The organism is Ornithinibacillus contaminans (assembly GCF_001038425.2).
Lineage (GTDB): Bacteria > Bacillota > Bacilli > Bacillales > Amphibacillaceae > Ornithinibacillus > Ornithinibacillus contaminans.
In genome coordinates this window covers 1-53,682 of sequence record NZ_LDPV02000048.1, presented here as the reverse complement: position 1 = coordinate 53,682, position 53,682 = coordinate 1, and the positions used below count along the sequence as shown (strand labels likewise).

The following is a 53,682-nucleotide window of genomic DNA, read 5'->3' as shown; positions in this document are numbered from 1 at the left end:
ACCTATAAGCCACATAAACCGCAACATATAGCTGAAAATGTTTTAAATAGAAAATTCCAAGCCGACTATAACGCGATGGAAGTATTATTAACAGATGTCACTGAATTCAAGTACGGAGTTCATTCGAAAGCATATTTAAGTGCCATCTTGGATTATGGTGAAAATAAAATTGTAGCCTATAAATTATCACGACATAATAACAATGCCTTAGTACGTGATACGGTCACTCAGATTAAAGATACGATTATTCCAATGAAGACATTATTTCATAGTGATCGTGGCTTTCAATACACCTCCCATGGATTTAAAAACTTTGTGGAAGAACACAAAATTATCCAGAGCATGTCACGTGTTGGTAGATGTATTGATAACGGTCCAATGGAGAATTTTTGGGGGATCATCAAGGAAGAGATGTATCGATTAACCACTTATAACACATTTGAAGAATTAGAAAAAGATATTGAGGCTTATATTGAATTTTATAATACAAAGCGCGTGACGTTGAAGATGGGGCTAAGAATTCCAGCATAAGAAAAGCCATGCATGGAATTCATACATGGCACAAAAAATTTGTTTTTTTACCTGTCTACTTGACAGGGGGCAGTTCACATTTGTCATCCTTTTTGTTTGCTTTTTTAGTAACCAATTTAGTGCAATTTCAATATAAATAAACATAAGACTCACCGAAAAGTATGCACCAGTTTCCGGTAACTTCTATACATTTGTGAAAAAATTGTAGTATACTGATTAGGATATTGCATTTTTATACGTTATTATTAAAGGGTTTCGTCAAGTTTATCTTTACATTAACAAACGCTTGTTCTACCATTAAAGATATGAAAGTTTATGGTTTAAGTGAAAGGAGCAATCATAATTGGACAAGACATCATTACATTACTCCGATGATTCAATTCAAGTACTAGAGGGTCTTGAGGCTGTTCGGAAACGACCTGGTATGTATATTGGGAGCACAGATCACCGCGGATTACATCATCTTGTATTTGAAATTGTTGATAATGCCGTCGATGAGGCGTTAAATGGTTACGGAAATGTTATCAATGTTACGATACATACAGATAATAGTATTTCAGTAGAGGACAGCGGACGAGGTATGCCGACTGGAAAGCATAGTACTGGTAAATCGACACTAGAAGTTATTTTTACCGTGCTACATGCTGGTGGTAAGTTTGGGCAAGGCGGTTATAAGACTAGTGGAGGCTTACACGGTGTTGGAGCCTCTGTTGTAAATGCTTTATCCGAGTGGCTAGAGGTTACTACCCACCGAGATGGTGAAGTATATTACCAGCGTTTTGAAAACGGTGGTGCCCCGGTTGGGAACATTAAAAAGATAGGGACAACCAAAAAAACGGGATCGTTAATACACTTCAAGCCAGATGCTAGCATTTTTTCAACTACTGTATTCGATTTTGAAACAATTTCAGAACGACTTCGTGAAGCTGCGTTCTTATTAAAAGGCTTAAGAATCGAATTAACAGATGAGCGTACTGAAGAAAAAGAAGTATATGAATATCCAGAAGGCTTAAAAGCATTTGCAAAATACGTCAATGAAGATAAGGACATCTTACATGAAGTTGTTTTCTTTGAGGGAGAGCAACAAGGGATTGAAGTAGAATTTGCATTCCAATTTAATGATGGCTATGCAGAAAGTATGTTATCCTTCGTTAACCATGTACGGACAAAAGATGGCGGAACACATGAGTCAGGTGCACGTTCTGCGATAACAAGAATTTTCAATGATTATGCTAGAAGAACGAGTTTGCTAAAAGAAAAAGATAAGAATTTAGAAGGTACCGATATTCGTGAAGGATTAACCGCTATAGTATCGGTTCGAATTCCAGAAGAAAAGCTGCAATTTGAAGGGCAAACTAAAGGGAAGCTAGGTACGTCAGAAGCGCGATCGGCAGTCGATGCAGTTGTATCGGAAAAGCTTAATTTCTTCCTAGAAGAGAATTCTGATATTGCTGGTACCTTAATCAAAAAAGCAATTAAAGCAAAAGAAGCACGTGAAGCAGCACGAAAAGCACGCGAAGACGCTAGAAGTGGTAAGAAAAAGCGTCGTAAAGATACGATTCTCAGTGGGAAACTTACACCGGCGCAATCAAAGAATCCGCAGAAGAATGAGCTGTATCTAGTGGAGGGAGACTCTGCAGGTGGGTCTGCTAAGCAAGGCAGAGACCGCAAATTCCAAGCAGTATTGCCGCTTCGAGGTAAAGTAATTAATACGGAGAAAGCTAAAATTCAAGATGTATTTAAGAATGAGGAAATTTCAACCATTATCCATACGATTGGTGCTGGAATTGGTGGGGACTTTACATTAGAGGACGTAAATTATGATAAAGTAATCATCATGACGGATGCGGATACCGATGGTGCCCATATCCAAGTATTATTGTTAACGTTCTTTTACCGTTATATGAGACCGTTAATTGAGGCAGGTAAAGTATATATCGCATTACCACCTTTGTATAAGGTTTCTAAAGGAACGGGTAAGAAAGAACAGACTGTTTACGCATGGGATGATGACGAGATGCGAAAAGCAGTTAGCCAATTTAAGAACGGATATGTTATTCAGCGCTACAAGGGTCTTGGTGAAATGAACGCTGATCAGCTATGGGAAACGACAATGAACCCGGAAACTAGAACATTAATCCGTGTAACGATTGATGATATTGCGCGCGCAGAACGTCGTGTAACAACATTGATGGGTGATAAAGTAGAACCAAGAAGAAAATGGATTGAATCAAATGTAGCCTTTGGCCTTGAGGATGATCCGAATATTTTAGAAAATGATAAGATACATTCATAATACGAACAAGACCTACGGATTGATAAGGGGGGAATGACTTGTCAGAGTCAGAAAAATTTCTAGATCTTCCATTAGAAGAAGTAATCGGAGATCGATTTGGTAGATATAGTAAATATATTATTCAAGATCGTGCTTTGCCAGATGCCAGAGATGGTTTGAAGCCAGTACAACGTAGAATTCTGTATTCTATGTTCAAAGAAAAAAATACACATGATAAGCATTTTCGTAAGTCAGCTAAAACAGTTGGGTATGTTATTGGTAACTACCATCCACATGGTGATTCCTCTGTTTATGATGCAATGGTACGTTTAAGCCAGGATTGGAAAGTGCGAAATGTATTAGTTCAAATGCATGGTAACAATGGTAGTGTGGATGGTGATCCACCAGCAGCGATGCGTTATACAGAGGCAAGACTATCGAGCATTGCTTCTGAACTACTTCGTGACATCAACAAAGGAACGGTCGATTTTATCCCGAACTTTGATGATACAGATGAGGAACCTGTAGTATTTCCTGCTAAGTTTCCCAATCTATTAGTAAATGGTTCTACTGGTATTTCTGCGGGTTATGCAACAGATATACCACCACATAATTTGGGAGAGGTTATTGATGCAGTTATTAAACGTATTGATAATCCTGAAGTATCGATTGACCAGTTGATGAAGGTTTTAAAAGGTCCAGATTTTCCAACAGGTGGTATTATTCAAGGTGTTGAGGGAATCCGTAAAGCGTATGAGACCGGTAAAGGCAAGATTGTTCTACGTGGAAAAGCCACCATCGAAACAATTCGTGGAAACCGTGAACAAATCGTAATTGACGAAATACCGTATGAGGTCAATAAAGCTTTGCTAGTGAAGAAAATCGATGAGTTGCGATTAGACCGAAAAGTCGAAGGTATTGCAGAAGTCCGTGATGAAACAGACCGGACAGGGCTTCGGATTGTCATTGAGTTGAAGAAGGAAGTAAATAGTGAAGGGGTACTTAACTTCCTGTACAAGAATACAGATTTACAAGTAACATACCATTTCAATATGGTTGCAATACAGGATAAGACTCCGAAGCTAATGTCATTAACCCAAATGCTAGATGCTTATATTCAGCACCAAAAAGAGGTCGTAACTAGATCTACTAATTATGATTTGAAGCATGCAAAAGATCGTGCACATATTGTTGAAGGTCTTATTAAAGCGATATCGATTTTGGATGAATTGATTGAAATAATTCGGGCATCAAAGGATAAGCAAGATGCTAAAAATCAAATTATGCAAAAGTATGGGTTCACAGAAAGACAAGCTGAAGCGATTGTTATGCTACAGCTTTATCGCTTAACCAATACGGATATTACTGCACTTCAAAAAGAAGCAGATGAGCTACGTACGAAGATCGCGGAACTTGAAGCTATTTTAGCGAGTGAACAGAAGCTTTTTCAAACGATTAAAGACGATTTGAAAGATATGAAGAAACAATTTGCTGATCGTCGAAGAACTGTTATTGAAGAAGAAATTCAAGAGTTAACAATTGATATTGAGGTAATGGTCGCTAGTGAGGATGTTCTTATTTCTGCAACGAAGGAAGGATATATCAAGCGTACTAGCATTCGTTCCTATGCCGCTTCAAATGGAGAGGACTTGGCAATCAAGGACGATGATCACTTAGTCGGGCTAATCGAAGCGAATACAACGGATAAATTATTGCTATTTACGAATAAAGGTAAATATCTCTATATCCCAGTTCATGAATTACCAGATATTCGTTGGAAGGATATCGGACAACATATTTCAAATATCGTCCAGATTGATAAGGATGAATATATTGTTCACTGTGCTCCCGTACGAGAATTTAAAGACGATGATTATTTAATCTTCTTTACGAAGAATGGTATGGTAAAACGAAGTGAGCTTAAAATCTATGAGGCACAACGTTATTCAAAAGCACTTATCGCATTGAATTTGAAGAAGGATGATGAGGTTGTTAGCGTGTGTCAGACAAAAGGATTCTCCGATGTCTTTATTGCATCCAATAAAGGCTATGGATTATGGTACCATGAATCGGATATTCCAGTTGTTGGTCAACGAGCAGCTGGTGTAAAGGCGATTCAATTAAAAGACGGTGAATTTGTCGTCGGTGGACAGGTATTTGATGATTTATCAGAGCCATCATTAGTCGTGATTACCCAACGTGGTGCATGCAAACGTATGAAGTTACGTGAATTTGAGAAAACAAGTCGAGCAAAACGTGGTTTAATAATGTTGCGAGAGCTTAAAAATAAACCACATCGAATTGTTGGATTCTTTGCAACACATGAAAATGATACGATTTGCTTCACAACAACCAAGGGAGAAACTCATCAAATCTTCCCATTAGAATTATCAACAAGTGATCGTTATAGCAACGGCTCATTTGTAATTGATGCAGATACACAAGGGGAAGTCGTAGAAGTATGGAAAGAAGCTACCTACGAAAAACCGTTTGATCCTACAATTGAATAGCCCAGACACATGAGGTAGGCTGTTACGTATAACAGTCTACCTTTTATTTAGTATTCATTTGAAACTTATTTTATTCGGCAATCGTCAAAAGGTAAACTATTTGTAGTATGGAAAAGAGGGGAGTTATGGAAAAACATAAAGAAGCTATACTAGAAGAAATTATGATAGAACACGGCAATGACTTGGTCCGGTTAGCAGTTAATTATGTAAAGGATAGAGAAACTGCAAAGGATATGGTTCAGAATACGTTTATAAAATGCTATGAAAACCTGGATAACTTTAGATATGAGTCATCGATAAAAACATGGCTGTATCGAATTACGATTAACCAGTGTAAAGACTATCTAAAGAGCTGGAATTACCGAAAAATCCAAGCTAAAAACTATATTGAAAATGTGGGCGTCTCTAAGCTAATTTCTACCGAAGAAACAATTATCAAGATGGAAGAATCAAAGGAAATGAAAGATTATATCTTTTCGTTACCACCAAAATATCGTGAAGTGCTTTTTCTATATTATTATAAGTCTTTATCCATTAGCGAAATAGCCGACATTACAGAACTCAAGGAAAACACCATTAAAACAAGATTAAAAAGAGCAAAAGAAAGGTTGAAACTATTAATGGAGGAGGTAACTGTATATGGATAATAAGTTTGATAAAGAAATATTTTCGCATTTTGACGAAGAAGACTTGGAGTTTACGGGGGAAGACAGAGAAGAAACCTTACGAAAAATTCAGATGAGGAAACATAGGAAAAGTAACAAATTCATTCCTATCGGCAAAAAGTACATACCTCCAACATTAGGTACCATTATGGTCTTCATCCTAGCAATTGGAGTACTGTTTTCAAGTTTATCTGCAGAAGATAATAATAATGATAAACAAACTTCCCTTCAAGGAGATTTATCTTTCTCTGCCTTATTAATAGGAGAAGATGCGATTAGTCATCGCAGCAATATAAATATTTTACTAACTTATAATAGTGGTAAAAAAAGTGTTAAAATCATACCACTTTCTCGAAACACATATGTTCAGCTATTTAATGAGAATGGAAAAATGCTTGGAAATGATAAATTAGGAAATGTGCTTCCTTATACGTCACCAGAATCAGTATTATCTACAGCATCGAATCTAGTCGGATTTCCCATTGATTATTATGCGGTTTTTCCAGAAAAAGATGTCTTAGAAAAAGTCGGTTCATTTCATGATAAGGAAATGGATAGTATTTATCAACTTATAAATACAATATCCTTTTCACAGGCAATGAGTATCATTGAAGACAGTGAAACCAATTTCCCAAGTGATCTACTTAATCAATTTTACAGGATGGATCACACCGAACTTTCTATTCAAACAATTGATATAGAAAAAGGATTAGAAGAAAAGATGATTAATGGAATCTATTACGTTGAAATTAATCAAAGTTATTTAGAAGAACTATCCAATCAATTACAGCATCATTTGGGTGAGAATTAAACATTAAATTCATTGGCCTCCATAAATACGAGGCTTTTTGTTTTCTCGTTTCAATTTTCTAAATTAATTTGCAACAATATGGTAGTATTAGACTAGTGATTTATTAAATTATATCAATTAGCAGGAACACATTACAGGTGGGGTTATTTATGACGACCAATTGGTTAAATTGTTCAATTAACATCAAAGAATTCGTATTGCACATTCTTAACGAGACGAAAGGAATACTCAAAACAAATTTTAGTGGATTCTATTTACACGGTTCCTTAGCAATGGGAGGTTTTAACCCAAAGTGTAGTGATATTGATATTTTAATAGTCACAAACAAAGCAATCACTAACGATACGAAAAAGAATTTAGCTCATTTATTTCTAACATACTCAGCTAATCCATTTCCAGTTGAAGTAAGTATTTTGGCTAAAGAACAGTTAGAAACTTGGAAGCATCCTTTCCCATATGAATTTCATTATAGCGAGTATTGGAGAAAGCGATATGAGGATGAATTAGCATCCGGAGTTGATCACTATTTAACGAAAGAAGTAAAGACGGATGTTGATTTAGCTGCGCATATAATGGTATTACGAAACAGGGGAATTTGTCTTGAAGGAAAAGCAATAGATACGATTTTTCCTAGTGTTCCACATTCTGATTTTCTATCCTCCATTATGGACGACTTTCAAGCGTGTGTGAAAAATATTGAAAAAGATCCAGTTTACTGTACCCTAAATTTATTGCGCGTGTTTTGGTATTTGAAAGAAGGGACCATTTCATCAAAGCTAGAGGCGGGGAGTTGGGGTATCCATGTATTGCCAAAAGAGATGCAGAACACCATTCAAAAAGTCGTTACTAAATATTCTGGTTTAAATCAAGCTTATGAGTTTGAGAAAGCAGAGCTTATGAAAATAAAAGACTATATTGTAAAACAAGTTTATGCGTTTCTTAGATAAGGTGTGGGTCTTTTTAATAAAGGGGGATTAGCTGTATATGAAGAATCAAAAACCATACGTCATAGCAATCGCTGCTGTGTCAGGCGGAGGAAAAACAACAATAACGAAACTCTTAGGCGAGAGACTAACTAATTCGAAGGAGCTGTATTTCGATGATTATGATTTTGCAGGTCCTGAGGATATTATCGACTGGGTGGAAAGAGGTTCTAATTACGATGAATGGGATCTGACTCCTTTCGTTAGTGAGATAGAGAAATTACTTTCAGAACCATTAGACTACCTTATAATAGATTTTCCATTTGCCTATAAACATTCACAGATGAATGAATTAATCGATTCAGCCATATTTATTGATACACCTTTGGATATCGCGTTAACTAGGCGTATAGTAAGAGATTACCAGAACAGTACAAGAGAACGAATTCTAACAGAAATGGAGCATTTGCAATACATGGAAGAAAAGGCTATCTAGAAATGTTAAAAACAATTAAACCTAATTCTGACGTGGTAATTGATGGTACACAATCATTACCAGAAATTATAAAAGACATAGTTGATGCTATTACAGGGATAGATAGGAAGTAACACTAATGCTAGGATTATCAATTTTTTAAATACGGAATAGGAGATCCCATCATTTGAGGTTCAATCCATTCGAGTGTATAAAGAATTTGCATCATATATATAGACATACCATTAATGTGTAGCAATACTAAAAAAACTAACTAACCGACTCGTATCTTTTTCCATCTTTTAATATTCCGAAAAATATGATAAGGTAAAATGGAGATTTAGAGAGGAGGGCTACTGACGGATTTACGAAATAAAATTATTCATGCTTCCCTACACTTATTTGAAAAACATGGTTACCACGGTGTTACCGTGAACCAAATTGTCGACAGCATTGGAACCTCTAAAGGAGGATTCTACCACCACTTTACATCGAAGGATGAACTTCTATTTGTTATTCATGACACATTTATCACCTATGTGCTTGAGAAAGCAACTGCTGCAAAAAATACTTATCATACTCCAACTAAGAGACTACACGCAATTATCAAAAGTTTTGTACAAGTGTTTGATTTATACAAACCGCATATTTCAGTTTTTTACCAAGAAAACATTTATCTAAAATCAGATTATCAAGAATTAATTAAGAAAAAACGTGACCAATTTAAAGATATCATCGTTGAAACGATCCAGGAAGGAAAAATAACCGGAGAATTTCGTCAGGATTTAATCGCCGACATAACTGGTATGGCAATACTTGGCATGGTCAATTGGACGTATAAATGGTATAAAAAGTCTGGTGAAAAGACGATCGATGAAATTGGTGACATTTATGTAGAGTTAATAATGCGAGCTGTTTTAAACCAACAAAATGTAAGCGCTATTACGGAATGGCATATGGTTGAATAGCGTTTGATAAGCATGGATTTATTGAAAAGACAGACCAACCAGTCGGTCTTACATACCTTTCGTTAAAAAGGAGGATATTTATGGATTTTAATCTATCGAAAGAACAAACGATGATTCGCAAGATGGTACGTGACTTTGCAGAAGAGGTTATTAAACCAAGAACTATTGAAATTGATACAGAAGCAAAGTTTCCGCTCGATATATTTAAACAAATGGGGGAGCTTGGCTTATTAGGCATCCCTTTCCCAGAAACTTATGGTGGATCCGGTGGGGATACATTGTCCTATGCTATTGCCGTAGAAGAAATTGGTCGTATTTGCGGAAGTACTGGGTTAAGCTATGCCGCTGCTGTATCGCTTGGTGCTAGCCCTATTTATTATTTTGGTACAGAAGAACAAAAGGAAAAATTCCTAGTGCCACTAGCACAAGGGAAGGCTTTAGGTGCATTCGGATTAACCGAGCCAAATGCTGGTTCAGATGCTGGTGGTACGAAAACAACCGCCACTGAAGATGGTGACGATTATGTGATTAATGGCGAGAAGTGCTTCATTACAAATGCGAGCTTTGCAGAAACCCTTATCGTGACGGCTGTCACTGGAAAAAATGAAAAAGGGAGAAATATCATATCTGCCATAATCGTTCCAACAAATACAGAAGGTGTTACGATCACAAGTAACTATGACAAGATGGGTGTGCGAGGTTCAGATACAGCCCAAATAGTACTGGAAAATGTTCGCGTACCAAAGGCGAATTTATTGGGGGATCCGCAAAAAGGTTTTAGTCAGTTCTTATATACGTTGGATGGTGGCAGAATCTCCATTGCAGCATTAGGTCTTGGTATCGCACAAGCATCGTTGGAAAAAGCATTACACTATGCCAAGGAACGAAAACAATTTGGCAAGACAATTTCTAATTTCCAAGCTATCCAATTTAAACTAGCCGATATGGCAATGGAAGTGGAATTGGCGAGGAATATGGTGTATAAAGCTGCATGGTTAAAGGATAACGATATGCCTTTCACAAAGGAATCTGCCTACGCAAAATTATTCGCAACGGAAACGGCCTTTCGTGCGGCAAATCAAGCTATCCAAATACATGGTGGATACGGCTACATGCGTGAATATGAAGTAGAGCGCTACTTGCGTGATGCGAAGTTACTGGAAATTGGCGAAGGTACCTCAGAAGTACAGCGGCTGGTAATTGCTAGACAGTTAGGGTGCTAGTACTAAACGTATAGAATGCTAGCCTTGAGAGGAGTGATAACATGATAACGAAAATTCTAATCGCAAACCGTGGTGAAATTGCTGCAAGGATTATCCGAACGTGTAAGCAAATGAACATCCAGACAGTTGCCGTCTATTCGGAGGCAGATCAGAAAGCACCGTTTGTCAAAATGGCTGATGAAAGCTATTTACTTGGTCCATCACGTGTGCAAGAAAGCTATTTAAATGTGGATAAAATTTTAGAAATCGCCAAAGAATCCGGTGCCGATGCTATCCATCCGGGCTATGGATTTTTAAGTGAAAATGGAAGCTTTGCCCGAAAGTGTGAAGCTGTTGGCATTACATTCATCGGACCGTCTAGTAGTGTAATAGAAATGATGGGAAGTAAGATAGAAGCTAGAAAAGCGATGAAAAAGGCGAATGTTCCCATTGTGCCAGGAACGGAAGAAGCAATTCAATCTGTGGAGGAAGCAGTAGAGATTGCTAAGACAATCGGCTATCCTATTATGTTAAAAGCATCAGCTGGTGGTGGCGGTATTGGGATGCAGGTAGTTTACAATGACGCTGAACTGGAAAAAGCATTCCATAGCAATGCGAAGCGTGCAGAAAATTTCTTTGGTGATGGCGCCATGTTTTTGGAAAAGAAAATTGAAGGTGCTCGTCATATTGAAATTCAAGTTTTAGCGGATCAACATGGGAATGCGATCCATTTATTTGAACGAGAATGCTCCATCCAACGTCGTAATCAAAAGGTTCTTGAGGAAGCACCATCGCCCTTTATTACACAGGAGACTAGAAGTCAAATGGGTATGGCCGCCACCTACGCAGTAAAGGCTATCGGTTATACCAATGCAGGTACACTGGAATTCTTAGTGGATCAGGAACAGAATTTTTACTTTTTGGAAATGAATACGCGTATCCAAGTGGAGCATCCTGTGACAGAAGAAATTACAGGATTGGATATCGTAGAGGCACAGATTAAGATAGCAAATGGTGAATTGTTAGGGATAGAACAGGAGGAAGTGACCATAAATGGTCATGCCATTGAAGCGAGAATTTATGCCGAAGATCCAATTACTTTCTTCCCGTCACCGGGTCATCTAACAACTTATGATATTCCGGTTGGAGATAATATTCGCTTAGAAACCGCTGTAACTAGTGATTATGATGTAACACCGTTTTATGATCCGATGATCAGTAAGCTGATTGTTCACGGCGAAACAAGAACAGCAGCCATTAACACCTTAAAGAAAACACTAGCGAAAACGACGATTGAAGGTATCAAAACCAATGTTCCACTCTTGCGTGAAATCGTAACCCACAAGGCATTTCAACGTGGAGATACCAGAACAGGATTTATCGAGGAACATATCAAACCTGTAAAAAAATAGCATACGAGGAGGATATAAATATGGTAGAAGTAAAAGCAATCATGGCAGGGAATGTATGGAAGGTATTAGTGGGAGTAGGAGATACAGTTGAGGAAGAACAGGATATTGTCATCCTAGAATCAATGAAAATGGAAATACCAATCGCGGCTGATGAAGCGGGTACAGTCAAGGAATTGAAAGTGGCAGAGGGTGACTTTGTCAATGAGGGTGACGTCATTGCAATTCTAGAATCATAGACTAATAGCTTTACAAGGTCTAAAAATCATCATTAAGGAGGTACATATGTCCCAATTAATAGATGTTGAGATTATCCATGATCATATCGCATTGATTACACTTAATCGACCTGAAGCGGCAAATGCAATGAGCAAAGCATTGCTAACGGCGTTAAAACAATCATTAGAAGCTATCAATCAACAGGAATCTATATACTGTGTCATTCTTACTGGAAATGGGGAAAAGGCATTTTGTGCTGGAGCTGATTTGAAGGAAAGGCGTGGTATGTCCAATGAGCAAGTAATCGAAGCAGTTCGATTAGTCGGTGATACTGTCAATGCAGTGGAAGCAATGAAGATGCCTGTAATCGCAGCAATCAATGGTGTTGCATTTGGTGGTGGTCTGGAATTAGCACTAGCATGTGATATCCGTATTGCTAGTGAACAAGCAAAAATGGGGTTAACAGAAACCTCACTAGCCATTATTCCAGGGGCAGGTGGAACACAGCGTTTACCACGATTAATTGGCATTGGCAGAGCAAAACAATTAATATTTACGGCCAAATCCCTATCAGCAACAGAGGCGCAATCAATCGGATTAGTGGAAGTAGTAACTAACAGGGAAACATTACTTGACGAGGCGATTGAAATGGCATTGGCAATTGCTAAGAACGGACCAATTGCGATTCAACTTGCCAAAAAAGCAATCAATCAAGGAGCACAAACCGATATCGTAACCGGGCTAGAAATAGAGAATTTATGTTATCAACAAACGATACCTACCCAGGATCGCTTGGAAGGACTTCAGGCATTTAAGGAAAAGCGTAAACCGCTGTATCAAGGAAAATAAGTTAGGAGGTACATGATGTCCTATATAGAAGAATTACAGAAGTGGATTCAACAGATTGAAAAGGGTGGACAGGAAAAATACCATCATAAAAACGCAGAACAAGGAAAGTTATTTGTTCGCAAACGATTAGAATTATTATTCGATGAAGATATGGATATAGAAGATGCGTTTTTTGCGAATTGCATGGATGACTCACTTCCTTCTGATGGCGTTGTAACCGGTATTGGAAAAATAAATGGTCAAGATGTTTGTGTCATGGCTAATGATTCAACCGTTAAGGCTGGTTCATGGGGAAAAAGAACGGTGGAAAAAATTCTCCGTATCCAGGAAACTGCCACCTCATTAGAATTACCGATGCTATATTTGGTTGACTCTGCAGGAGCAAGAATTACCGATCAGATTGAAATGTTTCCTGGTAGAAGAGGTGCAGGAAGAATTTTTCATAATCAAATTAAACTCTCTGGCCGTGTTCCACAGGTTTGTCTATTATTCGGGCCATCAGCAGCCGGAGGAGCGTATATTCCTGCATTCTGCGATATTGTAATCATGGTGGAAGGAAATGCCTCCATGTACCTAGGGTCGCCGCGTATGGCTGAAAAGGTAATCGGTGAGAAAGTGACTTTAGAAGAAATGGGTGGAGCTAGAATGCACTGCACGGTTTCTGGAGTCGGGGATGTTTTAGTTAAAACAGAGCCAGAGGCAATTGCATATGCACGAAATTATTTAACGTTTTTCCCGAAGAATTTCCGGGAAAAGCCAACTCCGATACAGCCTAAGAATGTAAAGCAATTTGAGAAAACAATTGCGGAATTAATTCCAGAAAATCAGAATGCACCATTTAACATGTATGAGTTGATTAATCGTTTAATTGATGAAGACAGTTTTTGTGAAATCAAAAAGAAGTTTGCTCCAGAGCTTATTACTGGATTAGCAAGATTAAATGGAAGCGCGATTGGTATTATTGCTAACCAGCCGAAAATGAAGGGTGGCGTACTTTTTTCGGATTCCGCTGACAAAGCAGCTAAATTCATTCAATTATGTGATGCGTTTCATATACCGTTATTATTTTTAATGGATGTACCAGGGTTTATGATTGGGACAAAAGTAGAACGAGCGGGAATTATTCGCCATGGAGCAAAAATGGTTGCTGCGATGAGTGAGGCTACTGTTCCAAAAATCTCGGTTATCGTCCGAAAAGCATATGGTGCTGGACTGTATGCGATGGCTGGGCCTGCTTTTGAGCCAGACTGCTGTATTGCTTTACCAACCGCCCAAATTGCCGTGATGGGTCCTGAAGCGGCTGTTAATGCAGTTTACGCAAATAAAATTGCTGCGTTACCTGAGGAAGAGCGAGAGCAATTTATTAAAGAAAAACAGGATGAATATCGTGATGACATCGATATTTATCGTTTAGCAAGTGAAATGGTAGTTGATGCCGTCATCGAACCATCGAAATTAAGAGAAGAGTTAATCAATCGTTATCGAATTTACGAGGCAAAGAATGTTACCTTTACGGAGCGAAAACATGGTGTTTATCCAGTGTAGTATAGAAGATTTTTGTCGGAAGCTAGGAGACAATACTCTCTTCCGAAAAATAACTTTGGCCATTTAGCCAAAGTTATTTTTATTTTACAAAAAAACAGACAACAATACTAATTGACCATAATATTATTATGTTAACAAGGTTCAAGTCGATTATGTACTACTATTTATTTTTTCATGATAATCTTAAAGTAATGTAACGTGGAAAAGAGGGGAAGTTAATGGATGGACGAGACTATCGTAACGCTTTAGGCAAATTTGCAACAGGAATTACTGTCGTTGCGACCGAATATAACGAGGAAATTGTGGCAATGACTGTTAATGCGTTCATGTCCGTATCCTTAGATCCAAGGTTAATCGCGATAGCGATTGATCAAAAAGCGACCATGTATCCGGTGCTCCAGAAAACGAAGCAGTTCGGAATTAGTATCTTAGCTGAAGAACAAGAATTGCTATCGAAGGAATTTGCCAAGCATGGTAGATCTGATGAAGCTGTTTCCTTTCATATACGTGACAATGTTCCTGTCTTGGAGGATGCACTTGCAACATTTTCATGTCGGATAGTTGACAGCATCCAAGCCGGGGATCATCTACTATTTATTGCACAGGTTCTTAATTATACGGTTTCCGATGGTGAACCAGCCATTTTTTACAGTGGGAAATACCGAAATCTCACATGAAATAAGTTGGATGCAATGGTAAATCTTTGCTCAGACAATACTTTTAAAATAAGGTGATCAGATGAAAGTACAAGATTTTATGATAACTGATGTCATTAGTGTACGTGGAAATACAACTGTACGGGAGCTATTACAAATATTGGTTGCGAATAAAATAGGCGGAGTGCCTGTTGTTGGAGAATCAAATGAGCTAGTAGGGGTTATAAGTGATGGTGATGTGATTCGTTACTTGAATCCTAGCAGTAGAACTGTTTTCGATATGTTCGCTATTGTTATGGTTACGGAAAGAGAGAAGCTTTCAGAAAAGCTTATCTATACATTGAATGAACCAGTTTCCGTCATTATGAAGTCACGCGATATAAAAACACTTCGACCAGATAATGATTTGGAAGATGCACTACAAATATTTTCCCGCCATCGCTTTAAAAAACTTCCGGTTGTGGATAAGACCAATACCGTTGTTGGGGTTATCAGTAGGGGAGATTTGTTAAGACATATTACTACAGCGTATATACTGCCTGATTAAAAGCCACTTTTCTATGAGTGGTTTTTTTATTTTGCTTTATAAAGAAATGTCGTCTTCGATAGTAGTAATGCCAATGCCGAATACGATATAATATAGGGGAAACGGAAATAAAGGGGACATTTTATCGTGAGGGCAGTAAGACAGAATCATGTAATAGAAAATGAACAATTAAGCGGTTTGTACCATGTTATGCACGAACATGGTGATGTTATAAATGCTAGAAAAATACTGGATTTATTTTTAAAAAAGGAAAAGAACGAATTTGTTCTCAGCTTTGCTGGCCATTTTTCTGCTGGAAAATCATCCATGATTAATGCATTAATGGGGACGGAGATTTTACCGAAAAGTCCTATACCAACGAGCGCGAACATTGTTAAACTTACTTCTGGTGAAGCTGTTGCGCGGGTTTATTTTCATCAAGAAGATCCTATAGAATTTAATGAACCATATGATATGGACATGATTAAGGAATATTGTAAGGACAAGGATACGATAACAAAGATAGAAATTAGTACAAGCAAACAAATCATCCCCCAAAATAGTGCTATTCTGGATACACCTGGGATTGACGCAGCTGATGATACGGATCGGCTAATAACCGAATCCTCATTACACCTGGTCGATGTACTGTTTTATGTGATGGACTATCACCATGTTCAATCCGAAGTAAATCTTTATTTTCTAAAAAAAATCCAAGTGATGAATATTCCTTATTATATAATTATCAATCAGATTGATAAACACAATGAGGCTGAAATTCCTTTTCAAGCATTCGAGAAGAGTATCAAACAAACGTTTGATTCATGGAATCTGACACCAGAATTGATCTATTATTCCTCCTTACTAACGAGTGATAAGGAGCATAACCAATTCCCAGAAATTCAACAAAAGGTAGATGTGATACTACGAGAAGAACGGATATCACGTTTAGATGCATCGGTTAGAAATGTAATGGAAGCTCATATTAAGTTTTTACATGAACAAATGGATGAAGCGATAACCGCTATTTCTATTGAGGATTCAAACTATGAGGATGTCGTGAATCAATTAAAATCGGTAGATGCTGCTATAGATGCGTTAACGAAAAAATGTGACCACGTTGAAAAAGATTTTAATGAGGCTGTCGAACAAACATTAAAAAACGCCTACTTAATGCCTGCGGTTATCCGAGACAAAGCATTATTACTTTTAGAATCACAACAAAAGGAATTTAAAGTAGGTCGATTTGCGTCCAAGAGGAAAACAGATGAGGCAAGAGAAACCCGATTACAAGATTTTCTGGCTAGTCTCCAGGAAAGTATGCAAGCAAATATCGAATGGAAATTACGTGATAAGTTCCATTCCTTATTACAACAATACAACATGAAGGATAATGAACTATATACAGCTGCACAAGAAATCAGTATTAGCTTTGGACAGCAGCAACTCTTAGAACTCATCAAAAAAGGTGCTAAAGTAAGCGGTGATGCTGTCCTTCATTATACGAATGATGTTAGTCAAGCAATAAAAACAAACTACCGAAAAGCTGCCCGTAATTTGTTGATACGTATACAAGAAGTCATGACAGAAGCAATAACTACAGAGATAAATCAACTAAATGAAATAAGAAATGACTATGAGAAACAATTACAGGCACATCACACGTACAATGAGATTCGTGAAGCATATCAGGAACGGATTAATCACGTAGTAGAGCAGTTGTTTCATCCGACTTTTTCAGACGATTTGGCTGACATCCGTGATCTGGTCCAGCAAGAATTTCGGATGGGAACGACTAATATGCTGGATCGTCCAGCCTCCATAAAGGAAACAGAGAGAAACGATCAAACTAATTCCACGATATCAGTAAATGATACACCAACCTTTAATCGAGTAGTGGAAGCAATTCATAAAACCATTCAAACAATAGAGGGACTGGTGGGATTCGATGCGATTATACAGGATTTAACAGAGAAAAAAAACAGATTAGAGAACCGGACGCTCACTATAGCATTGTTTGGTGCATTTAGTGCAGGTAAATCATCATTTGCCAATGCATTAATCGGGGAAGGATTACTACCAGCATCACCAAATCCAACCACTGCTGTGATTAACCGAATTGTACCACCTACACAGCAATATTCACATGGTAGTGTTAGGATTCAGTTAAAGGATGAGCACACACTTTTACAGGATTTAGCAGTCATCTTAAAGCATTTATCACCACCTAACACGGAAAATTTAGGCGAATTAATTGGCTGGATGGTTACTAATGATGTTCAGCATAGTCAAGAATTAAGTACAATGTATCAGGCTTATTTAGCTGCAGTAATGATTGGATATGATGAGCACAAGGACATAATCGGTGATGAGATAACAATTACGCTGAATGATTTCTCTAGCTATGTAACGGATGAGACAAAAGCATGTTATGTGGAATCAATTGACCTATATTATGATTGTTCAATCACTAGAAAAGGTATTACATTAGTGGACACTCCTGGAGCCGACTCCGTTAATGCGAGACATACGAATGTTGCCTTCGACTATATCAAAAATGCCGATGCAATCCTATATGTCACGTATTATAACCATGCTTTAACAAAGGCAGACCGTGACTTTGTTTTGCAACTAGGAAGGGTTAAGGATTCGTTTCAGTTGGATAAAATGTTCTTTATTCTTAATGCAGCTGATTTAGCAAAGGATCAAGCTGAATTGAACCTTGTTTGCGAGTATGTAGAAGAGCAATTATTGAAATTAGGCGTTAGAAATGCACGTATATTTCCCGTTTCTAGCAAGCAATCTTTGGAGGAAAAGCTTCAAGAGTATCCAGTAAATAAACAAATGCAACGATTCGAATCAACTTTTTATACCTTTTTAGAACAAGAATTAGCTCAATTGGTTATCGAGTCAAGTATTCTTGATCTCAAGCGAACAAGAAACATACTCGAAAACTTGATAGCAAAAGCAAACCTAAATCAGCAGGAAAAAGAACGATATAAGCAAGCATTACGAGATAAGCAAAGCAAGCTCATTGAGTTTGTTACATCAGGAGAAACAACACTCTATGAGGAGAAAATATCTCAAAAGATTACAAAACAATTGCATTATGTAGTGGAAAGAGTTGGAATCCGCTTCCATGATATGTTTAAAGATTCTTTTAATCCTACTACGGTTACAGAATCGGGAAAAAATGCTAGTTACCAGTTGCAAAAGAATATGGTAAACTTACTGGACGGGGTAGGATATGAGCTTCTTCAAGAGGTACGTGCCGTTTCATTACGAATTGAAGCCTATCTAAACGAACAACTGGCAGATCTCCTAACGTATTATCAGCAACATACACATGAGGTGAATCAGGATTTTACGTTTTCTTCTTCTGTATCGATGGAAATTAAGACGCCAGAATATAGCTTGCCACTTACGGCAGTGGATATTAACACCTATCAAAAGGCCTTAGACCTATTTAAAGGTACTAAATCCTTTTTCGAAAAAAATGAAAAAGAAAAAATGAAGGATGCTCTATATGTCGCATTACTTCCAGAGATAAAGGCGTTTATTTCTGATAGTAATCGGTTAATGGATACCCATTACGGTAACGAATGGAACAAACTTGTAGTGGAGCAGAAAAGTTCGATATGTCATGCTATTAATCAATATACAGAAGCAAACATTGCCTTAATGGAAGATAATCTGAATACAGCTCAACTGGAAGATAAACACCAACGATTAAACGAAGTTCTGATCGAATTTAACTAAGGGACGTGTATTAAATGAAACAAACTATTTTACTAGTGGATGGCATGGCATTATTGTTTCGTGGCTTTTTTGCAACTTCATTCCGCGGGAATTTTATGGTTAATTCCAAGGGGATACCGACAAATGGTATCTACCAATTTTTACGTTATTTACTAGATGCTGTTGATACCTTCCAACCTACACATGTTATTTGTTGTTGGGATATGGGAAGTAAAACCTTCCGAACTGCGATGTACGAGGACTATAAAGGAAATCGCTCTGAACCTCCAGTTGAATTGATTCCACAATTTGATTTAGTAAAAGAGGTTGTTGATGCCTTTAATATGCCAAATGTGGGACTTAAAAATTTTGAAGCGGATGATTGTATTGGAACACTTGCCAAGCAATACAGCAAAGAGAATCAAGTATTAATATTAACTGGTGATCAAGATATTTTACAGCTGGTGGAGCCAGGGTTAGATGTTGCAATCATGCGAAAAGGTCAGGGTAATTACGAAGTATTTACGCATGATAATTTCTACGATAAAAAAGGGTTATCACCAAGACAAATCATTGACCTAAAGGGATTAATGGGAGACACATCGGATAATTATCCGGGTGTAAAAGGAATTGGTGAAAAAACTGCGTTAAAACTCTTGCAAGAGCATGAAACAATTGATGGACTACTAGCAAATCTGGATCAATTGCCAAAAGGAGTCCAGGCTAAAATAAAGGCTAATCTGGATATGCTACACTTATCGAGAGACCTTGCTGAAATTCGTTGTGATGTGCCAATTGAATTGACGTTAGAACAAGCACGTTGGAATTACGATCGAGAAAAAGTGAGTCAGAAATTTGCGGAGTTGGAATTTAAAAATCTAGATAAATTGTTATCCTAAATACAAAAAACCTGTATAGCGATATACAGGTTTTTTGCTTGTTGCTGATAACTAATTATTGTTATTGTTGTTGTTATTCTTGCGATTGTTGTTGCGATTGTTATTGTTGTTATTATTGTTGTCTAAATTATCATTTAGAAACTCATTCGCAAACTCAACGTTATCATTGTTGTTATTGTTGTTGTTGTTGTTGTTGTTGTTGTTGCGATTTTTGTTGTTCGCCATTTTATTGACCCTCCTATTTTTATTATTAAGTGAAATAGAACAATTACCACTTTTTCAGTAACCTTATCTAGTGATAGTTGTTTACTCCACTTACAAAATGTATGTTTCCCCGAATTTCCATTTTAATTCGTTATTTTTACAAATTTATCCTATAGTTGTCGAAAAATATAATCTGCGAACTCTCATTTACATGAAACATGAAATGTAGATCAAAAAATAAGTTCCAAGAATAACCATGCATTAGGACAGGTCCATAAGAAAAAATAGAAGCAGGGGATAACCATTACATGTAACAGAGGTGAAATTAGTAATGATCAAACGATTGATTCCCTTGCTTCTAGCGATAATACTTGCGTTTCCAATTGGAGCAAGTGCTGAAATTAAAATGTTTAAAGAACCACCTTTTGATTTTTACAAAGTTTCTAAAGGGGATTCTTTTTGGTTTATCGCACAACGTTATGGACTTGATTATCGTAAACTAATGGAACTAAATCCTTCTGTTGTCCCAACGAACATGCAGGTTGGCTCTGTCATTCGTCTGAGAGCAACAGCAGATAGTCCTAGTTCATTCGAAGAACAAGTTGCACAACTAGTTAATCAGGAAAGAGCTAAACAAGGTCTAGGATCACTCTTACACAGAGCTGATATTAAAAATGTGGCCGAGAAGAAAGCGATGGATTTAATTAATTCCAACTACTTCTCCCATACCAGTCCAAACTATGGCTCACCATTTGATATGTTAAAAACATTTGGGATTACGTACCGTACCGCTGGTGAAAACATAGCCAAAGGTCAAAAAACTCCTCAAGAGGTTATGAATGCCTGGATGAATTCCTCAGGGCACCGAGCTAATATTTTAAATGCTAATTTTGATTCGATTGGTGTTGGGTATTACAATGGTGCTTGGGTCCAAATGTTTACAGGTTCCTAATGTCTAATGCGGTCCAATAATAAATTGGATCGCATTATTTTATGATAAAATAAGAATTAGGAGAGGGGGGATGTACGTGCTTAAGAAACTAACAGAAGCGCTTGAGGCAAACAGAAATGATGAAAATGCGGTAAACATGGAAAGGTACATGAAAAACCAGTTCTCCTTCTATGGTATTAAAACACCAGAACGGAGGATTATTTTATTAGCATACTTTCATGATTCTGGAATCTTAACACGTCCGTTTCAGCCAGCATTTGTTTTAGCACTCTGGAAGCAAGATGAACGGGAGTATCAGAATATTGCCCTTGATTATATAGAAAAATCGCTTCCGAAACTTAATAAAAATCATCTAGAGCTGTTCGAAAAATTAATCGTAACCAAGTCATGGTGGGATACCGTCGATGTGCTCGCTCCAAAAGCTGTTGGTAAGCTAGCAATGGAGCATCCCGAGATAATAACAGAAACGATAGACGCTTGGTCAACGGATTCCAATAAATGGCTACGAAGAGCAGCAATTTTATTCCAATTAAAATATAAAGAAAAGACAGATCAAGAGCTTTTATACCGGTACATAAAGGAAAGTGCCAACAGTGAAGCGTTTTTTATCCAAAAGGCAATTGGCTGGGCGTTAAGAGAGTATTCGAAGACAAACCCCGAATCAGTTCGTCATTTCATCTCGAATAACGAGCTAGCAAAGCTCAGTATTCGCGAAGGAAGTAAATACTTACATTAACAAAAAAACTGAGCAGCATAATCATAGCTGCCCAGGATGTTTTATGCTATTTTTTTGTTGTATTGATCGTCACTTTCTATTTTAGAGTATGCCTCCTTTTTAACTTCATAGTAATAAACTCTAGGTAATCCCCAATAAATCCACCAATCATGAACGGTTGACGCACCAATAAATAACACCATTTGCCAATCGATTGACTTCATTAAACTTTACCTCCTTCTTTATCCTATTTTTAGCTTAGCTTGGCATAGAACCCGAAATAGTCAGTCTATTTCACAAGGAATTTTTAGCTGTTTTCAATAGAGTATGTGAGTATGGATTAGTGGGGAATGGGCTATTCGTGATTCTACCCAGAAAGCGGTGTAAAGAGGGTCATAAACGTGAGGAATGAATAACTATTTCGTAAACCGATTCGCATAATAGCTTGCTACAAATGAGTCGGGCTTAATTTTTGGTTCAATACCTAAAGATTCCATGCGTCCAACCATTTCATTGACGAAAATTCTCGTTTTATTTTTATTGGTGGCACCAATATCAATATGTCCTTCAATTGTAAAAGAAGATCCTTTATAAATATTAGGTAGGACAATATCGATTAATAGTTCCTTTTTCTCTTCGGTAAACATAGATACAACTTCTTCGGTTAGTGTCGTTTCATACGATATTCGTTCATGTAGATTGGTCATTTTTCTCGGAACAATTACTTTACGAATACATGCCCAAGCCCCTTTGGATTCACAGTGTATAACAATGCCAGTAATAAACCGTGTATATGTTGTATGTATTTGGGAATCAGTGCCAAATATTAGCCGGTAGCATCCATTCGGATCTTTTTTCATAAATTGTACAATATGCTCAAAGACATCATGAAAAGTCATGTTCTTTTTACTTAAATTTTGAAATGTGAAATCAAATACGTGTAGATTCGTCATCGTGAAGCCTCCTAGTTGTCAAAATAGGTAGCTATACTTTTATTATAAGAAAAATGATGGTTGCTATTCGTAACTTATTGTAAAATCTTATCGTGTACGAGAGGGATTAGATAGGGGTATTTTTCCTTTTGGATTTTTATGATAAAACGTCTGGTAAGGTGTGTTACTATTATATGGAATACATACAAGAGAATGGAACGGCATTTGTCTTAGGGCTTACTTTATTCTTTATATATAAGGAGACGTTAGTATGAAAAAAACGATAATCATCGTTCTGTCGGTGTTGATATTAATTTCACTAAGTATTGGTACCTTGGTTTATCAAAAGCAAAAGCCAATTGCACTTCCGGATTACCTTCAGCCTAATGCTGGTCAAGATCTATCGGGAGTACCAGACGAAGCAGAAACACTAAAAGAGGCATTACGACCTGTTAATACTGATGCCATTTCATATTCCTTACAAAATGACGAACTAAACATAACCTACAACAATGGCACTGACTGGATAAAGGTTCCGATTGAAACCAACATGCTGTTTGCTGGAGAGTATCAGGGTAATAAACAGTGGTTAATTGATGATAGTTACATCTTAACGGAGGAACGAGCGGCATTTCTTTACGCTCAGGGTAGCAGGGAATCTACTACTATTCAATTAGCCTATTCACTTGATGGCGGAAAAACTTGGCAAGATAGTGTCATTACGGATTCTTTCCCAGCTATGCGCTTTAGAAAAGTGGGATTTATCAATGAGCAGTTCGGCTACGTTATTGTTTCAGGTGGCCGCACGATGTCACAGGAGTATTCCACTGCCTTTCTAACGCATGATGGTGGACAAAGTTGGGAGCAGACTGCTGATACCGGGAATACGAGATTAATTGCGGATGGTGGTTTCGTAGATGAGTCAACGGGATTTATGTCCTATGGAACGATAAATCCCGAACAACCTGACTTCTATGTAACCCAGGACGGTGGAAAGAGTTGGTCAAAATCTATCGTTAATATCCCTGCTAAATATGACCAGATATTCGTACAAGCAGAAACACCCGTTATAGAGGGTAATCATTTGACAGTATTGGTTAACCAAGGCCCTAATGGTGATTATGAAGGTGGAAAAGTAAAAGGGAAGTTTATCTCAGAAGACAATGGTAAATCATGGGAGTTTGCAACGGAGGTCCAGGTAGATGAAGTTTATTAAAGATAACCGTAAAATTTTTGGTTGGATCTTTTTCGTCATTTCAATTGGTCTTGTTTGTTTACAGCTAGGATACTTATTCATTCATGACAGTTATCAAGTTGAGTATGTTGATAATCGATTATTTTACCTAATTACTATACTTTGTGTGATTAGCCTTTTTCTAGCAATCTTACTTCTCGTTAATTTGGGCAAAAAATATAAATTAATTGGTGCTGGTTTATTAGTAATGTTTATCGTAGTGAACATCTTACTTCTTGTTGATAGTAATAAAGAAATAAAAAACATTACGAGCTTATCACCTAACTTGAAACAAGTATTATCCATAAAAGAAAATGTAGCAAGTGGAGAAGTAGTTTATTATCGTTCTTACTATGGTATATTTGTTCGTCCCAAATCGGTACTACAAGGCGGTACTGATGCGGAGTATAAGGTGGAATGGTTAGCGAATGATATTGCAGCAGTAACTTATCAATCTGCTGATAATTCCCTTCAACAATTCATTGCTACATATGGTGATCGCGGAAGTGGCATAAATTATTACTATGTTGGATCAGAAATTCATGGGAAATGGCAAGGAGAGGCTGTCGAGGTAATTAGCGGTCCAGACGGAATTACTGTAACAGAACATCATAATACGGAGTTATTTCCGTGGGAGAATATCGAACAATTTGGGACTCTTGCGGTTGTATTGAAGAAAAACAATGAACCTATTTGGACCATTTCATTGGATGAAAACTTTGACGTGCATTCAGATGCTACGGAACCTACTGTTGGAAATATCAGTTTATACAAAACAACAATGGAAGAAAATGAACCGATTAAACTAGCGTATAAGGGTGAGTATCAATAGACTCACGCTATAATTCGACACACAATAAATACTAAAACTCCTCAATCCACTTAAAAATGAATTGAGGAGTTATTTATTGCAATGTATTAGAACTAATGTTCGATTTCTGGGTCAGTCAAAATAGAGGTACATATTGGCTAACTTCTATAATAATAGTATAAACGGAATTAAATTATAAGTCTATATTTTTCTGAAAAATAATTTTATAGTAGGGGTACCTGGCCAGGATATAAATAAAGATAGGGGATATTTAATTTTGGGATGGCTGTCATGGGATATTAATTTGAAAACGAGACTTATAGGGGAAACACTGTTTAATATGCTTTTTTGGATGTACTTCCCGTTTCTTGCGATTTATTTTAGTGATGCATTGGGGGGTGTTGAAGCGGGTCTGATGATGACCGCCCCTTCGATTATCAGTATTTTCGGCACGCTGATTGGTGGCTATATTTCCGATCAATATGGAAGACGTAACATAATGCTTATCGGATCATTTATGCAAGCCGTATTTTTTGCGATATTTGCGCTGTCTATCACACATTGGGTGGATTATGCAGCATTCATCGGAATAAGCTTAGGGAAATCATTGTATAGACCAGCAAGCTCAGCAATGGTGGCTGACTTAGTACCGGAGGAATCAAGACGTCGTGTCTTTGCTACATTTGTATCGGCAAATAATTTAGGAGCTGTTTTTGGTCCAATAATAGGAGCGATTCTGTTTTTCCAACATCGTAATGAACTATTATGGACGTGTACACTAGTTACATTGCTTTATTCTTTTGCAATTATGTTTATCATTCGCGAAACAATGCCTGTATCCGAACGGGAGGCGCATGATAACAATGGATTTTTTTCTCTAGTGAAACAGCAGTTCTTATCCTATTTTGTCATTATTCGAGATAAAGTGTTCTTTCTCTATATGCTAGGTGGTATTTTTATTACTATTTCAATTATGCAATTAGATCTATATTTAGCTATTTATGTTAAAAATTATGTGCCTTCTCAAACGCTCTTTACGATTGGGGAATGGTCGGTCACGCTTCGTAGTGAGGAAGTATTTGGTTGGATGATTGGATTAAATGGATTGTTATTCGTCGTTTGTGTCATACCAATTACGAGATTGCTGGAAGGCTGGAGTGATCGAAATACACTAATACTGGCAGCGTGTTTATCGGGTTGTGGAATGTTCTTAGTTGGACTATCAACAAGTGCATGGCTCTTGTTAGGAATCACAGTAATTTTCACCATAGGGGAGATTATACATGGTCCAGTTGTACAAAACTTTGTTAGTACCTATGCACCTGAAAATGCAAGAGGGCAATATATGGGAGCTTCTGATCTACAATATTCGCTTGGAAGATTTATAGCACCAGTTACAGTCGTGCTCTCAGCCGTCTTATCTCCGGTGTTGATTTTTGGAATTATTTTAGTTTGCGCATTACTTAGTGCCGTTGTTTATGGTGTGATGTTTAGGCTATTACCAGAAAAGCATATGGAGAGTTAATCCACAGTAATCGTTATAATTTTTGAAAAATTTGGTTACAGATTTGGTATATTTTGTTACGATTAACTAAAGAGCTTCAAGAAATGTAAGGGCGGTGGCTTACTAGTGAATGATTATAAAGAGGAACCAGCAGAAATACGTGAAAGATTAAGACAGAAGGAATTAAAGAATCATCCCACTTCAAACTTGGCTGATAGTATTAATCGTACTCAAAATGGGAGTCTGATAGATTTAGTTGGAGGGCTAGGGTGGAAAGGTACTGGAATTATACTCGCTATTTTAATAGTCGGTTTTATAATTTATAAAGTGTTCTTTAATTAGGGTTAACCAAACAAAGTTAGGGATGGAGATGTTGCCATGTATGTAGTTGAAACAGAAAGACTTGCCTTGCGTCGGTTAGATGAAACGGATGCAGAATTTATTTTTAAGTTACTAAATGAACCTGGCTGGATAAAGTACATCGGTGATAAAGGAATTAACACATTGGAAGATGCAGTAACGTATATCCTAACGGGGCCACGAACTATGTATGATCAGGTAGGATTTGGTTTGTTTTTAACGGAGCTGAAACAAGATCATACGCCGATTGGATTATGTGGGTTAATTAAACGTGATGGGCTGGAGGATGTTGATATTGGCTTTGCATTTCTAGAAGACTATCAATCGAAGGGATATGCTTATGAAGCAGCACAAGCAACGGTTTCATTTGCTAAACAAATTGGTTTGGATCGGATAGTAGCAATCACGACAAAGGACAATGATTCCTCATCAAGATTACTGGAGAAAATTGGTATGAAACAAGATGGTTTTGTGACGCTCCCTAACGATACGGAAGAGTTAAAAAAGTATGTGTTGGAGTTGTAATTAGAGAAACATAAGATTGATATTAAATTTATATGGAGGTTTATATGGGTTTTTTACTACTTGGTATTATATTTGTCTTTTATGTCATATACAGCTTGGAATCGATTAAGCGACGATTGGATGGGATATCTAAGCATTTAAATGTTGTTGTAGAAGAGGATGAAAATTAATTCGTTCTAAGTAGTAGTTGCTATTGAAAAGGAGGGAATTGCTTTGTTTAGTATTAAATGGCGAGTTAAATCAAAAATAGCAAGGATCTATTTATCAAGTATTCTTATAACGCTCATGGGATTTTTGCTTCCTTGGATTCATACTCATGATCGTAGTGGAAGTGGACTATATCCCATAAATGGAGTCATTGCACTATTGATTTTGGTTAGTTTAATCGTTTTTTTCACAGTTAAAAATAAAATGCTAGTTTCGATAGTAATGATTATAACTGGTGTCTTGTCATTTTTAATCGTATTCTATACCTTTTTCTCTTCCTTAGTTGTTTTTATTAATCCGTTTATTAGTTCTTTTGTAAGTTATGGTATTGGTATATTTGTAACAGCCTTAGGAACGCTTGGGATAATTATAGCTGGAATCGTTGGAATTAAGGTTAGAAACAACGATAATTCGGACTTAATTTAGCTTATAGAAGGCATTGTAAATTTCGAATAGAGGAGCTGAAAATCAATATATTACAAGGTGAAAACATACCAAGAAGCAATTGAAGTAATTGAAAGGAGAAGGTATTGACACTAGAGCACTAAGGGTGAAAGCGGGACTGAAGGATAAGGATAAAAAAATTTTTGATAATGCGCTATTAGAATTACAAGGATCATTAGATATTTCATCTCAGGCATACAAGAGAAAGTGAATGAAGACGGTGAAAAGAACAGTTGGAGTAGTACAGCTTTTGAGACATATTATTCATGGGCAAGTAGAAATGATATAGAATCAATTAATCATGATAAAGATGATGCAAAGGAATTTCTTTTAACGCATTTCACAAAATATTGCAGTGAAGAATCCGTGAAGATATTTGAAAGAATGTTTAAGTGAAGATTCGAGGTCAAAGGAAGTGTTTACCATTAGAGAGATTATAAATAATAATGAAGAAATATACATTATCATCTATTGTTTTATGATCTTATGGCTAAACATTGACTACTTAAGAGTACACAAGAGCGTAAAAAAAGATTTAGCTAATATTTCTGAAGATGAATTAATCATAAATACAAATAGTATTTCAGTATTGTTTATTGGAATACTTTTTAATTTATTCCGTAGATGGTTCATATATTTGTTGGCTATATTAGTTATAGGAAATATTATCCTAAGTATTATAACAATAATAATGTTTGTTGTTAGTTTATATCATGTTCTATTCAATAGTAGTCTTGAAAGCGTTAAAAAATCCAAAATTGGGTTATATATAATAATTATAGACGTTTTATTTATTTCTGGTTTTGTTATCTATCTATTTCTTTCAATCTAAAATTGAAGGGAAGATTTTGTTTTTCTCCATTACATCTTTCATGCTAGTCTAGTAGTTTTTTATCTTTATTAAAGCGGGGGATTATCATGACCAATAAAAAATACCATAGAGCATTTGGAGTTTATGGGGTTCTTGTAAAGAATAATAAACTCTTAGTCATAAATAAAAATGGTGGACCTTATATCAATCGTTACGACTTACCGGGTGGTAGTCTAGAGGATGGTGAATCTTTATCTGAGGCATTACAACGAGAATTCCAGGAAGAAACTGGACTTGAAGTTGATATAGAGGGAAACATTGGAGTCATCGATTTTAAACTCCCTTGGCTTTGGCGTGAGTATACAGATCTACACCATATTGCAGTTTATTATGCTGTTAAGGTATTTGATGGTGAGTTAAGTGTACCTGAACAATTTGAAGGACAAGACTCGTTGGGTGCACAGTGGGTGTCGGAAGAAGATGTATCGATAGAAAATTCATCTCCATTGGTTTTACAAGCATTTAAGTGGTTGAGAACCGGTTCACTTGGTATTGATGCGATTACCTGTAGCGATTGGAAGGTATTGAAGTAAAATGCAGTAGTTCTACATAATAATTCTGGAATCGTTTTTTTGCAAGTTATGGATGTTGTCACTGCCGCAGTAATTTCAAACGAATCGAGCATCGTAAGACTGTCGGTAGTGAATAAAGAGTCCAATTGTGAAAGAGGGGATCAAAGAAGATCGCCTTTTTTCTTTTGCTCAACAGCAAAAAGAAGTGGCTATTGACCAGTGACACAAAAGTACTGAAGTTATAAACCTTGTTAAATTAAGGTTTTTTATTTTTGTTTTAGTATAATTGTGTCACTAAATTATGACACAATTATACTAAATATACGTTCCAATGACACAAAAATACTTAATATATGTTATTCCTCGTTTTAATCCATATTTCATTTATCTGTTTTAATTCTATAGAAATATATTTAGGAAATTTAATAGTGAAAGTCCTAACCGTGGAATGGTTTGTGATAAATTTAAAGGAATTATTATTTTTGGATACCAAGAATCACAAATGATTATAAAAATGCTCCAATGAATTAACCATTTATTCCTTCTGAACGATTTATTCTAAAAAACTCGCATTTTTCTTAATTGAAATTTTTATACTCGTTACTCAATATAATGATTATTTTTTATAATGGCAGTAATCCACATTAGAGCCGGATAAGTAAGTAGTTTAGCTAAGTTTTATGTGTTTATGTTAAAATACATATAATAGTTCGAATATTAAGTACTCCGAATAACGGAGTAAACTAGTTAATTTAATAGCGAATTAAATAGATAAACACAGAGAAAAAGGGGGAGTAAAATAATGATTGATGAACAAAAGGCTATTACTTCAGTATTGGAATTTCTACACGATGAAAAGAGAAGGACTTTACTTGTAAGAGGTTACGATAACGAAGCAAAATTAAAGGTAGTTCTCTCCTGCCTAAATAAAGAGTTTAAACTAGGAATTATAAGAACAAGTGCTATGACTGACATAGCAGATCATATTAATCGAGCTTTTAAAAGGGATTTGTTACCTAGCGCTGTAAAATCAACAGCTACATATAAATTGGGGAACATGACTGTTAACATAAACAGTTATGTAACTCATACACAATCTAATCCTAAAGGCAATGAGAATACTTTTACTTTATTTTACCCTGTACAACTGGTTCTAGATAATCCTAAAAGATTAAGCAGATTTATAGATGAAATAGATAAAATAAGATCTAAGAAAGTAATATTAATCACCACAAATGAGTGGAGTATAGAAAAATGGGATATTGAAAATTACATGGATGAAGTTTACTTTTATAACGTAGAAAATGACAACCTACAGTTAATCAGAAATCTAAAGAATAACGGTGCAATCTAAGAATCAGGAAAGAATTGAAAGTACCAATGTGTGGTTTTTTCGTTGAAGAACTGGCTGGATTGCCAAAGTAGTTTTACTACACATAGATTGGGAGGGGTAGGATGAATGGATATTTTTTTGGAGAATTTAATCCAACTGCAATTATCTATGATGGTTTTTTTACCTTGAATAACGGCACAAATACACTTAAGATAAAAGGCACTATAGTAAATTCTTTTAGTTATATATATGAAATAAAATTTACAGGTGAAATAATAGATGATATCTATAACAATATACTTAACTCCCAGTTACTAGGAAAATATACTCTACAAGCTGGCAATTTCGTTGGCGAAGGATACCTTTATAGAATATGTGGGAATATTGTATTCGGCAAAATTCTTAGGGAAATACAGTATGAATTAAAAGAGATGAACAAACTAACCTTTTCTTTAGTAAATCTAATACCTATAGGAGATAAAGTCATAGAAGAAGAACGTAGAACATATCTTGGGTTTTCTTCTCTATTATTTGATGATTGGTCAATAGAATTAGAGAAGAAAATAGATTATAAGCAAATATACGAAGAACTGGAAACACACAAAGGATTTGCTAATACACACATTGGTAAACTTACCAATAAAAACAATGAGAATTTCACCTATAAAGACGCTAAGGTAATTTTGAACAAATTATATTCATATTTGTCATTTATTTGTGGGAGAAGAATTTTCCCTTGCGAAATAAAAGGGTATAACAACCTAGAGTTGGTTTTTTCTAGTTATGAAAATAAACTGATAGATACCTGGTCAACTCTTAATACGTGGTATCCTAAAAACAAAAAAGAAATATTTCCGGAATTATTTCAAAACTTTTCTTTACTTTGGGAAAGGGAGCCTTGGAAAAGATCAAAGAATTTACTGCTTGGTACCTATTTTGAGTGTTTCTCACATGTAACACTTGAAAACAGGATTACAAATATCCAAATAGCATTAGAGCTGATTTCAAAATTGTATCTAGTAGATGATATGAAAGAATTGTCTAATAGAAAATTCAAAGGGAAAGATACTACTGAGAAATTAGAACATTTATTTATAAGTATGGGAATAAATTTAGACTCACTATTTGATTATATTAAGAGAAAAAATCTAGATACTGACAATCCAGTTGAATTTCTTGTAAAAGTTAGAAATTCTATTGTTCATCCAAAGAAAAAAGTTATGCTTTCATATGAAAACTTAAGTTGTGCATATCATATTGGTATATGGATGCTGGAGATGTGTGTATTAAGACTACTTAATTATAGTGGTAGATATAATAACAGATTATCAAAGAACAAATGGCATGGTGATGTAGAAAATGGAGGTAGCTATTACAATGTACCGTGGCTTAAATTATAATGAAGTTCCTAGTTTAGTAAATACTTTTAGGTGCTTATGCACACTACCCAATTACACTGTGACAATGAGTAACGGCACATGAATAAGAAGGCATGCTATTCCTGTGTTAGCAATCGATATGAGTTATATTTTATTTACCGACACAATTTTTTACCATTGGAGAAGAATACTATGTATCAAGAGATTAGTGTTGTAACCGTAAAGGAAGCCTCAAGTGTTAGTATAAGATATCTTACATTCTTACCATGATTTACTTTGCTTATAGTTAACTTTAATATGTCTTTTAGGTTTAAATTAAATGATAATTAACCATTCACTATTTGATGCGTTAGTAGAAGTGGCGAATGCTGAAACATAAACTTCAATAGAGCGAAGATTATAATTTTCGCTCTTGTACTATTGCCATATTTTGTATATTATCTAATCAAGTGAAGAATAATTAATACGAGGAGGTATAACATGTATAGCCCTGTCGTTGACCCTTCCAAAAAGCATTATGGTGCAAACTTCTGGGATAGTTATAGTAACAAAATTAATAGAGATGTTCATTTTTATAGTGATTTAGAATATGACCATTGGATTCATATTGAAACCAATCCAAATGTTGTAGATTTTTGTGAGAAACCAATGAAAATAAAAGGCATTATAGATGGCAAAATCCATGAAACAACATTTGATATGTGGATAAAATGGAAAGACGGTAACGAAGAATTTATTGAAGTTGCCTACAATAAGGATGTGCTGAATCGCAAAGATACCAAAAGACGTATTTTCCTTCAGAGAGAGTGGATTAAGAATAATAATCGTAATTACCGAATTGTTGATGAAACTCAAGTTAGAAAACAACCACTATTAGATAACCTCAAAGTTATACTTCCATATACTAAAGATTTCCATAAATTAAATGAGATTTCTATATTCTCGCTTTTAAGATATATTAATGAAAAACCTGCAACATTCCAAGAGTTAATAGATAATACTAGCCAAAAAGACGTTTTTACTTTCTACCAAAATATATTTTACCTATATTATGAAGGAAAAATCAATTTTAATATTGAGGAGCAACATTTCAACTATTTAACAAAGGTGTGGAGAAGGTATGAGTAAATATAAAAGGCTATTAGATCAACCGAATATACCAAATGAATATCTTAATAGAACGACTTGGCCAACAGTAAATGAAAATATATTATTGGATAATGAAAAGAAAGAGATATTTATAAAAAGAAAAAAAGCTATAGATATGTATATTGATAATGAAAAGACTATTAATGAAATTTGTAAGATAACAAATATTAATCAAACGGACTTATATAGATTATTAAAACGTTGCTTAGAAATAGATAATACAGGACAACCTTTTGGATATAGGGCTTTGATTCCAAACTTTAGAGTTAAAAGATATACCCGTGAAGAAAATATCGATGGTTTTTTTAACGATGAAGAGAAGAAGCTCACTGGAGCCTTTATGAAATTTCTTCGCAAATTCCCTGATATCGAAGATGAAATAAATGAAATGGTTTTTAAAAAGAAAAAAAATAACCCCACAACTAACATTCCTTTGGGAAAAGATCTGCATAGAAAATTTGTTAACATATGCAAAATGCATCCTTTAATTGATTTTAATAAAGGAGACTATCCTTCTAACACTGAAGATTTTGGAAAAAGGTCATTTTATAGGTATATAAGACAACTAAAGATAAATAATCCCCACAAATCCATAAATGCATATGGCAAAGACTCTGAAGTTCTTCTAAGAACAACAGGTGAGGGTGATAAATCAAACAATATCATAAGACCCTTCCAACGTGTTGAATTTGATGGGCATAAAATAGATACATCTATTGCCATAAAATATACTTCACCGGAAGGTGATGAAATTACAGATGTAATGGAACGTATTTGGTTATTAGCTATAGTTGATTGTGGAACTAGTTGTATATTGGGTGCTACTCTCGTGTTAAATAAAGAATATTCTGCATCCGATGTACTTACATGTATTAAAACCAGTATTCTTCCTAAGTCTCCAATTGAACTAATGATACCTGGTCTTAAATATCCTGAATATGGTGGTTTCCCATCAGATATTATTCCTGAAACCCAATATGCTGTTTGGGATGAGATGTTATTTGATAATGCAAAGGCAAATATTGCCAAAATAGTAAAAAGCAAACTTAAGAAGATAGTTGGATGTCAAGTAAATACTGGCCCTGTTGGAACTCCGACGAGGAGACCATTGATAGAGAAATTTTTCCATTTACTCGAGATAAATGGCTTTCAAAAATTAACTACCACTACGGGTAGCAATCTAAAGGACTCCAAAAGACAAAATCCTGAAGAAAAAGCGGTAAAGTATGAGGTAACTTCAGATGAAATTGAACAACTTTTGGAAGTTTTAATTACAGAACGTAATGGAACCCCCTTACAAAGTTTAAATGGACTTACCCCACTCGAAGCAATGCAACAGCGAATTAACAGGAAAATGCCATATAGAAAGCTAGATGAAGAATATAGGGATGGCTATGAATTTCATACAATTGAAATTGAGCGGGTTATTAGAGGATCTTTAAAAAATGGGAGAAGACCTCATATTACCTATATGGGCACGAAATATAGAAATGAAGTTCTTTCTGGAGCCTTTAATCTTATAGGTGAAAAATTAACTTTAGTTATAAACATTGATGACTTGAGAATGATAAAAGCCTATTTACCTAATGGAGCAGAACTAGGAATTCTGAAAGCAACCGGTAAGTGGTATATTCATAAACACAGTCTTAAATTACGTAAAACAATTCTTAAATTAGTTAGGGAGGGACAATTAAAAATTTCATTAGAAGAAGATAATCCCATAGAGGTATATCATCTATATTTAAAAGAAAAGGCAAAAAATAATAAAAGTGTGAGGAATCAACTTGCATCGTTCGAAAAATCTTTGAGTCAAGATAAAAAAAACACAGATAGTTTAAATAGTGATTCTTTAGATTCAACTCCCAATAGTAATTCAACTGACACAAAAATATCAAATTTTCCATCTCGGCAAGCAAATGGTAAACAGAATTCTACTAATATAAACAAGTATAAAAAAAGGGAAAGATTCTCTTTTAATTCATAAAAAATGAGGTGTAGAAATGTCTAACGCTTATAAAAACAGCTCAAAACCAGAGATTTCAACAAGGCCTTCCATTCCTAGTGGAGGGCACCCAATTGAGCAAGGTGACTATTTAATTGATACTATTTCTATAAACGAATTAGCAGACTCTGTACTGAAATGGATTAATTTAAGAAATCCTGGAGCGGTTATTTATGGTGAGCCACGATTAGGAAAAAGCTATGCAATAAAATATATTCAGAAGGTCTTCGATTTAAAATATAAAAGTCAATGGTTTACTTATATAGTTAGAACGAGAAAGATGAGAAACCCTAATGAAAATCGTTTTTTTGAACATTTATTAAAGGATATTGGACATGAACTCTATAATATAGGAAAAGTAGATGCTAAAAGAGACAGATTAATTAATTTCCTATTTGAAAGAGGAAACCGTTCTATTAGGAACCAAATCGTATTATTTATTGATGACGCACAACGATTAGGCACTGTAGAATACGAATGGTTAATGGATGTTTATAACGAATTAGAAAGCTATGGAATAACACTAACAACAATCCTAGTTGGACAAAAAGAATTATCTAATAGGAGAAATACTTATTTAACATCAGACAAACAAATTGTTGGTAGATTTATGATTCATGAAAATAGATTCTATGGATTAAGAGAACCTGAGGAGTTAGCATTTTTATTATCTTCTTATGATGATGTTACGGAGTATCCAACGAATAGTGGTTGGAGTTATACGCGTTACTTTTTCCCAGTTGCTTATTCGGAAGGGTTGCGTCTAGAAAATGAAACTGAGGTAATATGGCAATGTATTCAAGAAATTAGGGCCAAAGCAGGAGTAAAACATAAAATAGAAATACCAATGCACTATATGATAGCTATTATAAATTATGTATTAAAAAAATTTGGTGCTAATGAGGGGAATGAAAGATGGCCAACTACAAACATGTGGCTTGAAGCAATCATTGAATCTGGATATGTCAATGCTGCTGAGGTAATCAGTTATGATGATTAGATTAACTTTTCCAAACAGAAATTCTAAACAATCCTCATATACATGGAATCCTTCATGGATAGGACTCTTTGAATCACCTTGGAGTATATTGAAAAAGTTCCAGGAAGTAAATAGTTTAAATACTAGGGAACTGAATGAAGTATTGGCCATTGAAGGATTTAAAACTGATAAAAGAGTTTCGTTGTATGGTTTGGGTCAGTTGGATAGAAATTTAACAAAACAAGCCCTTCAATTTGATCTTATACAAGAGAATAAGCTATTACTGCATAAGTTACTCTCACCGTTATACAACTTTAAAGGAGATATTGAACAGCGCTTTTTACGGCAACATTTAACATTTTGTCCCGCATGTTTGGTGAACAAATACCATTCGTTACTTCATCAATTCCTTTTCATACATAAATGTCCTTTTCACTCAATAGAATTACTCAATGACTGTCCTCAATGTAATCAAAGGATACCTTTTGAGCTAGATGATACTTATTATAAATCACCATTCGTTTGTAAGTGTGGATTCGAGTTCGCAAAATTTGACCGACGTATTAATACTCTTACTACTATTAAAATAAAAGATTCTAATATTATGAAGTGGTTAAAATATGAAAAAAAATTTATTCATTCTGTTAATTACTCACTTCAGTTTATGGAAGGGTTTGGAAAAGATAGTAGCTATCAAGAAGAAGATTTCAAATATAATCTTTCAGATATATTTTTTGTAGTAGAGAATAACAAAGGCTTTATTCATACAAAAGAGAAGATTTCACTAACTAGGTCTATCCCTCAAATAATTAACACAAGGGAGAAAAAGCTAAAAAAATACAAATTAATTTTTAATAAAGATCATATAATTAGCGACCTTCAATCTGAGTCCTATTTGATGTGTAATCAATTATTTAAATCTATTGCTAGACACTTGAGAAATACAATATTAAAAAAACATATTGGGTGTATTAAAAATTTCACTAGATACTCGGACAACTTGGTACTTGAGGATGTTTGTCCATATGCTATTGCCTACATAATATGGAGAAGTAGACTGCAGAATTTTAAAAGTATGGATTATGTGGACAACTATGGTACTACACCTTTTTGTAGAGAGCATTATACTAGATACGGTTACCCAATAGTAAATGGTTATGAATTAATTGATAGAATTCATTCGACTATCCAACGCGAGGAAGAATCTGGAAGAAGAGCATTATTCCACTGGAAAATGAATCGCATCGTTGGTGAATATATTCTAGCTGATTTTAAAAGGTGTTTAACAGCTGCCAATGATTTCGTAACTGGAAAAGGATTTGATTGGAAGTATATTGACAGTTTTAACCTCTTATCGAAAGTAATTATAGCAACCCCAAAAAATCCGTTAAATTCATATCTTCTATATATAAAGTCGCCCATCCTTATAACTGAAATAGTTAAAGAATATAGGTGCCCTAATAACTTCTTTAAAAAAGGTAGATTTAGGGGAAAGGAATATAAATTTATTAAACCGAATTTTGAAATATTAGACATATTAGACAAATTATATTTTAAATAACTCACATAAAATTATTCTATGGACACTCTCAAAGTTATTCTGAGTGTCCAACTTTTTTATGACTAAATTATATATGAAAGGGGAAAATAGGAAAAAATAAGAAGGTATGACGTAAATTGAAAAAAGATTTAAAAGTAACCTGGGATAACAATTGGATTAATGAATTTGAATCTCCATGGGGAGTATTTGAAAAGTTTAAATATGCTAATTCTGTTCGGAGCGAAGATATTTTATCCTTATTTAGTAAACCGAAAACAACACAAAAAAACAATACCAGGGAATGTAGATATAGCTTGTATACTGTAATTGATTTTGATGATGAACTGATTCAAAATCTTATGGGGCTTTCCTTAAAAAGTATTGTGGAAAATTACGAACAGAAACTATGTTCTGTATTTTTCAAAAGCAAACAAGGGTATCCTGAATATTTTAAAGATAATATGCAAATATGTGAAAAATGCTTAAGTATTGGTTTTCATAGCATTCTACACCAATTTAATCTAACTAACACATGTCCATATCATTTAACAAAGCTAAGGAATAATTGCCCTAGGTGTAAGAGAAGAATTCCATATATTTTGTCAGATGATTATATTAGCTCTCCATTTCAATGTATTTGTGGCTTTATGTTTATTAAGGAGAATTCCATAAGAAATATTTTTATAGAATGGAAAAAAACTCGTCAATTAGAGATAAAGGATAAGCAAATTAGTGAATGGATTGCCATTAATAGAATAGGGAAGTCAAGTAATACTAGGATCTATTTGTATCATAAAAATACTCAAATAGAATCTTTAAATTCATTGATAAATCATTTCAACTTTAAAAGATCATGTTTTGAATTTAATTCAGCAAACTTTACAAAAGAGAATGTCACTATACAAGTTCCAGAACTATCGGTTTTGAATGATAATTTAAGAGAAGAAATTTATAAATCAACACGCCAAACATTTAAATCTATAGTTCGTTATTTAAAGAAAACAATACTTTATAAGCATAAACATTGTATCAATAAATATAAGAAAATGTTTTACGGAGACGACAATTGCCCATTTGCTTTTTCATTTGTTCATTGGAGGAAAAATATAGAAGGATTAAAAAACTATTGGGAGGTAGAAAACGGTACTCATCTGTTAAAAAAACAGTCTGTTTTGTATTTTGATTTTGCTTCGAAACAAGACAGTACTTTTCTTGAAGAATTCATCATTTTATTCCAAAACGGTGTCAATGGCCAACAAGTAAGTAAAAAAGAGTTAATATATATGATAAATAGAACAATGTCTATATTAATTATAAATCATTTTTATAACTGGTTAAGTTACGCTAAGATAAATGGATGTAAAGCAATTCATCATAATGGATTACCGTTGCAATATAAGAAGTTGCCACAATTCTTAATTCAATTTAAATTAAACGGGAATTCAAATTCAATTAGTTTTTATAACATAACAAATAATTACATAGAAAGTGAATTTACTAATCTAAAATGTCCTAACAGTAGTAATAAGGGGAATTAATATCAATACTTGGACTCAGCATTATATTTTCGTTCTTCACGTTCTCTTTGTTGTTTACTTCTGATAAAAGCTTTTCCTCGTTTCAATCCTAGTTTATATAACTCCATATCTTTTCTTAAAAGCTTAGAGATCTCTTCTTCAGTTAAAAATATTTTTGATTTATATACAGGTATTTCAATATATTTCATGAGTATTCCGCCCTTAGTATTATTTATTTTAGTATCGAACAATTATACATTTCTATACTAGAGTAATTACGTAAATTTGCTTAGACAGTAGTAGACATACTTGCTGCCCCGCCAACTACAATAGCTTACATTAAAGAGACTTACGGTCTCTTTTTTATTAAAAACATTTTATGGCTTTCATCAAATTTTCATATTAGACGGATAAGATACAGTTGGACAGTGTTTCGAAAGTGAGGAAATGCAGGTGGCGATAGCAAGCAAATTGACAGCAATTGGTATAATAGCCCTTAGTCTAGCACTAGGATATCTTTCTTTATATTTATTTAGTGATTTAACGAAAGAAAAAAAGAAAAAGCATATGGAGGAGCTAACCTCACAACTTATTAATTTCGTTATCTTTATTTGGGTAGGGAAAATTGTATTAAATATTACTATTTTTATTTCCGATCCTCTATCCATTTTAGCCTACCCAAGTGATTCGAAAGCCTTTTATTTTGCGATTGTACTAATAGCTTTATTACTCTTTTATAAAGCGAAACGGAAAAACTTAGACGTACTTCCTTTATTGGAATCCTTTGTTCACATCTTTCTTATCAGTTCGTTTGTTTATGAATTTATTCAATTTGTTATAGAAGATAATCCGTATGCTTTAGGTTATTTAATCCTACTAACTATTCTAATTGGTTTCTTCTTCTTCCTTAGGGAGCGTATCACAATTCCAGTTTTATTAATCGTTATAATAACGATGTGGTCGATTGGAATGCTGGTATTGTCATTTGTTCAGCCTTTTGTAACTGTTTTTGGTTATAACATGGCACCATGGTTTGTTGGATTGTTTTTTACTACCAGTATTGGTAGCTTAACTTATAAATTAAGAGAGAGGGATGCATAATGGGTATTATTGAAGCCGATACAATGCTGTTAGCTGGAATGCTTTTAGCGATAGGAGCAGGGGCATTATCTTTCTTGTCGCCTTGCGTTTTACCGATATTTCCAGCTTACATATCATACATAACTGGAATAAGTGTAAAAGAGTTACAGGGAAATAAGAATAGTAGAATGGTGCGGCAGTTATTTGCCCATTCCATCTTCTTTTTATTGGCTGTTTCACTTGTCTTTTTAAGTTTAGGTGCAAGTGCATCCTTTTTGGGACAATGGGCACAAAAGCTTTTAATTGGGGATTCTGGCTTACTCATTCAACGGATAGCAGGGGTATTAATCATCGTAATGGGTTTATTTATTGCTGGATGGATTAACATACCTGCTCTCATGAAGGAACGACGTTTTCATTCCACAAGAAAGCCTGCAGGTTATATTGGAACTTTTTTTGTAGGATTAGGATTTGCTGCTGGTTGGACTCCGTGTATTGGGCCTATCTTTGGATCGATTTTACTTCTTGCCGCTAGTAATCCAGGTCAAGGAATGTTTTATACGTTCATGTATGTCATAGGATTTGCATTGCCATTTTTAATTCTCACATTCTTCATAGGGAAAACAAAATGGATTGTAAGACATAGTAACATCATTATGAAAATAGGTGCAGTTATGATGATCATGATGGGGTTAGTTCTATTCTTTGGATTAATGCCACGTATATCCGGTTTTCTACTTGATTTAATTCAAGATACTCGGTTATCGAGACTAGGATAAGGACGGGGTTAAAAATTTAGTCCTTTAGGAGGTTTGGTTAATGAGAAAGTGGATTCTAATGATCATTGTTATTGGTATGCTAGGTTGGGCAGTATATGATTTTATCGACTCCAACAGAAAATCAGCTGATCAAGTTAAGAGTGAAGTCGATGTACAGTTAACGGAAGAAACGAAATTAGGCGAAGAAAATGAAGAAGCAGATGAGCCAGTTATTGGATTGGAAGTCGGAAACAAGGCACCAGACTTTCAGCTGCAAACTTTATCTGGTGATACGGTAAAACTTTCAGACTTTCGTGGGAATCGCGTGATGATCAATTTTTGGGCTACATGGTGTCCGCCTTGTCGGGCAGAAATGCCAGATATGGAAAGATTCCATCAGGATAAGGATGTTGTGATCCTAGCAGTGAATTTAACAGATACGGAACCTAGTCTTGAAGATATTGAGAAGTTTTCAGATGAATATAAGCTAACATTTCCTATTCTGTTAGATGAAAATTTAGATGTAGCGACTCTATATATGATACAGCCAATACCAACCACTTATATGGTTGACTCCAATGGGATAATTGGTTTTAGAGCATTTGGAGCAATGAATTATGATTTAATGGTCCAAGAATTTGAGAAGATGGAGTAATCATTCCATGCATAATTTAGGAGCTTGGAGGAGAAAAGAATGAAGTTTCATTTAGGAGAATCTGGTGTCATTCAAGGGGACTTCGAATATGGAAAAATAGATATTTCAAGTAAACCCGACATTGGCTTTCGACCAGTACAGTTACTCATTTCGTCACTTGCGGGTTGTAGTGGTGGGATGTTAAAGAAAATATTAGTAAAGAAACGTATTAATTTTGATTCGATAGATATTGAATCAGATCTTGAACGAAATGAAGAAGAAGCAAATAGAGTTACGAAAATAACCCTTCACTACATTGTTTATGGCAAGAATCTAGATATTTCCAAAGTACAAAAATCACTGGATTTAGCAGTGAAAAACTGTGCCATGGTACAGTCAGTTAAAGATGCAATTGAGATTGTTGAAACGATTGAAGTTAGAGAAAAATAAGGGGATTGTGGTTTGCAAGGTTTGAGAAGATGGCATAGAGTGTGTAGTATAGTGGGCAAGGGGTGAGAGGATGAAACAAACGATATTAGTTGTAGAAGATAATAAAATGATTCGGGAATTAATTAAGATTTATTTAAAGAAAGCAGGCTATGACGTGGTAGAGGCTGCAGATGGAGAAGAAGCTAAAGAGGTTTTTTTAACGAAACATCCTTGCCTAATTATACTTGATTTAATGCTTCCGAAACTTAGTGGAGAAGAATTTTGTACATGGGTCCGTGAACAAGAACGTAATGAAGTATCGATTATTATGCTATCCGCTAAATCTCGTACGGAAGATAAAATAAAGGGGTTAAAAATTGGTGCAGATGACTACTTGGTGAAGCCATTTGAGCCAGAAGAACTTCTAGCGCATATCGAAGCGGTACTCCGTCGTACGGGCCAATTCTGTCAAAAAATTGCTTACGATGGCCTCTGTATCAAACCACGAAAAGGAGAAGTGCTACTTTTTGATCAAGAAATCAAATTAACGAAGCACGAATTCAATCTTCTATATTACTTTATGGAGAATCCAAATTTAGTTATCTCTAGAGAAAATCTCATCAATCAGCTTTATCCATATGCAGATAAACTAGTGCTAGATCGAACAATAGATGCCCATATTAAAAAACTACGAAAAAAAATTGAAGAAGATCCAGCTACTCCGAAACGAATCATTACAGTTAGAGGAATGGGGTATAAATTTGTTAAAGAATAAATGGGGAAATGGGTTAGTTCCCAAACAATTTCTTTTCCGACTTACTCTTATTAATATATTAGTTATTACGTCCTTTGTAGGTCTTAGTAGTTGGGCAATTTATAATACGGCATGCGTACTCGCGGATGGATTAGTCTCTATGAGTAATCAAAAACAAGCCAAATTTGAAGCTACCTTACTACAATATTTGTGGATATTCAGCATTTCCACAATTATCATTGGTAGTCTGACACATTTTTATTTAACAAAAAAACTTATCCATCCATTAAGAGAGCTAATCGATTCCACAAAAAAAATGAAGTATGGGAAGTATCCTGAACCTATTACAGTTAAACCTGATGGAGAAATTGGAGAATTAATTAGTCACTTTAATGATTTAGTGAGTCAAATAGAAGCAAATGAACAACACCGAAGAAAGCTAGTCTCTGATTTATCCCATGAATTTCGAACTCCTTTATCAAATTTAAATGGGTATTTACATGCTCTGCAAAGTGGTGTGCTAGAAGGGGATAATAAACTGTACCAATCCTTATATGAGGAGTCAAAACGACTCATTCACTTGGTAGAACAAATGGAACAATTAAAAGAATGGGACTATATATCCAATCAAAGATTTACACAAAAAGCTCCTAGTAATATGAAAAAATTGGTGGACCAAACTGTGGAAATGTTTCGTTGGACTTTAAAACAGGTAAATATTAAAGTTGTTGTTGATGTTACTTCTAGAATAGTTATGGTTAATAGTGGTGCTATAACACAAGTGATTAGTAATTTATTAGATAATGCTATCCGCTATTATGAAGGAGAAGGACCAATTACGATAAAAGGGAAGATGAACCAATCGACATATTATCTGTCTTTAACAGGACCTGGAAAACCTATTTCGATTGAAAAACAAGAAAGGATATTTGATCGTTTTTATCGAATTGATCATTCAAGGTCACGAGAGTTTGGTGAGTCAGGATTAGGGCTGGCTATATCAAAGGAGATTATAGAACGTCATCATGGTAAGCTAGATGTTAGTTCAGATGGGAATATTCATACGTTTTGGTTTGAATTGCCTGTGGAGGAGAACTACTGAGAGTGGGATTGCGTGAATTTCTGATATATGTCCAGATGCAGAGTGTGCATGGGGCCAATTTTAAAGAAGATGCGCCCAACAAAAATAAAAAATAAATTAATCGGTTGACTTTTTACCCCACGGGGTATATTATAGGTCGTGTAATTGATTTTCACTTGCGAAATGAGTGGAAATTTGAAAAGGCATCAAAGAGAAGTCGTTATCGAGAAACGACTATTTTATTACAAATACAAATACCCATGCCGGTATTTGTATAGATGCCATAAAATAAACTAATAACCAAGGAGGGAACGGAATGATTCAAGCTAATATGCGGTTAGATGCAAAAGGCTTAGCATGTCCAATGCCAATTGTGAAAACTAAAAAAGCAATCACGGATATAGAAGAAGGCCAAGTGTTGGAAATCCAAGCAACAGACAAAGGATCAAAAGCAGATTTAGCAGCTTGGGCAAGTTCTGTAGGACATCAATATTTAGGAACAGTGGAAGAAGGCGATGTACTTTACCACTATATTCGCAAAGGTTCTAATGAGCCAGAAGTAGAAAAAAGATTCGAACATACTGTTTCGCTTGATGAGATTGAATCACGAAATGGTTTAATTTTAGACGTTCGTGAAGCAGCAGAATATGCATTTGGTCATATTGAAGGTGCAAAATCCATTCCAATGGGAGAACTAGAATCTCGCCTAGCTGAATTGGATAAAGTACAAGAAATTTATGTGATTTGCCGAACAGGGAAACGCTCTGACTTGGCAGCACAGCTATTAGCTAATAATGGTTTTACAAAAGTTTATAACGTTCTACCGGGTATGAATGAGTGGAACGGTAAAATAACAAAAGAGGTCTAGGAGGAATTTATTATGTCAGAAAAGGTAGCTATTATTGCATCAAACGGTGGAGTGTTTGATGCATACAAAGTATTTAATATCGCAACTGCGGCGGCAGCTTCAGAAAAAGAGGTACAAATCTTCTTTACGTTTGAAGGACTTAACTTAATTCACAAGCAAACTATGCACAATTTAGAAATGCCTACTGGAAAAGAACATTTTGCTGAAGGATTTGAGAAAGCTAACATTCCTTCTATTCCACAACTAGTGGAAATGGCTCAAGAACTTGGGGTTAAATTTATTGCTTGTCAAATGACAATGGATGTTATGGGTCTTACCAAAGAAGATTTCGTTGATGGAATCGAAGTTGGTGGAGCAGTAACATTCCTAGAGTTTGCTAAAGATGCAGCACCAACACTAACTTTCTAAATTGATTTTAAAAAATTCATGCAGTGGAAAATTTCTCCACTGCAAAAAAATCGAATTTACTATACCTAAGGGGGTAATTTTAGAAAATGACAGTAAACAAATGGACAGTAGCACAAGTTGCTCGAAAAGTAATCGGTAATGAAGAACTATTTATTCTGGATGTACGTAACGCGGATGCGTTTGAGGATTGGAAAATAGAAGGACATAAATTTGAGTATTTAAATATTCCTTACTTTGAATTGTTAGATGGGGTGGGAGATATTCTACCTAAGCTTCCAACTGATAAAGATGTGCTAGTAGTATGTGCAAAAGAGGGATCTTCTGTCATGGTAGCGGAAATGCTATCAGAAGCTGGTCGTGAGGTAGCTTACCTTGAAGGCGGAATGAAATCCTGGAGCAGCTATCTAGAACCAATTAAAGTAGCTGATTTAGAAAATGGCGGCGAGCTATACCAATTCGTTCGTCTAGGTAAAGGTTGCCTATCTTATATGGTGATCTCTGAAGGGGAAGCTGCAATTATTGACGCAGTACGTTTCACTGACGTATTCACAAACTTTGCAAAAGAAAAAGGTGTAGTAATCAAGCATGTATTTGATACACACTTACACGCTGACCATATTTCAGGTGGACGTCACATTGCTGCTGAAACAGGCGCAACTTACTATCTACCACCAAAGGATGCAAGAGAAGTAGTGTTTGATTACGCACCGCTAACAGATGGACTAAACGTGAAAATTGGTGCATCTCAAATTGATGTAAATGCACTATACTCACCAGGTCATACGATTGGTTCAACATCATTTGTTATTGACAATCAGTATCTATTAACAGGTGATATTCTATTTATTGACTCTATCGGTCGTCCAGACTTAGCAGGACTTGCTGAAGACTGGGTAGGCGATTTACGTGAAACATTATATACACGTTACCGTGAACTAGCAGAGGATTTAGTTGTTTTACCTGCCCACTTCATGATCATCGATGAATTAAATGAAGATGGTACTGTGGCAAGAATACTAGGTGATTTGTTTAAAGAAAACCATGGTCTAAACATCGGAGACGAAGCTGAATTCCGACGTACGGTTACAGATAACCTACCACCACAACCAAATGCATATCAACAAATTCGTCAAGTAAACATGGGTAAAATCACTCCTGACAATGACGAACAAACAGAAATGGAAATTGGTCCAAACCGCTGTGCGGTACGTTAATATTTGATTAAGTTGAGAAAATTCGGTTGATGTTTCAAAAAAAACGATTGATAACCTTGAGTTTTCGGTTGATGGTCTATAAATCTATCAATAATTTAAAGGTTTGGTTAAACATCTACTCATTAGCCTAAACAAAACAAAATGATAAAGGAGTTTTTGATATGAACATTACAAGAACATTAGATGCCAAAGGACTAGCTTGTCCAATGCCTATCGTTAAAACTAAAAAAGCAATTGATACGATTAATTCTGGGGAAGTGCTTGAAGTAGTTGCAACAGACAAAGGTGCACTAAGCGATATTCCTGCATGGGCAAAATCAGGTGGTCATAATGTATTAGAACAAAAAACAGAAGATAATGTCCTATACTTCTATATTCAAAAAGCGTAACGAAAACCAAATAGCGATTAGCAATCACTACTCGCTTTTCTAAATTAGAAAGAAGGTTTGTTAATGGATATAACATTTATCATCGTCATATTTGCAATTGGATTTATTGGTTCTTTTTTATCTGGTATGCTAGGTGTTGGCGGCTCGATTATTAAATATCCAATGCTATTATATATTCCACCATTATTCGGTCTAGTAGCATTTACAGCCCATGAAGTTTCAGGAATAAGTGCCGTACAAGTACTATTTGCTTCCATTGCCGGAGTATGGGCTTATCGTAAAGGTGGATACCTAAATAAGCAACTCATCATCTATATGGGAGGAGCTATCTTAATAGGTAGCTTAATTGGTAGTTATGGATCTAGCTACCTATCCGAACAAGCAGTGAATGTAGTATATGGTATTCTTGCTGCAGTTGCTGCAGTGATGATGTTTATACCGAAAAAGCAAGTAGATGATATGGAACTAGATGAAGTGACCTTTAATAAGCCACTTGCAGTTATCTTAGCCTTAATTGTTGGAATAGCATCTGGAATAGTAGGAGCAGCAGGTGGTTTCTTACTTGTACCAATCATGTTAACTGTTTTACACATCCCTACACGAATGACGATTGCTACAAGTTTAGCAGTAACCTTTATATCGTCTATCGGTGGTAGTGTTGGTAAACTCGTTACCGGTCAAGTAGATTACTGGCCAGCACTAATTATGATTTTAGCAAGTCTACTAGCAGCACCACTTGGAGCAAAAACTGGTAAGAAAATGAATACTCGAATTTTACAAGTTATTTTAGCTCTTATGATTGCTGGTACTGCAGTAAAGATATGGTTAGATATTTTAATGTAGTTATTAGTATTCTAAACTGTCATTTTGAGACAGTTTAGATAGCAGGAATTTATACCTAATATATACTTGACCAAATACCCATTAGGGTATAAAATAAGTTTATCCTATTATAATAGGTGGTGGACATGGGTACCTATTTTATTTTAATTGTTGGCTCACTTTTATGTATAATGTTATATAGAAGATATTTTCCTGTACGAGGTATTCCATGTAAAATGTCCGGTCATGATAAGACAAGCACTGTTGTTTTAGACATAAGGGACTATAACATTGAAACTAATCATAATCAAAGTGATATGCGTATACCATACGCATATTTGAAAAGATTTGTTCAAGAAATCCCACACCAAACATTACATGTGATTGCAAATGATCGCCTAGAGCTTAATTTAGGGTTAAGATATTTAAGAAGCAAGGGATATCAAGTTGCTAGTTATCATATAAGTAACTGTCCGTGCAGAGAAAAGGAGTGATAAAGAATGGAATATGATAAAGCAGTTGTCAATCGATTAAAACGAATTGAAGGTCAAATCAAAGGCGTTTTAAGTATGATTGAGAAAAACCAAGACTGTAAAGATGTCATTACTCAGTTATCTGCTTCACGAAGTGCAATTGATCGTACCATTGGTTTAATTGTAAGTATGAATTTAGAACAATGTGTTAGGGAAAATATAGAAAAAGGTGAAAACACGCAGGCATTAGTAAAAGAAGCAGTAGATTTATTAGTGAAAAGTAGATAAGTTCAGCAATTCAGTTGCAAAGGAAGAGTTGTTGAACTTTTCTTTTTGATTAAAAATATACCCCTATGGGTAAAACGGAAAGCTTTATTGGAGGAAATTATAATGAAAGAAATTACAGCAAAAGAATTAGAACAAAAATTAGTATCAGGTGAGAAGCTAAATATTATTGACGTTAGAGAAGATGTGGAGGTTGCTACTGGTAAAATTCCGGGTGCAAAACATATCCCACTAGGTCATATTTCTGATCGTCTTGAAGAATTTGACAAAAATGAGCATTACTACATGGTATGTCGTTCGGGTGGTAGAAGCGGAAATGCATGCCAATTCCTAACCCAAAATAGTTTCAATGTAACGAATATGTTAGGTGGTATGCTTGCTTGGGAAGGAGAATTGGAGTAATTTCTCCTTTTCTCAAATAAAAAAATAAAAAAATAGAGGAAATGAGATGGGTATTATGGAATGGATTTTGTTAATTTTAATTATCGCATTTTTAGTCAATCGTTTCATGCCAATTAAGGGCATTACGAATATAAGTGTTCAAGAAGTAAAAGATAAATTTAAGGAAAACAATGTACAATTTATAGATGTCCGAACACCAGGCGAATATAAAGCAAATCACCGCAAACCTTTTAAAAACATTCCACTTTCTAATCTTTCTGGTAAGATGGATAAACTTGATAAGCAAAAAGAAATTGTTGTTATTTGCCAAAGTGGAATGAGAAGTACAAAAGCTGCTAAGATGCTTAAAAAACAAGGCTTTGAAACAATTTACAATGTAAAAGGCGGCATGAGTGCTTGGATTTAAGAAAGGAAGACGATTATGGCAAGACAAGTAACACCTGAAGAAGTAGTTAGGCGTCTTCAAGATGGTGAAGAAGTGACCGTAATTGATGTTCGTGAAATTAGAGAAGTAGCAACTGGTAAAATCCCTGATGCTAAGCATATCCCATTAGAACAACTTGCATTACGCAAGGATGAATTAGACAAGGATAAAACCTATATCATTACTTGTCAATCTGGTAATCGTAGTAAAGCTGCTTGTGGAATTCTTGTAGCATTAGGATATAAGGTAGAGGAAATGCTCGGTGGAATGAATAACTGGAGTGGTAAAACCGAATGAATAACAACTCTAAGGAGATGAATATATGTTTCATTATACTGTTGAAACGTCAAAATTAATAGATGAAGCGATACAATCACTGGAAGAGAATTTGAAAAAAGAAAAGTTTGGTGTACAGTGGCAGTTTAATGTTCAAGAAACATTGAAAAATAAGGGGTTTAATTTAGAAAGTCCTTTTACTGTACTTGAGGTATGTAATCCTCAAGAAGCACAAAATGTTTTATCAGCAAACCAACTTATTGGATATTTTCTTCCTTGCAAAATCGTAGTATATGAAGATAAACAAGGAAAAACAAAAATTGGAATGCCAAAACCAAGTAGCCTCATTCAAATGATAGAGGATGAGTCTTTACAGGATGTTGCCACTGATATTGAGAATAGATTAATAGCTTGTATTGATAAGAGTAAGTAATAATCAATAAAGTAGTCCATTAACAATGAGACTGCTTTATTGCAGAATAAATATTAGAAATAGAGGCTTATCTAGAATGAAAAAAGATGTAATACTGTACACCACCACGATGTGTCCGGTATGTGGAATGGTTAGAGATTTTTTAACTAATATGAATATAGAATACGAAGAAGTTAATGTAGATCTTAATCTATTAGAAATGATTAAACTTATTGGGAAAACGCGAAGATTCTCTGTTCCTCAAACAAATATTAACGGTGAATGGGTTTTTGGTTTTGATCCAGTTCGCATACTAGAAGTGTTAAATACCAAGGCTAAATAGCTTGAAAGGTGTTATAACACTTATTCTTTACTATTATAAATACCCAAAGGGGTAAGTTTGATTCAAATAAAATAATGGAGGTTCAATTATGGAAAAGAACATAACCGTATATACAACAACACAATGTCCCTATTGTACAATGCTTAAAGGTTTTCTATCACAAAACAACATTCCGTTTACAGAAGTGAATGTCGAAAAGGATCCGTTGATGATGCAAAAGGTTGTTAAACAAACAGGACAAATGGGAGTTCCTCAAACAGAAATTAGCGGTAATTGGGTTATCGGTTTTGACCCTGAAAGCATTGTTGAAGTACTAAAGCAATAAGGAGTTTAAGAAGGGTGAAAAAATAACACCCTTTTTTAATTATCAAAATCATATAGTGGATTTAAAATAATGCACTACCTACAACTGAAGGATTACTAAGTAAGCAGTTACTCCTCGCTAAGCTGTTAAAGATTCAAACATCAACTCATCATCATGAAGGAACAAAATTAGTAATTCACATTGGGTGAATGTGTGAAAGTATGTAGTATACAACTAATTAAGAAAGGATTGATAAAAGTTGAATAATTGGAATACTCGTTTTCAAACAGAGAGTTATGTTTATGGGAAGGATCCAAATGCTTTTTTGGAGAAATTTCATAAGAAAATACCAATTTCAGGTGAAGCTTTGGCCATAGCTGAAGGAGAAGGGAGAAATGCTGTTTTCTTAGCAGAACAGGGAATGAAAGTTACCACATGGGATTTTGCTGAGTCGGGGCTTGCAAAAACAAATAAGCTAGCAAAAGAACGAGGGGTAGTGGTCTTGACTGAACTAGTAGACTTAAATGAAGCAAACTGGAGTAAAGACAAATGGGATGAAATTGTATGTATCTTTGGACATTTCCCAACAGAGCTTAGAAAAAACACTTAAAGGTGTAAAGGCAGCTGTAAAGCCAGGTGGTTATTTTCTAACAGAGGTGTATTCGCCTTACCAGATTCCTTATAAAAGTGGCGGACCACAAAGTCAGGACTTTCTGTACAAACCAGAAGAGTTTTTAAAAACATTTGGTGATTGGCGCATTGTTCACCTATTTATGGGAGAAGTTACCCGTCACGAAGGAGAACTTCATAAAGGTCTAGCACATGTTATTCAATTTGTTGGGCAGAAGCCAAACGACTAACTTGGTCTCTAAATTCCCTATTTTGCCTAACATAATGTTTTTTTGATGAATCAAAAGTAAGTGTTGATGCCATGAATGAAGTTATTGAAAAGCTAGGTTATGATGTTTAGGCTTAATTATAAGAATAAAAATCAGCTTTTCTATTATATCTTTGAACAAACTGACTAGTATGACAAACCTATTGTCTATAAAAAAGTTAAAATTTCAAGGAATTATATATAAAACGCAATACATTTATGTTATAAATCTATGACACGAAAGTATTGCGTTTATATTAATTTAACACAAACTGTTGCTTTTATTATCAATGGATACTATATAATAAAATTGGAATAGAGGAGAGTCTCTTTTATGGAAGATCTCCGGTATAAAAAATTGAAAACAACTCTGGGTTATTTACCCATCCATGTGGAATTAAACGGATATTTCGACCAGCATTGATGCCATATAAGAGGTTTAATAGTTTAATGTTAGATAATGCACCCCTATATAATATAGCGAAAAACTTTTAAGGTGATAGGACTCCCGTAAAGAACACATCTAGATTAAGGAAGTGTTCCTGCTTTTAAGTACATATTATACCCATCAAACGTTGCACCTAACTTATGATAGAATTATTTATACATAATGAAACAGAAAATTATATTATGAGAAAATTAATAGATAGACGGTCGAGGGGGATATTAATGGGAAAAGTGAAAAATCAACATTATGTGCCTAGGTCATACTTGAAGTACTTTGCAAATGAAAAAGGTCAGTTATGGGTTTACGATAAAGAAACGGATGCTGTTTTTCCTAGTAATATTACTAACGTTGCATCGCAAAAGTATTTTTATGATATTCCCTTTGACGAAATATTTCAAGTTATATCCGAAGATGAGAAGAAAAAACTTGAAGAAGAGCTATCGAAATTGGGTTTCGATACAAAACAAGGTGGCTATAAAACGATTGAACAAGGAATTGAGGAATTCTTCTCTACAGAAATTGAAGGTCCTTATAAGAGTTTATTAGAAAATATTAGAAGCCGCTATGTATTAAAGCCTAATCCTTTATTTTCGGAAGCGCTAACTGTAGAAGAACGTCATCCTCTATCGCTATTTATTGCCTATCAAATTGTTAGATCTAAAGAATTCCGTGAGGGTCTATTTGAAACCCAAAAAGGGGCATTACAAGCAATGGTTGATAGACTGGCAAAAATGCAAGATAAAGACTATGAATACGGGAGTATGACCGTAGAAAAAGAGCATGAATTTCCTAGTGTTGAACATGCTCAGTTTATATTAGGAGATTTTCCAATCATGTTAGCGCAGTCTTTGGTTAATCATTGTTGGATAGTAGGGGTAAACAAAACCACCATGCCATTTTACACATCTGATAATCCTGTCGTTAAAGTTGCTCATAAACGTCATCCAATAATGTCATACGAAGGATACAATTCTGAAGGAATTGAAATAGCACTACCTATTTCACAAAAGCATATTTTAATCATGTATGAACGAACCTATCATAAGAATTACTTGGAGCTGGAAAATTCCTTTGTTCCAATGAAAGATGTTCAAAATGTTAAATATTATAACTCCTTACAAGTTTATCAATCCTACCGCCAAATATACTGTCATGATAAAAGGTTTCACTTAATAGAGAAAATGAAGAGAAAGTATGGTTCCTTAAAGAGAACGCCAAAGGAAATAAAAGTTAATGGACGAGATTTCTAAAAACTGCGATTAAACAAAAAAGTAATAAAAATAGTTTGATTATAGTACCAATTTTCATATATAAAACGACTTATAACTGGATGAGAAGCCACTAAAAATTGAATATAGTTAAATAGTGTATTAATTTCTACCAATAATGGGTGCAGCTAAAGAAAAACTTCTAATATTCTATTAAAATATGCGTTAGATAAACAAGGTGATCATTGGAAAATGATTACCTTTTTTTTATTTAATAAAGCAAAAATATATTTGGTGTATTTTAGGATTAATTTAAAGAGATGGATTTAAAGGTACAGGTTAATAATAGAAAAACAGAAAGTTTTAAAACAATAAATTAACAAACCAAGTTAGTATTTTTCTTGATATAAAGGTCACGTACT

At 35.0% G+C, this 53,682-nt stretch carries 57 protein-coding genes and 3 pseudogenes; 56 read left to right on the top strand and 4 right to left on the bottom strand.

The window, feature by feature from the left end:
* The 17 genes and pseudogenes from JF53_RS12840 to JF53_RS12760 all read left to right on the top strand — a co-directional run.
* Window positions 1-531 (top strand): IS3 family transposase (locus JF53_RS12840; protein ID WP_047982126.1); only part of this gene is annotated, 531 nt, incomplete at its 5' end.
* 343 nt (window positions 532-874) lie between these two features.
* Window positions 875-2,827 carry a DNA topoisomerase IV subunit B gene (gene parE / locus JF53_RS12835; protein ID WP_047981997.1) on the top strand — a complete coding sequence of 651 codons (1,953 nt, stop codon included), beginning with the start codon at window positions 875-877 and terminating at the stop codon, window positions 2,825-2,827.
* Window positions 2,828-2,865: 38 nt separating this feature from the next.
* Window positions 2,866-5,316, top strand: coding sequence for a DNA topoisomerase IV subunit A (parC, locus tag JF53_RS12830; RefSeq protein WP_047981998.1), 2,451 nt, complete (start codon window positions 2,866-2,868; stop codon window positions 5,314-5,316).
* A gap of 125 nt (window positions 5,317-5,441) precedes the next feature.
* A complete protein-coding gene (locus JF53_RS12825; RefSeq protein ID WP_047981999.1) occupies window positions 5,442-5,963 on the top strand; it encodes a sigma-70 family RNA polymerase sigma factor in 522 nt (173 codons plus the stop codon).
* Window positions 5,956-6,792, top strand: a complete 837-nt coding sequence (locus JF53_RS12820; RefSeq protein WP_047982000.1) for an LCP family glycopolymer transferase — start codon at window positions 5,956-5,958, stop codon at window positions 6,790-6,792. The genes JF53_RS12825 and JF53_RS12820 overlap by 8 nt, the downstream gene beginning before the upstream one ends.
* Window positions 6,793-6,941: 149 nt before the next feature.
* Entirely contained in the window at window positions 6,942-7,739 is a 798-nt protein-coding gene (locus JF53_RS12815; RefSeq protein WP_047982001.1) for an aminoglycoside adenylyltransferase domain-containing protein, read from the top strand.
* A 37-nt stretch (window positions 7,740-7,776) separates the two neighbouring features.
* Window positions 7,777-8,324 (top strand): annotated as a pseudogene (locus tag JF53_RS12810) (hypothetical protein).
* Window positions 8,325-8,546: 222 nt separating this feature from the next.
* Window positions 8,547-9,158 carry a TetR/AcrR family transcriptional regulator gene (locus tag JF53_RS12805; RefSeq protein ID WP_047982002.1) on the top strand — a complete coding sequence of 204 codons (612 nt, stop codon included), beginning with the start codon at window positions 8,547-8,549 and terminating at the stop codon, window positions 9,156-9,158.
* 80 nt (window positions 9,159-9,238) lie between these two features.
* Window positions 9,239-10,381, top strand: coding sequence for an acyl-CoA dehydrogenase family protein (locus JF53_RS12800; protein ID WP_047982003.1), 1,143 nt, complete (start codon window positions 9,239-9,241; stop codon window positions 10,379-10,381).
* Window positions 10,382-10,422: 41 nt separating this feature from the next.
* Window positions 10,423-11,772: an acetyl-CoA carboxylase biotin carboxylase subunit gene (locus tag JF53_RS12795; protein ID WP_047982004.1), complete on the top strand. Its 1,350-nt coding sequence runs from the start codon at window positions 10,423-10,425 to the stop codon at window positions 11,770-11,772.
* A gap of 20 nt (window positions 11,773-11,792) precedes the next feature.
* Window positions 11,793-12,008, top strand: coding sequence for an acetyl-CoA carboxylase biotin carboxyl carrier protein subunit (locus tag JF53_RS12790; RefSeq protein ID WP_047982005.1), 216 nt, complete (start codon window positions 11,793-11,795; stop codon window positions 12,006-12,008).
* A gap of 46 nt (window positions 12,009-12,054) precedes the next feature.
* Window positions 12,055-12,837: an enoyl-CoA hydratase gene (locus tag JF53_RS12785; protein WP_047982006.1), complete on the top strand. Its 783-nt coding sequence runs from the start codon at window positions 12,055-12,057 to the stop codon at window positions 12,835-12,837.
* A gap of 15 nt (window positions 12,838-12,852) precedes the next feature.
* The gene (locus JF53_RS12780; RefSeq protein ID WP_047982007.1) at window positions 12,853-14,382 is read left to right on the top strand and encodes an acyl-CoA carboxylase subunit beta; all 1,530 of its coding nucleotides are present in this window, start codon (window positions 12,853-12,855) and stop codon (window positions 14,380-14,382) included.
* Between the two features lie 218 nt (window positions 14,383-14,600).
* Window positions 14,601-15,059 carry a flavin reductase family protein gene (locus JF53_RS12775; RefSeq protein WP_047982008.1) on the top strand — a complete coding sequence of 153 codons (459 nt, stop codon included), beginning with the start codon at window positions 14,601-14,603 and terminating at the stop codon, window positions 15,057-15,059.
* 61 nt (window positions 15,060-15,120) lie between these two features.
* Window positions 15,121-15,585: a CBS domain-containing protein gene (locus tag JF53_RS12770; RefSeq protein ID WP_047982009.1), complete on the top strand. Its 465-nt coding sequence runs from the start codon at window positions 15,121-15,123 to the stop codon at window positions 15,583-15,585.
* A gap of 126 nt (window positions 15,586-15,711) precedes the next feature.
* Window positions 15,712-19,323, top strand: a complete 3,612-nt coding sequence (locus JF53_RS12765; RefSeq protein ID WP_053071963.1) for a dynamin family protein — start codon at window positions 15,712-15,714, stop codon at window positions 19,321-19,323.
* A gap of 14 nt (window positions 19,324-19,337) precedes the next feature.
* Window positions 19,338-20,201: a 5'-3' exonuclease gene (locus JF53_RS12760; RefSeq protein WP_047982010.1), complete on the top strand. Its 864-nt coding sequence runs from the start codon at window positions 19,338-19,340 to the stop codon at window positions 20,199-20,201.
* Window positions 20,202-20,252: 51 nt separating this feature from the next.
* On the opposite strand, the gene JF53_RS17545 is transcribed toward JF53_RS12760, so the two are convergent.
* On the bottom strand, window positions 20,253-20,426 hold the full coding sequence (locus JF53_RS17545) for a hypothetical protein (protein WP_157052522.1): 174 nt from the start codon (window positions 20,424-20,426) through the stop codon (window positions 20,253-20,255).
* Between the two features lie 310 nt (window positions 20,427-20,736).
* Here JF53_RS17545 and JF53_RS12755 point away from each other — a divergent pair, with 310 nt between their 5' ends.
* Both JF53_RS12755 and JF53_RS12750 read left to right on the top strand, forming a co-directional pair.
* Window positions 20,737-21,357 carry a CAP domain-containing protein gene (locus JF53_RS12755; RefSeq protein ID WP_083443632.1) on the top strand — a complete coding sequence of 207 codons (621 nt, stop codon included), beginning with the start codon at window positions 20,737-20,739 and terminating at the stop codon, window positions 21,355-21,357.
* A gap of 70 nt (window positions 21,358-21,427) precedes the next feature.
* Window positions 21,428-22,093 (top strand): DNA alkylation repair protein, encoded by a 666-nt coding sequence (locus JF53_RS12750; protein WP_047982011.1) that lies wholly within the window; start codon window positions 21,428-21,430, stop codon window positions 22,091-22,093.
* A gap of 41 nt (window positions 22,094-22,134) precedes the next feature.
* On the opposite strand, the gene JF53_RS17720 is transcribed toward JF53_RS12750, so the two are convergent.
* Both JF53_RS17720 and JF53_RS12745 read right to left on the bottom strand, forming a co-directional pair.
* Window positions 22,135-22,296 (bottom strand): hypothetical protein, encoded by a 162-nt coding sequence (locus tag JF53_RS17720; RefSeq protein WP_169750794.1) that lies wholly within the window; start codon window positions 22,294-22,296, stop codon window positions 22,135-22,137.
* Window positions 22,297-22,488: 192 nt separating this feature from the next.
* Window positions 22,489-23,025, bottom strand: a complete 537-nt coding sequence (locus tag JF53_RS12745) for a ribonuclease H-like YkuK family protein (RefSeq protein WP_047982012.1) — start codon at window positions 23,023-23,025, stop codon at window positions 22,489-22,491.
* Window positions 23,026-23,275: 250 nt separating this feature from the next.
* Here JF53_RS12745 and JF53_RS12740 point away from each other — a divergent pair, with 250 nt between their 5' ends.
* The 16 genes and pseudogenes from JF53_RS12740 to JF53_RS12665 all read left to right on the top strand — a co-directional run bounded on the left by JF53_RS12740 (window position 23,276) and on the right by JF53_RS12665 (window position 39,392).
* Window positions 23,276-24,220 carry a WD40/YVTN/BNR-like repeat-containing protein gene (locus JF53_RS12740; protein ID WP_047982013.1) on the top strand — a complete coding sequence of 315 codons (945 nt, stop codon included), beginning with the start codon at window positions 23,276-23,278 and terminating at the stop codon, window positions 24,218-24,220.
* Entirely contained in the window at window positions 24,207-25,070 is an 864-nt protein-coding gene (locus JF53_RS12735; protein WP_047982014.1) for a hypothetical protein, read from the top strand. The genes JF53_RS12740 and JF53_RS12735 overlap by 14 nt, the downstream gene beginning before the upstream one ends.
* A 256-nt stretch (window positions 25,071-25,326) precedes the next feature.
* Window positions 25,327-26,574, top strand: coding sequence for an MDR family MFS transporter (locus JF53_RS12730; protein ID WP_047982015.1), 1,248 nt, complete (start codon window positions 25,327-25,329; stop codon window positions 26,572-26,574).
* 105 nt (window positions 26,575-26,679) lie between these two features.
* A complete protein-coding gene (locus JF53_RS12725) occupies window positions 26,680-26,895 on the top strand; it encodes a DUF6366 family protein (RefSeq protein WP_047982016.1) in 216 nt (71 codons plus the stop codon).
* Window positions 26,896-26,931: 36 nt separating this feature from the next.
* Window positions 26,932-27,438, top strand: coding sequence for a GNAT family N-acetyltransferase (locus JF53_RS12720; protein ID WP_047982017.1), 507 nt, complete (start codon window positions 26,932-26,934; stop codon window positions 27,436-27,438).
* A gap of 44 nt (window positions 27,439-27,482) precedes the next feature.
* Complete coding sequence (locus tag JF53_RS17970; protein ID WP_269083303.1) at window positions 27,483-27,608, top strand: hypothetical protein; 126 nt, start codon at window positions 27,483-27,485, stop codon at window positions 27,606-27,608.
* Window positions 27,609-27,651: 43 nt separating this feature from the next.
* Window positions 27,652-28,071: a hypothetical protein gene (locus JF53_RS12715; protein ID WP_047982018.1), complete on the top strand. Its 420-nt coding sequence runs from the start codon at window positions 27,652-27,654 to the stop codon at window positions 28,069-28,071.
* 88 nt (window positions 28,072-28,159) lie between these two features.
* A pseudogene (locus tag JF53_RS18110) lies at window positions 28,160-28,485 on the top strand (AlkZ-related protein).
* 522 nt (window positions 28,486-29,007) lie between these two features.
* On the top strand, window positions 29,008-29,493 hold the full coding sequence (locus tag JF53_RS12700; RefSeq protein ID WP_047982019.1) for an NUDIX hydrolase: 486 nt from the start codon (window positions 29,008-29,010) through the stop codon (window positions 29,491-29,493).
* Between the two features lie 781 nt (window positions 29,494-30,274).
* Window positions 30,275-30,826 carry a hypothetical protein gene (locus tag JF53_RS12695; RefSeq protein WP_047982020.1) on the top strand — a complete coding sequence of 184 codons (552 nt, stop codon included), beginning with the start codon at window positions 30,275-30,277 and terminating at the stop codon, window positions 30,824-30,826.
* A gap of 101 nt (window positions 30,827-30,927) precedes the next feature.
* A complete protein-coding gene (locus JF53_RS12690; RefSeq protein ID WP_047982021.1) occupies window positions 30,928-32,205 on the top strand; it encodes a hypothetical protein in 1,278 nt (425 codons plus the stop codon).
* 459 nt (window positions 32,206-32,664) lie between these two features.
* Window positions 32,665-33,312, top strand: coding sequence for a TnsA endonuclease N-terminal domain-containing protein (locus JF53_RS12685; protein WP_047982022.1), 648 nt, complete (start codon window positions 32,665-32,667; stop codon window positions 33,310-33,312).
* Window positions 33,305-35,317, top strand: coding sequence for a hypothetical protein (locus JF53_RS12680; RefSeq protein ID WP_053071967.1), 2,013 nt, complete (start codon window positions 33,305-33,307; stop codon window positions 35,315-35,317). Before JF53_RS12685 ends, JF53_RS12680 begins: the two co-directional genes overlap by 8 nt.
* A 16-nt stretch (window positions 35,318-35,333) precedes the next feature.
* On the top strand, window positions 35,334-36,335 hold the full coding sequence (locus JF53_RS12675) for an ATP-binding protein (RefSeq protein ID WP_047982023.1): 1,002 nt from the start codon (window positions 35,334-35,336) through the stop codon (window positions 36,333-36,335).
* Window positions 36,325-37,875 carry a TniQ family protein gene (locus JF53_RS12670; protein WP_047982024.1) on the top strand — a complete coding sequence of 517 codons (1,551 nt, stop codon included), beginning with the start codon at window positions 36,325-36,327 and terminating at the stop codon, window positions 37,873-37,875. Before JF53_RS12675 ends, JF53_RS12670 begins: the two co-directional genes overlap by 11 nt.
* A 116-nt stretch (window positions 37,876-37,991) precedes the next feature.
* The gene (locus JF53_RS12665) at window positions 37,992-39,392 is read left to right on the top strand and encodes a hypothetical protein (RefSeq protein ID WP_047982025.1); all 1,401 of its coding nucleotides are present in this window, start codon (window positions 37,992-37,994) and stop codon (window positions 39,390-39,392) included.
* A 2-nt stretch (window positions 39,393-39,394) separates the two neighbouring features.
* Here JF53_RS12665 and JF53_RS12660 read toward each other — a convergent pair whose 3' ends face one another.
* Window positions 39,395-39,580 carry a hypothetical protein gene (locus tag JF53_RS12660; RefSeq protein ID WP_047982026.1) on the bottom strand — a complete coding sequence of 62 codons (186 nt, stop codon included), beginning with the start codon at window positions 39,578-39,580 and terminating at the stop codon, window positions 39,395-39,397.
* Between the two features lie 244 nt (window positions 39,581-39,824).
* Here JF53_RS12660 and JF53_RS12655 point away from each other — a divergent pair, with 244 nt between their 5' ends.
* From JF53_RS12655 to JF53_RS12555, 21 genes and pseudogenes are all read left to right on the top strand, one after another.
* Window positions 39,825-40,472, top strand: coding sequence for a hypothetical protein (locus tag JF53_RS12655; protein WP_053071969.1), 648 nt, complete (start codon window positions 39,825-39,827; stop codon window positions 40,470-40,472).
* Window positions 40,472-41,230 carry a cytochrome c biogenesis CcdA family protein gene (locus JF53_RS12650; RefSeq protein ID WP_047982028.1) on the top strand — a complete coding sequence of 253 codons (759 nt, stop codon included), beginning with the start codon at window positions 40,472-40,474 and terminating at the stop codon, window positions 41,228-41,230. The genes JF53_RS12655 and JF53_RS12650 overlap by 1 nt, the downstream gene beginning before the upstream one ends.
* 40 nt (window positions 41,231-41,270) lie before the next feature.
* Window positions 41,271-41,864 carry a peroxiredoxin family protein gene (locus tag JF53_RS12645; protein ID WP_047982029.1) on the top strand — a complete coding sequence of 198 codons (594 nt, stop codon included), beginning with the start codon at window positions 41,271-41,273 and terminating at the stop codon, window positions 41,862-41,864.
* A gap of 39 nt (window positions 41,865-41,903) precedes the next feature.
* The gene (locus tag JF53_RS12640; protein WP_047982030.1) at window positions 41,904-42,293 is read left to right on the top strand and encodes an OsmC family protein; all 390 of its coding nucleotides are present in this window, start codon (window positions 41,904-41,906) and stop codon (window positions 42,291-42,293) included.
* 70 nt (window positions 42,294-42,363) lie between these two features.
* On the top strand, window positions 42,364-43,047 hold the full coding sequence (locus tag JF53_RS12635) for a response regulator transcription factor (RefSeq protein ID WP_047982031.1): 684 nt from the start codon (window positions 42,364-42,366) through the stop codon (window positions 43,045-43,047).
* A complete protein-coding gene (locus JF53_RS12630; protein WP_047982032.1) occupies window positions 43,034-44,128 on the top strand; it encodes a sensor histidine kinase in 1,095 nt (364 codons plus the stop codon). Before JF53_RS12635 ends, JF53_RS12630 begins: the two co-directional genes overlap by 14 nt.
* 295 nt (window positions 44,129-44,423) lie before the next feature.
* Window positions 44,424-44,975 (top strand): sulfurtransferase TusA family protein, encoded by a 552-nt coding sequence (locus tag JF53_RS12625; RefSeq protein WP_047982033.1) that lies wholly within the window; start codon window positions 44,424-44,426, stop codon window positions 44,973-44,975.
* Between the two features lie 12 nt (window positions 44,976-44,987).
* Window positions 44,988-45,383, top strand: coding sequence for a DsrE/DsrF/DrsH-like family protein (locus JF53_RS12620; protein WP_047982034.1), 396 nt, complete (start codon window positions 44,988-44,990; stop codon window positions 45,381-45,383).
* A gap of 86 nt (window positions 45,384-45,469) precedes the next feature.
* Complete coding sequence (locus tag JF53_RS12615) at window positions 45,470-46,597, top strand: MBL fold metallo-hydrolase (RefSeq protein ID WP_047982035.1); 1,128 nt, start codon at window positions 45,470-45,472, stop codon at window positions 46,595-46,597.
* Window positions 46,598-46,758: 161 nt separating this feature from the next.
* Entirely contained in the window at window positions 46,759-46,986 is a 228-nt protein-coding gene (locus tag JF53_RS12610; protein WP_047982036.1) for a sulfurtransferase TusA family protein, read from the top strand.
* A 63-nt stretch (window positions 46,987-47,049) separates the two neighbouring features.
* The gene (locus JF53_RS12605) at window positions 47,050-47,829 is read left to right on the top strand and encodes a sulfite exporter TauE/SafE family protein (protein ID WP_047982037.1); all 780 of its coding nucleotides are present in this window, start codon (window positions 47,050-47,052) and stop codon (window positions 47,827-47,829) included.
* A gap of 125 nt (window positions 47,830-47,954) precedes the next feature.
* Window positions 47,955-48,302, top strand: a complete 348-nt coding sequence (locus tag JF53_RS12600) for a sulfurtransferase (protein WP_157052521.1) — start codon at window positions 47,955-47,957, stop codon at window positions 48,300-48,302.
* A 6-nt stretch (window positions 48,303-48,308) separates the two neighbouring features.
* Complete coding sequence (locus tag JF53_RS12595; protein ID WP_047982038.1) at window positions 48,309-48,569, top strand: metal-sensitive transcriptional regulator; 261 nt, start codon at window positions 48,309-48,311, stop codon at window positions 48,567-48,569.
* Window positions 48,570-48,671: 102 nt separating this feature from the next.
* Window positions 48,672-48,968 carry a rhodanese-like domain-containing protein gene (locus JF53_RS12590; RefSeq protein ID WP_047982039.1) on the top strand — a complete coding sequence of 99 codons (297 nt, stop codon included), beginning with the start codon at window positions 48,672-48,674 and terminating at the stop codon, window positions 48,966-48,968.
* Between the two features lie 46 nt (window positions 48,969-49,014).
* A complete protein-coding gene (locus tag JF53_RS12585) occupies window positions 49,015-49,374 on the top strand; it encodes a rhodanese-like domain-containing protein (RefSeq protein ID WP_047982040.1) in 360 nt (119 codons plus the stop codon).
* A gap of 15 nt (window positions 49,375-49,389) precedes the next feature.
* A complete protein-coding gene (locus tag JF53_RS12580; protein WP_047982041.1) occupies window positions 49,390-49,689 on the top strand; it encodes a rhodanese-like domain-containing protein in 300 nt (99 codons plus the stop codon).
* 25 nt (window positions 49,690-49,714) lie between these two features.
* Window positions 49,715-50,101, top strand: a complete 387-nt coding sequence (locus tag JF53_RS12575) for a DUF302 domain-containing protein (RefSeq protein WP_047982042.1) — start codon at window positions 49,715-49,717, stop codon at window positions 50,099-50,101.
* A gap of 76 nt (window positions 50,102-50,177) precedes the next feature.
* Entirely contained in the window at window positions 50,178-50,423 is a 246-nt protein-coding gene (locus JF53_RS12570; protein WP_047982043.1) for a glutaredoxin family protein, read from the top strand.
* An 88-nt stretch (window positions 50,424-50,511) separates the two neighbouring features.
* A complete protein-coding gene (locus tag JF53_RS12565) occupies window positions 50,512-50,748 on the top strand; it encodes a glutaredoxin family protein (protein WP_047982044.1) in 237 nt (78 codons plus the stop codon).
* A gap of 238 nt (window positions 50,749-50,986) precedes the next feature.
* Window positions 50,987-51,587, top strand: a pseudogene (locus JF53_RS12560) (SAM-dependent methyltransferase).
* A gap of 686 nt (window positions 51,588-52,273) precedes the next feature.
* On the top strand, window positions 52,274-53,302 hold the full coding sequence (locus JF53_RS12555; RefSeq protein WP_047982045.1) for a DUF4238 domain-containing protein: 1,029 nt from the start codon (window positions 52,274-52,276) through the stop codon (window positions 53,300-53,302).
* Window positions 53,303-53,682: the final 380 nt, after the last annotated feature.

Coding starts and splice junctions, on each gene's coding strand:
- JF53_RS12825 (WP_047981999.1), top strand. CDS start 5,442: ATGGAAAAACATAAAGAAGCTATACTAGAAGAAATTATGATAGAACAC.
- JF53_RS12820 (WP_047982000.1), top strand. CDS start 5,956: ATGGATAATAAGTTTGATAAAGAAATATTTTCGCATTTTGACGAAGAA.
- JF53_RS12815 (WP_047982001.1), top strand. CDS start 6,942: ATGACGACCAATTGGTTAAATTGTTCAATTAACATCAAAGAATTCGTA.
- JF53_RS12800 (WP_047982003.1), top strand. CDS start 9,239: ATGGATTTTAATCTATCGAAAGAACAAACGATGATTCGCAAGATGGTA.
- JF53_RS12795 (WP_047982004.1), top strand. CDS start 10,423: ATGATAACGAAAATTCTAATCGCAAACCGTGGTGAAATTGCTGCAAGG.
- JF53_RS12790 (WP_047982005.1), top strand. CDS start 11,793: ATGGTAGAAGTAAAAGCAATCATGGCAGGGAATGTATGGAAGGTATTA.
- JF53_RS12785 (WP_047982006.1), top strand. CDS start 12,055: ATGTCCCAATTAATAGATGTTGAGATTATCCATGATCATATCGCATTG.
- JF53_RS12780 (WP_047982007.1), top strand. CDS start 12,853: ATGTCCTATATAGAAGAATTACAGAAGTGGATTCAACAGATTGAAAAG.
- JF53_RS12775 (WP_047982008.1), top strand. CDS start 14,601: ATGGATGGACGAGACTATCGTAACGCTTTAGGCAAATTTGCAACAGGA.
- JF53_RS12770 (WP_047982009.1), top strand. CDS start 15,121: ATGAAAGTACAAGATTTTATGATAACTGATGTCATTAGTGTACGTGGA.
- JF53_RS12760 (WP_047982010.1), top strand. CDS start 19,338: ATGAAACAAACTATTTTACTAGTGGATGGCATGGCATTATTGTTTCGT.
- JF53_RS17545 (WP_157052522.1), bottom strand. CDS start 20,426: ATGGCGAACAACAAAAATCGCAACAACAACAACAACAACAACAACAAC.
- JF53_RS12755 (WP_083443632.1), top strand. CDS start 20,737: ATGATCAAACGATTGATTCCCTTGCTTCTAGCGATAATACTTGCGTTT.
- JF53_RS12750 (WP_047982011.1), top strand. CDS start 21,428: ATGTACGTGCTTAAGAAACTAACAGAAGCGCTTGAGGCAAACAGAAAT.
- JF53_RS17720 (WP_169750794.1), bottom strand. CDS start 22,296: ATGAAGTCAATCGATTGGCAAATGGTGTTATTTATTGGTGCGTCAACC.
- JF53_RS12745 (WP_047982012.1), bottom strand. CDS start 23,025: ATGACGAATCTACACGTATTTGATTTCACATTTCAAAATTTAAGTAAA.
- JF53_RS12740 (WP_047982013.1), top strand. CDS start 23,276: ATGAAAAAAACGATAATCATCGTTCTGTCGGTGTTGATATTAATTTCA.
- JF53_RS12735 (WP_047982014.1), top strand. CDS start 24,207: ATGAAGTTTATTAAAGATAACCGTAAAATTTTTGGTTGGATCTTTTTC.
- JF53_RS12720 (WP_047982017.1), top strand. CDS start 26,932: ATGTATGTAGTTGAAACAGAAAGACTTGCCTTGCGTCGGTTAGATGAA.
- JF53_RS17970 (WP_269083303.1), top strand. CDS start 27,483: ATGGGTTTTTTACTACTTGGTATTATATTTGTCTTTTATGTCATATAC.
- JF53_RS12700 (WP_047982019.1), top strand. CDS start 29,008: ATGACCAATAAAAAATACCATAGAGCATTTGGAGTTTATGGGGTTCTT.
- JF53_RS12695 (WP_047982020.1), top strand. CDS start 30,275: ATGATTGATGAACAAAAGGCTATTACTTCAGTATTGGAATTTCTACAC.
- JF53_RS12690 (WP_047982021.1), top strand. CDS start 30,928: ATGAATGGATATTTTTTTGGAGAATTTAATCCAACTGCAATTATCTAT.
- JF53_RS12685 (WP_047982022.1), top strand. CDS start 32,665: ATGTATAGCCCTGTCGTTGACCCTTCCAAAAAGCATTATGGTGCAAAC.
- JF53_RS12680 (WP_053071967.1), top strand. CDS start 33,305: ATGAGTAAATATAAAAGGCTATTAGATCAACCGAATATACCAAATGAA.
- JF53_RS12675 (WP_047982023.1), top strand. CDS start 35,334: ATGTCTAACGCTTATAAAAACAGCTCAAAACCAGAGATTTCAACAAGG.
- JF53_RS12670 (WP_047982024.1), top strand. CDS start 36,325: ATGATGATTAGATTAACTTTTCCAAACAGAAATTCTAAACAATCCTCA.
- JF53_RS12660 (WP_047982026.1), bottom strand. CDS start 39,580: ATGAAATATATTGAAATACCTGTATATAAATCAAAAATATTTTTAACT.
- JF53_RS12650 (WP_047982028.1), top strand. CDS start 40,472: ATGGGTATTATTGAAGCCGATACAATGCTGTTAGCTGGAATGCTTTTA.
- JF53_RS12645 (WP_047982029.1), top strand. CDS start 41,271: ATGAGAAAGTGGATTCTAATGATCATTGTTATTGGTATGCTAGGTTGG.
- JF53_RS12640 (WP_047982030.1), top strand. CDS start 41,904: ATGAAGTTTCATTTAGGAGAATCTGGTGTCATTCAAGGGGACTTCGAA.
- JF53_RS12635 (WP_047982031.1), top strand. CDS start 42,364: ATGAAACAAACGATATTAGTTGTAGAAGATAATAAAATGATTCGGGAA.
- JF53_RS12625 (WP_047982033.1), top strand. CDS start 44,424: ATGATTCAAGCTAATATGCGGTTAGATGCAAAAGGCTTAGCATGTCCA.
- JF53_RS12620 (WP_047982034.1), top strand. CDS start 44,988: ATGTCAGAAAAGGTAGCTATTATTGCATCAAACGGTGGAGTGTTTGAT.
- JF53_RS12615 (WP_047982035.1), top strand. CDS start 45,470: ATGACAGTAAACAAATGGACAGTAGCACAAGTTGCTCGAAAAGTAATC.
- JF53_RS12610 (WP_047982036.1), top strand. CDS start 46,759: ATGAACATTACAAGAACATTAGATGCCAAAGGACTAGCTTGTCCAATG.
- JF53_RS12605 (WP_047982037.1), top strand. CDS start 47,050: ATGGATATAACATTTATCATCGTCATATTTGCAATTGGATTTATTGGT.
- JF53_RS12600 (WP_157052521.1), top strand. CDS start 47,955: ATGGGTACCTATTTTATTTTAATTGTTGGCTCACTTTTATGTATAATG.
- JF53_RS12595 (WP_047982038.1), top strand. CDS start 48,309: ATGGAATATGATAAAGCAGTTGTCAATCGATTAAAACGAATTGAAGGT.
- JF53_RS12590 (WP_047982039.1), top strand. CDS start 48,672: ATGAAAGAAATTACAGCAAAAGAATTAGAACAAAAATTAGTATCAGGT.
- JF53_RS12585 (WP_047982040.1), top strand. CDS start 49,015: ATGGGTATTATGGAATGGATTTTGTTAATTTTAATTATCGCATTTTTA.
- JF53_RS12580 (WP_047982041.1), top strand. CDS start 49,390: ATGGCAAGACAAGTAACACCTGAAGAAGTAGTTAGGCGTCTTCAAGAT.
- JF53_RS12575 (WP_047982042.1), top strand. CDS start 49,715: ATGTTTCATTATACTGTTGAAACGTCAAAATTAATAGATGAAGCGATA.
- JF53_RS12570 (WP_047982043.1), top strand. CDS start 50,178: ATGAAAAAAGATGTAATACTGTACACCACCACGATGTGTCCGGTATGT.
- JF53_RS12565 (WP_047982044.1), top strand. CDS start 50,512: ATGGAAAAGAACATAACCGTATATACAACAACACAATGTCCCTATTGT.
- JF53_RS12555 (WP_047982045.1), top strand. CDS start 52,274: ATGGGAAAAGTGAAAAATCAACATTATGTGCCTAGGTCATACTTGAAG.